Here is a 54946-nt window from a genome sequence, read left to right as displayed (position 1 = left end):
GACGGCCAACTCCTCGATCTCGTCCCGCCCGATGCCCATCGCCGCCGCGCGAGCGTCGAGCGCCTTGTCGATCTCGTTGCGGGTGCCCTTGTAGGTGACCCGGGTCGACAGCCGGGCAAGCTGTGCCAGGGCCGCCTCCCCGTCGAGGCGGCCGAGCACCCCGACCGCCGCGTTGGCCACCTTAGGGCAGGCCGGGCCGATGCCGGGCAGCCGACGCAGCATCGCCTCGACCAGGCCGCCGATCAGGCGCACCTGCTCGGGGGCCGGACCGGTGCGCTCGACCAGCCAGAGCAGGCCCCGCAGCAGGTCGGCGTTGATCGGAGCCGGCGGGCGTTGCGGCGTCCGCGCTGCGGCGGCCAGCCACCGGTCGAGGACCTGCCGGGCCTCGGCCGGGTCGGCCGGGGTGAGCAGTCGGGACGCCTCGGTCGACCAGCCGGCCGGGGGTCGGGGGGTGGTCGCGGTGCTGGCATGGGCGACCAGCCGCTGCCAGACCGGGCCGAGGGTGGGCAGCTCGGCCAGGATCTGCTCGGCCCACGGGTCGGCCGGGTCGAGCTGCGGCCCGACCAGGTCGGCGATCAACTGCCGCAGCCGTTGGCTCTCGTCGGACCGGTCGACCAGCACCGCCATCAACTCGCCGGAGAGCGGACCAGCGGCCAGCAGGCTCCGGGCCATCGTCTCCAGCGCGGTCGGCGACAACGAGTACGGCTCCTGCACGGCGTACGCGGCAAGATCCTGAAGCTGGTCGGGTGCCAGGTCGGTGGGGAGCCGGCGGGACAACTGCCCGATCAGCTCCCGCACCGGCCAGGTCCGGACCGGGTCCTGTCTCACCAGGGTGGCCATGGCCTGCACCAGCCGGGCCACGTCTGCGCGGGACAGTGGCCGCAGCGCGGCGCGTACCTCCGGGCTGTCCCGGCAGAGCCGGGCGTGGGTGCAGAGGTGGTCGGCGAGCGCGGTCAGGTCGTTCGCGGCGACCAGGTCACGGACCCGGGTGGCGGGCTCGACGGTGGTGGTCATCAGCCACCCACCAGCGCGACGAGCTTGAGGAAGGTGACCTCGGTGTCGCGGCGCAGGTCGACCTCCTCGTCCAACTCCTCCACCTGACGGTCGCCGACCAGCACCACGAAACCGTTGCGGTCGAACGCCTCCTCGGCCAGGGCGACCTGCCGCGCGGCGTCGACCCGACGGTGCGACCGCTCCCCCAGGTCGCCGTTGAGCGTCCGCTCGGTCGAGGTGGGCTGCACCAGCAACCGGCGGGGTGCCGAGGTGGCCGCGTTGTACTCGGCCACCTCCTGGTGGATCCGCCGCCGGATCAGCTCGCGCAGCGTCAGCCGCTCCTCGAAAATCTGCAAGGCCCACGCCGGGGTACGCGCACCAGCGGTGCTCTCATCCACAAAGGTCACCGTCGCCATGCCGGGGGAGTCTAGGTAGGGCCCCCGACACTTCCGTCAGTCCAGCGCGAAGGTGGCCGAGGCCCGTCCGGCCGCATCCGGTACGGCCTCCAGGTAGAGCAGCCCGTCGCGGTGCCGGACGTACTGGCCGGGGAAGTTCACCGATTCCAGGGACACCTTCCCCGCGTCGGCCAGCCCCGCCCGGCGGGTGAAGGTGGCGTCCTGCCGGAACAGGTTGGAGCCGTCATTGCGCTCCACCCAGAGCTGGTGGTTGCGGTGCCGCAGGTAGTAGCCGGGATAGTTGGTCGACTCCAGCGAGATCGCTGCGGAATTCGACAGGCCGGTGACGATCCGGAACTGCGAGTCGGCCAGGTTCGTCACGTTCGGCTCCAACCGGACCCGGAACTCCCAGTGCCGCAGGTAGCGGTCCGGCAGGTCGTGGGCGCGCAGCCGGACCGGGGTGGCGCCGTCCGGCACCGGCACCCCGAAGTTCGGCGTACCGTCGGCGTTCCAGTACACCCGCTGGATCCGGGTACGCCGGTTCGGGTCGTTCAGCGGGTCGTAACCGTTGCCGAGGTACCGCTCGTAGTTGCGGGAGTGGTAGACGATCACATCGCTGCCGTCCTCGGCGACGGTGAAGGAGTTGTGGCCGGGACCCCACTGGCCGGTCCGGGCGTCGCTGGCCAGCACCGGGGTGGCCCGTTTGCTCCAGGAGGCCGGGTTGAGCAGGTCGCTGTTGGCCGAGGCGGTGAGCAGACCGACGGCGTAGCTGGCGTCGGTGGCGCTGGCCGAGTAGGTCATGAAGACCCGGCCGTTGCGGATCAGCACCGCCGGGCCCTCGTTCACCCGGTAACCCCGGGTCTCCCAGGCGTACGTGGGGGTGGCGATCAGGGTCGGGGTGCCCGCGTACGTCCAGGGGTTGACCGCGCGGGCCAGGTAGATGTTCGAGTTGCTGCCGGCGTACTCGGCCCAGGCCAGGTACCGCTGCCCGTTGTGCACGAAGGTGGTCGCGTCGAGGGAGAAGCTGCTCCGTGCCGGCTGGAGTTGGCCGCGTTCGGTCCACGGCCCGTCCAGCGGGTTGGCCGCACTACTTTCCAGCACGTACGGCCGGATGGCCCAGATGTCGTCCGTCCGCCCGGCGGCGAAGTACACGTACCACCGGCCGTCGATGAAGTGGATCTCCGGGGCCCAGATGTGTGCGCCCATCTCACCACTGCTGTGCTTCCGCCAGATCACCCGCTCGGGTGCGGTGGCCAGCCCCTGCATGGTGGTGGCCCGGCGCAGCACGATCCGGTCGTACTCGGGCACGGTGGCGGTGAAGTAGTAGTAGCCGTCGGTGTGCCGGTAGATGTGCGGGTCGGCCCGCTGCTCGGCCAGCGGATTGCTGAAGACCACGGCGGCGGCCCGCGCCGGCGCCACCGGCACCACCAACACCCCGGCACCCACCACCACCAGAGCGGCGAGCACCCCCGTCACCCTCCTGCCGAACCCCTTCGCCCGCATCTCAACCCGCCCCTCACCCCCGCGACCCAACATCGCACTACCGAATTGATAGCGCTCACATTGAGCTTCGTCAACACGTCCCCCTCGACGATGCGTTGATCAAGAGCTTTTGGTCGCGGCAACGGGTTCTGTAGACCAGAACTTCTTGATCAACAGGGCGAGGAGGGGGTGGGTCAGGCGGTGGCGGCGCCGTCTATGGCGATCGAGGCGCCGCTGATGTGCCGGCCGCCGTCGCCGACCAGGTGGCTGACCGTGGCCGCGACGTCGGAGGGGGAGGCGTACCGACCCAGGGCGATCTGGCTGCGCTGGGCGTCGGCGTCGGCGCTGTTCGCCGGGTTCATGTCGGTGTCGGTGGAACCGGGCAGGATCAGGTTGACGGTGATCCCCCGTGGGCCCAGTTCCCGGGCCAGGGCCCGGGTCAGGCCGTTGACCGCACTCTTGGTCATCGCGTACGCGCTCACCCCGGGCACGGTGACCCGGCTGGAGAAGCTGCTGCCGATGTTGACGATCCGCCCGCCCGCGCCCATGTGGCGTACCGCCGCCTGGGTGGCCAGGTAGACCCCGCGCACGTTCACCGCTACCGCCCGGTCCAGGTCTTCGAAGCTGACCGACTCGATCGGCCCACCGGCGAAGACCCCGGCGTTGTTGACCAGGATGTCCAGCCGCCCGAACTCGTCAACCGTCCGCTCGACCGCACCCACGACCGCCGCCGGGTCGGCACTGTCCGCACTGATCGCCAGACCCCTGCGACCGTACGCCTCGATGCCGGCGACCACGGCCTTGGCGCTGGCCTCGGCGGCGCGGTAGGTGAAGGCGACATGGATGCCGTCCTCGGCCAGCCGGCGCGCGATGGCGGCGCCGATACCCCGGCTTCCGCCCGTGACCAGTGCAACCCGATGAGCATGTCGGACAGTCATGCCCCCAATCCTGACAGTCGACTCAGGACTTGAAGCAGCCGGGTCTCGGTGCCTCAGCGGGACCGGTGAGTGTTCAGGCGGGCGGCCTGGCGGGTCAGGTGATCCCGTTCGGCCAGGTTGAGGGCCTGGTGGGCGGCCTCGGCGTACAGGCGTGCCGCCGTCACCAGGTTGCCGTCGCGTTCGTGCAGGTAGGCCGCCACCGCCCGGTAACGGGGCAGGGACTCGTCCAAGGCCGCGAGCGCCGCCAGGCCGGCGCGCGGACCGTCGGCCTCCCCGACGGCGACCGCCCGGTTGAGTCGTACGACCGGGCTGTCGGTCAGGCGGACGAGTTCGTCGTACCACTCGACGATCTGCACCCAGTCGGTCTCCTCGGCGGTCAGGGCGTCGGCGTGCAGTGCCGCGATGGCCGCCTGGGCCTGGAACTCGCCCAACCGGTCCCGGGCCAGGGCACGCTGAAGGAGCTGAATGCCCTCGGCGATGGCGATGGTGTCCCAGCGGCCCCGGTCCTGCTCGGCCAGCGGCACCAGGCTGCCGTCCGGTGCGATCCGGCTGGCCCGCCGGGCGTGGTGCAGCAGCATGAGGGCCAGCAGCCCGGCCACCTCGGGATGATCGATCACCGTGGCGAGTTGCCGGGTCAGCCGGATCGCCTCGGCCGCCAGGTCGACATTGCCGGAGTATCCCTCGTTGAAGACCAGATACAGCACCCGCAGCACGGTGGCGACCTCGCCCGGCTGATCGAACCGTACCCCCGAGACGGTGCGTTTGGCCCGGCTGATGCGCTGGGCCATGGTCGCCTCCGGCACCAAATACGCCTGGGCGATCTGCCGGGTGGTCAGCCCGCCGACCGCGCGCAGGGTCAGGGCGACCGCGGACGAGGGGGTCAGCGAGGGATGGGCGCAGCGGAAGTACAGCTGGAGGGTGTCATCCACGGCGGGCACCGGCCCCGGCACCGGCTCCTCCTCGACGAGGGTCTCCCGTCGTCGGCGGGCGGCGTCCGCCCGGGTCAGGTCGAGGAACCGCCGCCAGGCCACGGTCACCAACCAGCCCTTCGGGTCCCGTGGAGGGTCGGCGGGCCACGTCCGGATCGCCTCGACCAGGGCCTCCTGTACGGCGTCCTCGGCCGTCGCGAAGTCCGCCCCGCGACGGCCGAGGACGCCGAGCACGCCCGGGATGAGACCCCGAAGCAGTGCCTCGTCCATCAGGTCACTGGGTGCCGTTCGGCGGGGCGGTCAGGAAGGGACGTACCTCCAGCCACTCGTGGATCGGCTTCCCGCCGGCCCCCGGCGCGGCCGACAGCTCCCCGGCCAACTCGATGGCCCGCTCGTAGCTGTCGACATCGATCACCATCCAGCCAGCGATGAGGTCCTTGGTCTCCGCGAAGGGACCATCGGTGACCGGAGGGCGACCCTCCCCGTCGTACCGGACGAAGGTTCCCTCCGGGGCCAGGGCCTGACCGTCGACGAACTCCCCGGTCGCCACCAGCCGGTCCGCGAAGTCACTCATGTACTGCATGTGGGCCGAGATCTCCTCCGGCGTCCACTGCGTCATCGGCACGTTGTTCACCGGGTCTGGAGCGCCTCGGTAGTGCTTGAGCAGCAGATACTTGGCCATTGGTGGTTCCCCTCGATGCTGGTGTGACCCATTCTGGTCAGCCTCACCCCGGGGACGGAGCCGACCGGCGGATCTCGACATCCCCGCTACCAGCGGTTGCGGGCCTCCTCGGCCCAGCCGACCAGCCCGTCCAGATCCACCCGCTCACCATCATCGGTCGTCGCCCAGCCGGTGAAGTGCCCGAAGCACTGGTGTGTCTCGTTGGCGAGCACACCCAGGTTGGTCCGGGCCACCTTCTCGTGGAAGGGGTGAAACCGCACCTGGACCCGTGCCCCGCTGATCCGCCACGGCCGCAACCAGTCGGCACGGTCGTACTCCCAGCGCAGCTCATCACCGATCTTGTGCAGCCGGCCGTCCAGGAAGAGGCCGTTCTCGGTCGAGCCGGTGCCGTCGGTCCACCGACCGCCCAGCTGGATGGCCCGGCCCGGACCACAGCCGGCGGCCCAGTTCCAACGAATCGAGTACGGCCACCGGCCCCTTCCGTGATCCAGTACGGCGAAGGAGTCAGCCTCGTCCACCACATGCGGCACCCCGCTCACCCGCAACGTGCCGCGTACCGGCCGACCGAGATCCTTGACGGTGTACTGGAACCGGCGGGTGCTCCAGGGCACCACCACGCTGAGTGATTCATGTCCCTCCGGCAGCGGCACCACCAGGTCGACCTCGATGTCCTTCGCGGTGGCCCGGATCGTGTTCCCCGCCGCCGTCTGGTCGATCTCGATCGAGATCCCGCCGCCGCGGGCCCGCACCTCACCCGCCCCGCTGACCGGCGGAAAGAGGGTGCCCCGGGCGAAGGGAACCACCGCGACCCGGTCGATCTCCACCCCCGTAGCCCGGTCGAGCACATAGAGGCTGTGCACCCCGGCGTAGTCCAGCGAGGAGGCCACCAGGCCGACGATGTGGCTGGGGGTGACGATCCCCCAGTACTCCCAGCGCTTGTTGCGGCCCCAGCCACGTAGGTTGGCCCGGTGTACCGGACGGCGGCTGAACCCCACCGCCTCCGGCCGCAACCGCCCATCGGCCAGGCACAGGTCGATCGGCTCGGTGATCTCCTTCTCGTGCGTCACGACGGCGAGCCTAGCCACTACCGTGGTTCCGCGATCTGGTCCGGGGGTTCGGTGGCGATCCGGTCCCAGACCAGGCGCATGACCCGCCGTTGAGCGGGGTTCATCTGCTCGACGGCGACGGCACGGAGCACCTCCACGTTCGCCCTGTCGTCCAGGTCCGGGAGGGTTGCCCGATGGTCGTCGAGGAAGCCCTTGAGGGCGGTGACCGCCCGGTCGGCCAGCGCGACGATCTCCTCCTCCGCCGCCTCGGCGGGCAGGTCCAGGATCGCCCGGTTGATGCCGGCAAGCTCCTCCGGTACGCCTTGCAGGAAGGTGACCAGCCCGGTCGTCTCCTCGCGGGAAATCAGGTGGGTCAGGACGATCGCGAGATTTCGTGACGCCGGATCGTCTCCCAGCGCCTCCATGGCGACCAGCGCCTCGGGGGACAGATCGGGTGCCACCCCGAGGCGGACCAGTTCCTCCACCTCGGCGCGGATGCGGTGCAGCTCGGCGATCCTGGTGTCGAGTTCCGCGCGTAGCCCGTGCAGGGACTGCTGGCCGTGCTCCTCGGAGTCGAGCATCCGCGCCACCCGCTCCAGGGGGAAGCCGAGCCGGGCCAAGCGGCTGATCCGCAGCGCGAGAATGAGATGACCGGCACCGTACTGCTTGTAGCCGTTCGTGCGGCGTTCCGGTTCGGGCAGCAGCCCGCTGTCATGCCAGTGACGGATCGACCGCAGGGTGACTCCGACCAGGTCCGCGAGTTGCCGGGTGCTCCACGCCACGATCAGCCCGCTGCTTCCGCTGCCGGCGCCAGCCCGTCCAGCGACCGGAAGGCCGGGGCACTCAGCGCGACGATGACGGTCAACACCATGACGACCGCGATCCCGATGCCGGCTGCCTCCAGCCCACGATCCGAGGCGATCGCGGCGATGGGGGCCGAGGTCAGGGCGGGGGCGGCGAGCATGAGGGCATTCTGGGCGCCAAGCACCCGTCCGCGCATCTGGTCCGGGGTCGCCTCGATGGTCGCCACCCCCAGCACGGCCGACATGGGGCCGCTGGTCAACCCGATGAACACGGCCGCAGCGAGCACCAGCCACGGGGCCGCCAGCAGACCGATCACGGTGAACCCGACGCCGATACCGACCATCCCGATCACGAACCAGGTACGTCGCGACACCTTGCCCACGGTCGCCGCGTACAGGCCGGCGCTGACCAGACTGCCGACCGCGATCCCCATGATGGCGAAACCGCTGAACTCGGGCAGCCTCTCGCTGGTGAAATAGGCAGGCATGATCGTGGCCTGGAGCACCGCGATCACCGCGATGAACACCGCCGTCAGCAGGCTAGCCCCCAGCACCAGCCGATGCCCCACCAGGAACCGCCACCCAACCAAAAGATCAACCCACACGGTACGCACACCCACCCGCGCCGAACTCCCCCCGGCCCGGTTGACGTCGCCCACCTCGGGCGACATCGCAAACGACAGCACCGCCGCGGCAGCGCTCATGGTGGCGGTGATGAACAGGGCGGTGGAACTCACCCCGACCAGCCACACCAGCAGTCCACCCAGGCCGGGGCCGATCAACACCAGCACACCCGACAACGATTCCCGTACGCCGACCAGCCGGTCCAGCGCCCCCGGCGTACCCCCGTCGAGTTCGACGAGCCGGGGCAGCAGGGTCTCCCGCGCCGTCATCCCCGGCATGTCACCGAACGCCCCGACCACACCCAGCACGATGAACCAGGTCAGGTTCAGGCCCCACAGCGCGTCCACGACCGGCACCGCCGCGACCGACCCCGCCGACAGCACATCGCTGATGATCGACACGGTACGCCGGTTGACCAGATCAACCAGCACTCCCGCCAGCACTCCGACGACCGCCGCGACAGCGGTCGTCACCGAGGCGAGAATCCCGACCGCGAGGATGTCGCCGGTCTTGGCGAGCACCAGCAGCGGAAACAGGACCGAGGCGACCCCGTTCCCGAGCAGAGACAGACTGTACGACCCCAGATACGCCCACGTGCTCCTACTCATGGGGGCGATCACAAACTATGCCGCCACGGCACAGTCAACCCTGAACGCCCACTCCTGCCCGGGCAGGTGGGGATTCTCGTCCGGACCGATTGTGAACGGGCCGACACCTGTCGGGGTGTAGGCAGGCGGGATGCCGGGTACCTCGCGCCCTACCCCTTACCCCTGCCCAGGAGGACCCCATGACCGTCGTACTCGCCGTTGTCTGCAGCGACGGGGTGGTGATCGGCGCGGACTCCCAGATCACCGAGAGCGACCGTGGTCTGAGCTTCCCCGCCCAGAAGCTGCACCCCCTGGGCGCCTGCGCCGCATGGGGCGGCAGCGGCGCGCGGGGGGTGCTCAACGACCTGCGGCCCCTGCTTGAGGAATCGGCCACCGTCATCCTCGAAGCACCCGACATCGGCGACGAGTTGCAGGAGCGCGTCCTGCCCGTCTTCAAGAAGCACTACAAGAACTACATCCCGGACGTGCCCGGCGAGGGCAGCGGCGGCGGGGTGTCGGCGTACCTGCTCGTGGCCGGCTACAGCCAGGGCGGGCCGTGGATCGTGGAGATCAACCCCAACGGGCTCATCGGCCGCTACGAGGACGTGGGCTTCCACGCCATCGGCTCCGGCGCGCCCATGGCCCAACAGGCCGGCGCGCTGCTCTCCCACTTCCGGATGACCACCCGCACCGTCGAGTACGGCGTAGTGGGCGTGGTACGGGTACTGGAGGCGCTGGAGCAGACCTCGCCGTCGGTCGGCAGGCCGTTCAGCGTCGCGTGCATCCGCGAGGAGGGTGCCCACCACCTCGACGAGAAGGAGATCACCAAGGCGCTGAAGGACGTCCAGCGCTGGTGCGACCTCGAACAGGAAGCCCTCGACCGGCTGTTCGACTGACACCGGCGCCGAGCACGTCACGACTGCGGTAATCGATCAGAAAAGGCCGTCTCCGACTGCCGGAGACGGCCTTTGAACTGGGTGGAGCTGAGGGGATTTGAACCCCTGACCCCCTCGATGCGAACGAGGTGCGCTACCGGTCTGCGCCACAGCCCCTCCGCCGGCTAACCGGCATTGGTCCCACCCGGCTTTCACCAGGCGGGCCGGCGACAAGGCTAACAGGTCTGCCGCCTTGCCCGCGAACCGGCCCGCCATCGCGGGTGGCCGGGCGCGGTTTCGGCGATGTGGCGGTGTCCGGGTCGGTCGGATACCGCAACATCGGCGAAACGGAGTCGATCATGGAAGAAGGGCGGATCAGGCGGAGTGGGAGCCTCGGCCGGCTTCGTAGGGGCGTCCGCGTAGGCCGCCTACCCGGCGGTAGGAGACCGAGCCGCCGCTGGCGGCCGGGGGCAGGTCGGCGGGGCGGTCCAGGCCCATGGCGGCGCGTCGGACGGCTTCCCGCTGGGCGGCCAGGCGACGTTGGGCCTCACGTCGGGCGGCGGCGCGGCGGGCCTGCTCGCGGCGGACCTCGGCCTGGCGGGCGGCGAGCCAGGCGGCCTCGCGGGCACGGGCCCGGCGGCGGCGCTGGTCGACCAGGGCCCGGGCGCGCAGGTGCACGACGTACACCAGGAGCAGGGTGGCGGTGACCGCGAAGCTGATCCAGAAACCGGGGCCGACCACCACGACCCCGACCAGTTCGACGGCGTTGAGCAGGAGCAGTGCGGCGAGTACCCGGCGGCGGCGGTAGACGGCCGGGGTGTGCGGGCGACGCCGGCCCCCCCGACGGCGGGCCCGACCTCCGCCGGACGGGACGGACCGCAGCCGACCAGACCGCCCGGACCGGCGGGACGGCGACCCCTCAGGTTCGGCGGAGCGGCGCCGAGTCGCAGGGGGGCCGGAGACCGGAGCGGCGAGTTCCCCGGAGGCGGAATTCTCACTCAGGGTAACGACTAGAGCGCGCGGCGCATTGACCGGGCGGCGACCCGGGACAGTACGGCGTCGGCGTCGGCGCTGAAGCACCCGCGCCGTCGACGACGCCCGCTCCGCCACCAGCCGCTCGGCGGCGTCGTACCGGCGAACCAGCGCCGGAGCGAGGGCGAGCAGCCCGGCGGCGGCGAGGACGGCGAGGAGCACCGAGGTCGGCACCCTCAACCCCTCCCGTCACCAGATTCGAAGCAGCCACCCACCGGCCGCAGAATCTTCCACCGAACGGCGTCGGCGACGTGAGACATGCGGAGCCGGCAGCGCCTGCCGCAGCTTGCAGTTACTTGAGGTTACGGGTCGACGTCGCTGGAACCACCGCGCCGCGCCGAACCTGCACGTGGGACGCCTCACGGCGCGATCATGGAGTACGGGCGCGGATCCGGTGCCAACGGGCCAGCAGCCCGCCCTCGGCGGCCACTTCCTCACTGGTCATCGCGTATCCGATGTGGTCACGCCAGGCGCCGTCGATGTGCATGTAGCGCGGGTGGTACGCCTCCTCGCGGAAGCCCAGCTTCTCCACCACCCGGCGGGACGGCCCGTTCTCCGGGCGGATGTTGACCTCCACCCGGTGCAGCTCACCTGCGCCGAAGGCGTGGTCGACGACCAGGGCCAGGGCAGTGGGGATGACTCCTCGGCCGGCCACCCGACGGTCCACCCAGTATCCGATGTAGCCGGAGCAGAAGGCTCGGCGCACGATGTTGCCCACGTTGATGTGCCCGACCAGATGCTCCTGGCCCTCGGTGTCAAGGCAGACCGCGAAGGGCATGCTCTCGCCGGCCCGGGCGGATCGCCGCTGGTCCCGGTAGACCCAACGGAAGGTGGCCGGGGAGTTCAGCTGATCCCAGTCGCCGCCGAGGGAGGACTCCCAGGGGGCCAGCCAGTCCCGGTTGGCGCAGCGCACCTCCGACCAGGCCATCGCGTCGGAGCGTCGGTACGGTCGCAGGGTCACCGGGCCGTCGGTGAGCACCGCCGGCCAGCCGGGTGCCTGTCGCAACCGCACCAGTCCTCCCACTTCCCAGCGTCAGCGTCGGCGGTCGAGCAGCAGCACGTCCACCGTGGAGCCGGCGGCGGCGGCGGTCACCCGCTCGCCGAGTACGAGAAGTCCATTCGCCTCCGCCAGGCCGGAGAGGGTGAACGGGCCGCCATTGAGCGGCTGGACAGTGTATCCCCCGCCCCGCCGCTCGGCGACGTGCGCAGGCCGGAACTCCCGCAGCCCGGCCGGTGAGGAGACCGTCTCCAGCAGGTGCGCCCGGACGCTGGGCCGGAACACCGGCTCGGCGCCGGCCAGCAGGTTGATCGCCGGGCGGGCCAGCACCTCGAAGCCGATCATCGCCGCCCCCGGGTCGCCGGGCAGGCAGACCACCGGCACCTCCTCGGCTCCGACCGTGCCGAACCCGAGCGCGGTGCCGGGGTAGAGCGCCACATCGGTGAAGGTGACCGGCCCGGCCCGGTGGCCCTCCCGACGGGAGAGGATCCGGCGGACCATGTCCCCCGGCCCGGTGCCGGTGCCGCCGGTGGTGATGATCAGGTCGGCCCGCAGGGTCTGATCCTCCAGCAGGCCGCGTAGTCCTTCCGGGTCGTCGTCGCAGATCCCCACCCGGTACGCCAGGGCTCCCGCTTCCGCCGCGGCGGCGGTCAGCGCGTGCGAGTTGGCGTCCACCACCTGGCCGGGCTGGCTGCCCCGGCCCACGTCGACGAGTTCGTCCCCGGTGGCCACGATCACCACCCGGGGACTGGGGCGGACCACGACATGCCCGATGCCGGTGGCGGCCAGCACCGCCACCAGGGCCGGTGAGACGTAGGTGCCGGAGCGGGCGAGGACGGCACCCGCGGCCACCTCCTCGCCGGTACGGCGTACCCCGTACCCCCGTTTGGGGACCCGGAAGATCTCCACCGCGGCCATGCCCTGGTCGGTCCATTCCACCGGCACCACCACGTCGGCGGCGATCGGCAGGGGCGCACCGGCGGCTACCGAGAAGCACGAGCCCGGGGTCAGCCGCACCGGACGCCAGCTGGCCGCACCGAGGTCACCGACCACATTGAGTCGTACGGTGCGGCCGGACTGGGCCGGGACGTAACCCACGCCCCGGGCCCCGCCGGCGATGTCCTCCCAGCGCGCGGCGTACCCGTCGACGGCCGCCTGATCGAAGGCCGGGAACGAGTGCGGTGCGATGACGTCCTCGGCGAGGACGTTACCGTGCGCCTGGGTGAGGTCGAGGTCGAGTGGAGGCAGCGCGCGTAACCTGCGCAGCACACTGCCCAGGTAGTCGGCGAGCGGCGTCAACCCGTTTTCGGCCGCCTCGGCGTCGGCCGTCGCGGTCATGTATCCCGACCGCCCGACGCGTCGTTGTTGACGAACTCGGTCAGCCACTTACGGAACTCGCTGCCCAGATCCTCGCGCTCGGCGGCGATCTGCACCACGGTCTGCAGGTACCCCAGCGGCATCCCGGTGTCGTAGCGGGTGCCCCGGTAGACGATCGCGTGCACCGGGGTGCCCTCGGCCCGCAGCAGTTCCATCGCGTCGGTCAGTTGGATCTCGCCACCGCTGCCCGGCTGGGTACGACGGATGGCATCGAAGATCTTGCCGGGCAGCACGTAGCGGCCCAGCACGGCCAGGTTGCTCGGGGCCTCCTCCGGGGCAGGCTTCTCGACCATTCCGGTGACCTTGACTACCTCGCCGATGTCGGTCAGTTCGGCCTCCGCCGGCTCGACCGAGGCGATGCCGTACCGCTTGGTCTCGGAGGGGTCGATCTCGAAGAAGGCCAGCACCACCCCGCCGGTACGGGCCTGAAGTTCCAGCATGGCCGGCAGCAGGGGTTCGGAGAGGTTGACGAACTCGTCACCGAGCATCACCGCGAAGGGTTCGTCGCCGACATGCGACTCGGCGTACCCGACGGCGTGGCCCAGCCCCAACTGCTCGGGCTGGCGGCAGGTGTAGATGGCGGCCAGTTCCTCGGTGCGCTTGACGGCGGCCAGCAGGTCAGGTTTCTCCGCGAGCCGTTCCTCCAGATCGGGTCGACGGTCGAAGTGGTCGACCATGGATGTCTTGCCCCGGCCGGTGATCAGCAGAATGTCGCCGATGCCGGCGTGCGCGGCCTCCTCGACGATGTACTGCAACACCGGGCGGTCCACGACCGGCAACAGTTCCTTGGGCACCGCCTTGGTGGCCGGCAGGAACCGGGTCGCCAGGCCCGCGGCCGGGATCACGGCCTTGACGGCACGGGAGCGGCCGGTGGCGGCGGCCGCAGAGGGGTTCGCTGAGTGCTCCGACATGTCGCGAGACTATCGGCCACAGCGGCAACTCGGCGGGTGAGGACCACAAAGACGCGCCGCCCGCCCGACCGGTTCTGCCGATGCCGGGCCCCGAGGGCTCAGCCGGGCTCGCCGGGTTCGGCCGAGGTGCCGGTGGCGCCGCCGGGACCAGCCCGGGGCAGCCCGTCGGCCGGGCTGCGGGCGGCGGCGGTCACCGGCATCTCCCGGGTGGGGGGCACCGCCGGGGCGCGGCGTACCCCGGCATCGCCCTCGCCCGGGTCGGCGATCCGACTCGGGTGCCGCGCCACCCGCCAGGTGTCCCGACCGGCCGCCTTGGCGGCGTACAGCGCCTCGTCCGCGGCCTCCAGCACCCGCAGGCCGCTCTCGGCGTGATCGGGGTAGACCGCGATGCCGATGGAGACCGTGAACCGGATGGAGTGCCCGACCCCCGCGTGCCCCGGCACGGTGACCGGGGTGTTGCGGATGGCCGCGCCCAGCCGGTCGGCGACGATGGTGGCCCCTCGGGCGTCGGTCTCCGGCAGCAGCACCACGAACTCCTCCCCACCCTGCCGGAAGGCCAGGTCCACCTCGCGGATCTCGCCGCGTACCCGGCGGGCGAATTCGGCCAGTACGGTGTCACCGGCCGCATGGCCGTAGCTGTCATTGATCTTCTTGAACCGGTCCAGGTCGAGTACGAGGACACTGACCATCCGGCCGAACCGACTGGCCCGCTCCACCTCCCGCCGCAGCGACTCGCGCAGGTAGCGGTAGTTCCACAGGCCGGTCAACGGGTCGGTGAGCGACAGCCGCTGGGCCTCCTCGTGGACCCGTACGTTGTCCAGGGCCACCGCCACATGCCCGGCGAAGGTACGCAGGGTGGCCAGGTCGTCGTCGTCGAACTCCTCCCCGCCCAGCCGGTCGTAGAGCGCCAGCACCCCCAGCGGCCGGGCGTGGGCGGCCGACGGGCTGTCCTCCCCGGGTCGGCTACTTCCCGACTCGCCGGCCTCCACGGCGAAGGGCACGGCGATGTAGGTGTGGCAGGGCGGCTCCTCGGCAGAGGTGGCCTCCGCCCGTCCCCGGCAGGGCTGGCCGGTGGCCGCTACCGTCCGGACCACGCTGTCGGCCAGCGGCACCCGGGGTGCCGTGGGGCCGCTCCGGCGCCCGTCGAGCCCCTCGGTGCACTGGGCGACGAGCCCACCCCCCGGCTCGGTGAGCAGGACCGCCCCGGCCCGGGCCCCGGTCGCCGCGAGTGCACTGTGCAGGATCACCCGCAGGATGCGTTGCAGGTCGTGGGTGCTGGCCAGGGTGTCGCCGAGCACGGCCAGGTGGCCGCGCAACTGGTCCCGGCTGCTGGCCAGCGCCGCCAGGTAGCCGCCGGTCTCCCGGGTCATCCGGTTGAACGCCTCGGCCAGCCGGCCGATCTCGTCGCCGCTGCGCACCGGCACCCGGGCGGTCAGATCACCGGCGGTGACCCGGTCCACCGCCCCGGCCAGTTCCACCAGCGGCCGGGTGGTGACCCGGGCCAACCGCCACGCCACCGCCACCCCGAGCAGAGCCGCCAGCAGTACGACGGCGACCAGCACCGGGTACAGCCCGGCGGGTTGATCACTGGGCACGGAGAGCACCAGGGGCAGGGGTTGTCCTCGGGTGGGGCCGGCCCGGCGCAGGTACCGCCCGTCCGGGGTGCTGGTGACCTGCTCCCCGTGCAGGGCGGAGGCGGCGGCCAGGACGGCTTCCCGGCCGCCCTCGGACTCGGTGGAGTGGGCCACCGTGGCCCTGGGCGCGGCCTCGTCGAGCAGGGTCACCGCGACACCGGTCACCGCCGCCAGCCGGGCGACGAGTAGGGGGTCTACCGGGTGCGCGGCGGTCACCGTACCCAGTGGGTTGCCGCCGTCGTCGCGCAGCTCGACCCGGACCGCCAGGGCGGCGACCATCCCGTTGGGCCGGTCGGGGGCGGCGCAGTCCCGCCAGGGGGTCGGCGGGGCGTCCGGGGTGGCGACGACGATCCGGCCGGTGACGTCGGTCACCTGCACGGCTGCGGCGAGTCCCCGACCGACCACCTGGGTGGCCGCGCCCGGTCGGTCGACGGTCAGGGCGACCGCGTCCGCGGCGGCCCGCAACTGCTGGCAGAGGGCGTCGATCGAGGTGCGTACGGCGGTGGCGGCCACGGCCAGCCGTTCGGTGGCGCGGCTACGGTCGACCGCGGTGACGGTCGAGGCGACGAAGACGGCACCGAACAGGATCGGGCCGAACGCCACGGCCAGGAAGGCTGCTGTCAACCGCCCGCGTAGCGTCAATACTTCCCCCCGGAAGTTGCGCGACCGTCGCCTGCGATGCTGACACAGAGCAACCACAAGAAGTGCTTTGCGTGAGGAGTGTTGCGTGCCGGAATTTGCGGAAGACGCGGAAGTGACGCATGACGCGAAGCGAAGAGTGCGCAGGGAGTTGCTGGCCCGCCGCCGGGCCCTCACCGAAGCCGAGCGCGACTCCGCTGCGGCCGGCATCCAGGACGAACTGACGGCCCTGGTACGCCGACTCAGGCCGGACCGGGTAGCGGCGTACGTGCCGGTCGCCAGCGAACCCGGCGGAGCGCAACTGCCGGAGGTGCTGGCCGACGCGCTGCCGACCGGGGCGCAGTTGCTGCTGCCGGTGCTGCGTAGGGACCTGGACCTGGACTGGGCCACCTGGGCCGGGCCGCAGGCGCTCGTCGCCCCCGGCCGGGGCATCCGGGAACCGAACACCCCACGGCTGGGGCTGACCGCGATCTCCACCGCCGACCTGGTCGTCGTACCCGCCCTGGCGGTGGACCGTCGGGGGATACGCCTGGGTCGAGGCGGCGGTTCCTACGACCGGGCCCTGGCCAGGGTGTCCGCGACCGCGCTGACGGTGGCCCCGCTGCACGACGGGGAACTGCTCGACACCCTCCCGGCCGAAGACCACGACCGGCCGGTACGGGCCGTCGTCACCCCCAGCGGGGGCCTGCTCCGGCTCGACACCCCCTCAGGTGTCGTGCCCCACACTTGCGCTGGACGAACCGGGGGCCGATGACGCACCATTGGCACTCGAATGCTTCGAGTGCCAACCGGCCGTGTCAGATCCGGAGGAGAACGTGCCCACCTACCAGTACGCCTGCACCGCGTGCGGTCACCAGCTCGAGGCGGTGCAGTCTTTCTCGGACGAGCCGTTGACCGAGTGCCCCGCGTGTGAGGGGCGGCTGCGGAAGATGTTCAACTCCGTCGGCATCGTCTTCAAGGGCTCCGGCTTCTATCGCACCGACTCCCGCTCCTCCGGCTCGGAGAGCACCTCCAGCAGCAGCACGAGCAAGTCCACCACCGGGTCCGACTCGTCCTCGTCCAGCACGAGCACCCCGGCGAGTTCCTCGTCGTCCGGTTCGACCAGCGGGTCGTCGAGCAGCTCCTCCGGTGGGGGCACGGGCAAGGCAGCAGCCGCCAGCACCACCTGAGCCGGTCCGGTCGGATCAGTCCCAGTGCGGCGGGCGTTCGGCCAGCAACCGGTCGTCGTTGTCACCGGTCCGCTCGCCCCAACCCTGGTCGGTGTCGTCGAGGGTCTGCTCGGGCAGCACCGTGAAGTCGTCGCCCAGGTCGACCACCCGATCGTCGTCGCCCCGGCTGCGGGGTTCCAGCGTGCTCACGAGGCGCAAGGTTAGCCGCTCGACAGGCACCACCGGCAACCCGATGCCGCCGGTGGGCCCGACCTCATAGCCGGGGACGGCGGATCAACCGGGCGCGGCGGAGTCGACCTCGTGACGTGGCCGACCTCATGGCCGAGGGCGGCGGACCGACCATCGGCCGGCCGGACCGCCGTACGGCCCGGTGGTTGGTAGCGTCGGACGGCGTGACGACCTCCCGACCCGGCCCGACCTCCGACGAGCCGTGGCGCCGGCCCGACACCGGCGACGAGGCCACCTCCGGCGCTCCGACCCAGCACCGCCCGGCTGTCGGGCCGGCGCGCTATGCCGGCCCTCCCCCTACGGTCGCTCCGCCGGCCGGCTGGCGACCCCCGGTACACCTTCAGGCCAACCCGCCCCGGCAACTGCCGCCGCAGGACATGATCAGCCTGGACGCGCAGGAACAGCAGGCGCAGCGGGTCACCTGGGGGGTGGGTACGGTCGCCGGGGTGATCCTCGTCGCGCTGGTCTGCCTGCTCTGCACCCGGGCGCTGTTCTGAGGCCGACTACTCGAAGGTGTTGCCCCAGACCATCTCGGCGCCGGAGTGACCGGTGAGCCAGACGTAGATCAGGGCGGCCACCCCTAGTCCCAGTACCAGCACCGACAACACCGGGGCGGTCCAGCCGGGCAGCTTCGGCAGCCGGGCGTACCGGCCGGTCGCCACCAGCAGCAGCACCGCCGTCACCGCCAGGGCCAGGGTGAGCCAGAACAGCACGTCGCCGTAGTCGGCATGTTCTCTGATCTTGTCCAGGATCTCGCCGGAGAAGCCGCGAGCGATCTGCCGCTGCTCCAACGCCTCCCCGGACTGCACGCTGACCCACGCGGTGATCGGGGCTACCACCGCCAGGGCCAGCACCGCCCAGTCCAGGCGGGCCCGGAACCGGGGCAGTGCGACGTACGCGAGGGCCAGCAACACCAGCAACGGTACGAAGACCACGACCGCGTGCACCACCAGCACGTGCAGGGGCAGACCCAGCGCCTTCTCGAACATCGGCACCTCCGGCTAAATGATCGTGGCGGTCAGCGTACGACGCGTCGGGCAACTCGCCCATCGTCCTGCTGGTTCACACGCCGCAGGAGTCTGCGGGGTTCAGGGTCCATCGACTGATCCACTCCTGGTGGCATCGAGCGCCTGGTTGTCGCACCGGGCGTAGCGTGTTGTCATTGACCCATGCCAACGGGTGAGGAGCTGCTCCGGTCGAAGGGCCTACGGGTCACCCGGCCCCGCCTCGCCGTGCTCGACGTGCTGGCCAGCGGCGGCCACCTGGAGGTCGAGGAGATCACCCGCCGGGTACGGGACCGCCTGGACTCGGTCTCCACCCAGGCGATCTACGACGTGCTGGGGGCCCTCTCCCGCGCCGGCCTGTCCCGCCGGATCGAACCGGCCGGCAGCCCGGCCCGGTACGAGGCCCGGGTGGGCGACAACCATCACCACATGGTGTGCCGGGGCTGCGGCGAGATCGTCGACATCGACTGTGCGGTCGGCGAGGCCCCCTGCCTAGACTCCGGCACCTCCCACGGCTTCCAGGTCGACGAGGCCGAGGTCACCTTCTGGGGGCTCTGCCCCGCCTGCCAGGGCCTCCGTCACACCGACCGCTGACCCGGCCGCCCCGGCCTGGGCATGGGGCCGTGGCAGGCTTGGGTGATGGAATCTGCCGACACCGGGCTGTTCGGCCCCGGATCCGTCTCGTGGAAGTTGCACGCCGAGCCGATTCTGTTCGTAGCCGGTCTGCGCTCGCTCTACCTCCAGGCCCTGCACCCCAGGGCGATGGCCGGGGTGGCGCAGAACAGCAACTACCGCCGGGACGCCTGGGGTCGCCTGATCCGCACCGCCAACTACGTCGGCACCACCCTCTACGGCACCACCGCGGAGGCGGAGGAGGCCGGCCTACGGCTGCGGCGGCGGCACGCCCGGATGACCGCGGTCGACCCGGACACCGGGGAGCGGTTCCGGATCGACGAGCCGGACCTGCTGCGCTGGGTGCATGTCACCGAGGTGGAATCGTTCCTGGACACCGGCCGCCGGGCCGGTGTGCCCCTGGACGACGCCGAGGTGGACGCCTACTACACCGAGCAGCGCCGGGTGGCCGCCCTGGTGGGGCTCGATCCGCAGACCGTACCCGGCACCGCCGCCGAGGTGGCCGAGTACTACCGGCAGGTCCGTCCGGAACTGCGGATGACCAAGGAGGCCGCGGAGACCGCGCTGTTCCTGACCGCCCCACCGTTGCCGTGGAAACTCAGCCTGCCGGCCCGGATCGGGCTGAACCTGGGCCCGCCAAGGTGGGCCTACCTGGGGGTCGCCGCCACCGCGTTCGCCCTGCTGCCCGCCTGGGCCCGACGGCTCTACGGCGGGCTGGGCCTGCCGACCACCGCCCTCTCGGCCGACGTTTCCGTACGCGCGCTGCGGCTGGCTCTCACCGCCCTCCCCCGGGACTGGCGGGAAGGCCCGATGCGACGCGCCGCCGAGGAGCGGGCCGCCCGCCTGGCCGGCGCCCCCACCGGCTGACCGTCAAGAGCGTGGGGGGTCAGTCCTGCTCGGCGAGCGGCAGGGCGGGACGGTCGACGGCGGCCCAGGGCTCCTTGCCGGGCAGGTCGGCCCCGGCCGGGCAGGTGCGGCGGAAGTCGCACCAGGCGCAGCGCGGGCCCGGGGTGGTGGGGAAGGCCTCGTCCGGGTCGCCGCCCTCGGTGACCGACCGCTCGGCGGCCATGATGTCCCGGGCGGTCTCCTCGGCCCGGGTCACCTGCCGGGCCAGTGACTCGACGGTGTGTTCGTGGGCCGCGACCGTGCCGCTGGGCAGATGGTGCAGCTCGACCCGCCGGCAGGGGCGGCGGAATACCCGCTCGGCGGCGTACGCGTAGAGGGCCAGCGCCTGCGAGCCCCGGGCGTCGTCGGCATCCAGCCCGGCCCGGCCGGTCTTGTAGTCGACGATCACCAGCTCCGGGCCCTCGGCTCCGGCCCGGCCGTCGATCCGGTCGGCGCGGCCGTTGAAGGCCAGCACCCCGGTCTTGACCGCCACCACCCGCTCCACCCCGACCGGCTCCTCAGCCGGATCCAGCCCGTCGACGTACGCCTCCAGCCAGCTAAGGGCCCGCCGGTAGACCTCGCGTTCCTGCTCCTCGTCGCGGTATCCGTCCCGCACCCAGGTGCCCTTGAGCAGGGTGGGCAGCACCTCGGGGCGACGCCGGTCGACCGGCAGGGCGTACCAGTTCTTCAGGGCGGTGTGCACGCTGGCACCGAGGGAATTGTGCGCCCACGGCGGGCCCTTGGGCGGGGCCGGCCGGTCGACGTAGGAGTAGCGGTAACGGCGGGGGCAGTCGGCGTACGCGCCGAGCCTGCTGGGGGTGCAGACGAACAGCCGCTCCGGCATGCCGTCGAAGCCGAGTTGCTCCGGCTGGGGGTCACGCGGCCGGGGCGGGCGCCCACCGGCGGCGGGTCGTCCGGTCGGGGAGGTTCGTCGCACGTCTTCGATCCTGCCATCCACCCCCGACACTGCGCGCGACCGGTCAGCGGGTGGCGGTGAAGTCGGTCACGAAGGCGAAGATCGCATCCGCGATGAGCTGGACGGCGATCGCGGCCAGCAGCAGGCCGGCGATGCGGGTGAGCACCTCGATGCCGCCGGGTCGCAGAATCTTGACGATGCCGCCGGAGAAGCGCAGCACGATCCAGACGGTCAGCATCACCGCGACGATCGCGGCCGCGATGGCCAGGTAGTCCGCCGTAGCGTCGGCCTGCTGGACGAAGAGCATCGTCGCCACGATCGCACCGGGGCCGGCCAACAGCGGCGTCCCCAACGGCACCAGAGCGATGTTCGAGGTGGCCTGCTTGGTCGGATCATCGGCCTTACCGGTCAACAGCTCCAGGGCGACCAGCATCAGCAGCAGTCCGCCGGCCGCCTGCAACGCCGGAAGATCGACATGCAGGTACGCGAGCAGGGTCTGCCCCGCGACCGCGAAGACCACGATCACCCCGAGGGCCAGGGCGACCGCCTGCCAGGCGGCCCGGTTACGTTCGCGGGCCGCCAGCGGGCCGGTCAGGGCGAGGAAGATCGGCATCATGCCCGGCGGGTCGACGATGACCAGCAGGGTCACGAAGACCTCGCCGAAGAGCTTGAGATCCACTTGATCACCGTAGCGGTGCCCACCTCCCGCAGGTCAGCCCGATACGACCTCGATCACACCTGAGGAGGCGGCCACGAGCTGTTCGTACACTTCCGGGGCGGTGGTGAAGGCCCCCAGCCGGACCGTCTTGTGGGTGCCGTGGAAGTCCGATGATCCGGTCACCAGCAGTCCCAGGTCGGCGGCGAGGCCCCGGACATGCTCCCGCTCGGCCGGCGAGTGGTCTTCGTGGTCGGCTTCCACGCCGACCAGGCCGGCCGCCGCCAGCTCGGCGATCAGCTCGTCCGGCACGATCCGGCCGCGCCGGGTGGCCCGGGGGTGGGCGAAGACCGGCACGCCTCCGGCCGCCCGGACCAGTTCCACCGCCCGGAAGACGTCGATGTCCTCCTTGGGCAGCCGGTAGCGCTGCCCCAGCCAGTCCGGGCCGAAGGCCTCGCTGGTGGTGGCGACCAGGCCGGCCCGGATCAGCGCCTGCGCGATGTGCGGTCGGCCGACCGTTCCGCCGCCCGCCCCGGCCAGGATCTCCGGCCAGCTGACGTCGATGCCGTCGGATCTGAGCAACGCCACGATGCGCTCGCCCCGCTCCAGCCGGGCGGCCCGCACCCGGGCCAGTTCGGCGACCAGCTCGGGGGCCTGCGGATCGAACAGGTACGCCAACAGGTGCAGCGGCAACGACGGGGTGACGCCGCTCCAGCGGCAGGACAGCTCCGCGCCTCGGACCAGGCGCAGCCCGGTCGGCAGGGCCCGCACCGCCGGTTCCCATCCGGCCGTGGTGTCGTGGTCGGTGAGGGCCACGACGTCGAGCCCGGCCTCGGCGGCGGTGCGGATCAGTTGGGGTGGGGTGAGGGTGCCGTCGCTGGCGGTGGAGTGGGTGTGCAGATCGATCCGGGGGATCATCGCCCGAGGCTACCGGTCTCCCCCGGTGCCGCTGACCACCACGGGTGGCTGATCTTCCGGGAAACCGGTCAGCTCTACCCGGGTCGAGAGAGCACCGTTTACCGCCCGGTCGACGTCCACCCGGGTCAGGCCGACGGCCTCAGCGTGGTAGTAGGCGGTTCCCGGCGAACTCCACGCCACCGCACCGCTGATCGCCGGACCGGCGACGATCGGCTTGGCGGCCTTGTCCAGCGCGGACAGGTCGATCAGCACAGCCTTGTCGCCCTCCTCGGAACGCCCGTTCGCCAACAGCCAACGCCCGTCCGGCGACACCGAGCCCGGACCGTCCCCGCCCAGGCGGGGGCCGCACCCCGGCCGGGCCGGTGCCAGGTCGCGGGCCGGATCCAGCAGGGTCAGGCAGGTCGCCTTCGAGGCCCCGGTGACGACCTCACCGACCACCCGACCGTCCGGCAACGCACCGAAGACGCGGTGTGTCGACTGGTCGGTGCCCGGATGGAAGGCCCCGGAATGCAGGCGCCACAGGGTGTGCCCGGGACGGTCCGGCGCCAGTCGGACCAGCACAGCGTCGCCGACGAAGCGGATCGGCCTCGCCTCGGCCGGCACCTTGGCGCGGGAGATGGAGGTCAGCGTGCCGTTGATTACCCGCGCGCTGGCCAGCACCTCGCCCTGCTTCCAGGCGATGTGGTGGCCCTGGGCATCCAGGACGATCTCGTCGGCGCCGGCGAGCAGCACCTGCACGGTGCCGGCGGGTGACACCTCCCAGAGGAACCGACCGGCCGTCACCGGCGCGCCGACGGCCAGCCAGCCACGGCCGTCGGAGAGGCGGTGGGCCCGCTCGATCCGGCCGGCGCCGACGACGGTCACCCGGTCACCCTGGGCGGTGGCGATGGTCTGGCCCAGTACGAGATCAACCCCGGCGAGCGGGGTGCCGGTGTCCGGAAGGGATGGCGCGACGGTCGACGTCCAGGTCACCGTGCTCGGGTGGTCCCCCTCACCGATCGCTATGGTGCTGCCGTTGCGGGGCGGCTCCTGGCCGAATTGAAACGCCCCGGCAGTGACCGCGATGATCGCCGTGGCGGCCAGGCTCATCCCGGTCACGGCGCGACGACGTCGAATCCGGTTCGCCCGCCGGATCACCACGTCCGCCGGATCCCGGATCAGCCTGTGCGGCGTCCCGGCCTGCCGGGACAACACCTCCCGGACGGCCCGTTCGAGTCCGTCCTGCTCCACCTTCACTTGACGACTCGGAGTCCCGCTCGGGTTGTCGTGACCTTTGGAAACGGCGTTCACCGTCGGTCTCCCACCAGGGTCCCGTCGGGCTGGGCCGGGGCGGTCGACGACTGCGCGGGGCTACTCTCCCTGGTCGGCTGCGCTGCGACGGACTCATCGGGCCGCTCCTGGCCCGCAGCGACCGCCGAGCCGGGCTGACCGGCCGGGGTCGGGACACCGGTCCGGCCCTCCCCGACCGGGGCGGCCTCAGCCGGGGTCGGCTGTCCGGTACGGGCGGCGGCGCGAGGCCGGCCACCCCGCCGGGTCGGCGGCGGGTCGGTGCCAGCCGCCTCGGGCAGCACGAAGCTCGCGTCCGCACCGATCCTGCGGCGCAGGGTGGCCAGGGCCCGCGAGGTCTGGCTCTTGACCGTGCCGGTCGAGATGTTGAGCAGGGCTGCCGCCTGAGCCTCGGACAGATCCTCGTAGAAGCGCAGCACCAGCACGGCACGCTGCCGGGCGGGCAGGGCCCGCAGATGCCGCCAGAGGGCGTCCCGGTTCAGTTGCTGCTCGATCTCGTCGGCTGCGGGCCGTTCGGGGAGCACCTCGGTGGGGCGCTCGCCGTGCCAGCGACGCCGCCACCAGCTCGTCGAGGTGTTGATCATCACCCGCCGGGTGTACGGCTCGATGGCCTCGATGCCACCGAGGCGTTTCCAGGCCAGGTAGGTCTTGGTCAGGGCGGTCTGTAGCAGGTCCTCGGCGGTGCCCCAGTCCCCGGTCAGCAGGTAGGCGGTCCGCAGCAGGGCGCTGGAGCGGGCCGTGACGAAGTCACGAAACTCTTCCTCCAACGGATCACTGCGGGCCACTCGCCACCTCCGTACCGGGCTCTGCGGGCAGCCTGCCACGGCTGGGCAAGCAGGTCGAGGTCGGCACCGGGGTGCGGCTTCGGCCTGCGATCAGCAGACCTCAGGCGCCGTCGTCGGCCTTGGCCTCGTCCTGTTCCTTGCCCAACCGCGCCTCGACCGCCTGCGGCTCGTACATCTCCTCGACCACACGCAGATAGAGCTCGTTGGGGTTGGGCAGGTTCTTGACCTCGCGCAGCGCCTGCTCCTGACCGGCCGACTCCAGGACGAAGGTGCCGTAGTTGAGGGCGCGACCCGCCGGCGACTGTTCGTACTTCATGTCGGTGACCCGGGTCAGCGGCATCATGGCCACCTTGCGGGTGATGATGCCGTTGACCACCATGACCCGTTTGTTGGTCAGGATGAACCTGTCGTACCACCAGTCGGCGACCTTCCAGGCCACCCACCCCATCACCGCGAACCAGAGCAGTACGGCGATCGTGGTGAGGGCCCCGACGTCCTGCCCGGCGAGGAAGCCGGAGAGGTAGCCGAGCACGAAGGTCGCGGCGACCCCGACGATGATCGGCGTGGCCAGGTGGACCCAGTGCCGCTTCCACTCACCCCGGTAGCGCTCGGTGGGGAACAGGTAGCGGGCGACCAGGGAACTGGGCTCGTCCTCCAGGGGCAGCACCCGGCGTGGGGTCATGCCACTGGCGTCGGCGCGCAGCCCGGCCAGCTCGTCTTCGGAGATCTGTGGGGGCTGGTAGCCCGCCTCGGGGTCGCGTACCCAGGCCCGTCCCGACCGATCGTCGTCGACGTAATCGGGCCCGGGACCGTAACCGGCATCATCGGAGAAGACCGGGCTGTCCGAGGGGTACGGGTCCGGGCGTGAGCCGGGGCCGCGCCCCGGACCGTCGTCGGGATCGATCCGGGGAATCGGCTCGGTGTCCTGCTCCCGACGGGCCCGATCGGGATCGTCAGGGTCGAAGGGCGGGCCGGAGGGGCTTCCCATCGGTGGCTAAGCGACCAGGCTGGTGAAGAAGTCGCCGAACCCCTGGGCGATGTCCATGATGCCGCCACCTAGCGACTTGAACACATCTGCCGCAGAATTTGGCCGGTAGGCGACAAAGAAGATCAAGAATGCGATTCCGGCCCAGGTGAGGACCTTCTTGACCATGGCGGGCCATCCTCTCGCGCGGCGCCGGGTCCCATTACCGCAGCGGCACCCAGAGTATCAGCGTGGTGTCTTACCGTGAATATCTGCGTCCGTTCTCCGACATTCCGGGGGGCTTGTCAAGCCTTCCCGTGCAGGTAGGGGGACGGTGCGCCGTACACGAGCTCGGATGGCGTCCATTCGACCAGGTCGTGTAGGACCACGTCCTCGGCGAGCAGATGCCCCGCGCTCGCCGGCCAGGCTATCGCATACAGCCACAATCCCCGAGCTTCGCCGGCGTACGCGCTTCGATCCGTTAGCGAATTGATGAGCCAAAGTGGAGTGGGATGGCCCGCCACCCTGATCCCGGCCCGTCCGACATGCCCGGGATGCCCAGGGCCTGGCTCGGTCAAGGCCTCGGCGAGTTCCGGGCCGGCGTCCGGACCGGGCACCCCGGCGTACCGGGCACCCAGCCCCACCCCCGGCTCCTCGGCCACGAAGACCAGGTCGGCCGGCCCGCCACCGAGGGGTTCCGGCCCGGCGCAGGCGACCGCGGTGGCCCGTACCCCCAGCCGGTCGTCACCGGCCCACGCCACCCCGGTGGTGGTCCACCCGGGCGGCAACGGCCAGGGGCACCACAGCGGCACCGCGGGTTGCGCGGTGGCCTGGATCCGGTCGACCACACTCGCCACGATCTCGGCACCGATGTGTTCGGGTACGTGCAGCGGAGCGACCGGGCCGCAGTCGGGGCAGCGGGACTCCGCGTGCATCAGGTCCGGCGGCCGTACCGGCCCGCCGCATCTCGGACAACTCACCGCAACAGCCACACCTCCACCGTCGCCCGCCCGACGCCGGGCGTCAAGCGGAGCGACGGCATTGCGGCGCGCCGCCGCGCCCAGATCAGTCCGGAGGTGGGCCGGCGTAGGCCCGGATCCAGGCGTGCATGGCTATCCCACTGGCCACCCCGGCGTTGATGGAGCGGGTCGAGCCGTACTGGGCGATGGAGAAGAGTTGGTCGCAGGCGGATCGGGCCGCCTCCGACAAGCCCGGACCCTCCTGACCGAACAGCAGCACACACCGCCGGGGCAGAGTGGTGCTCTCCAGCGGACGGGAGCCGGGCAGGTTGTCGATCCCGACCAGCGGCAGGTCGTGTCCCTGCGCCCAGGCGACGAACTCGTCGATCGTCTCGTGATGGCGTACGTGCTGGTAGCGATCGGTCACCATGGCCCCCCGACGGTTCCACCGGCGGCGACCCACGATGTGCACCTCGGCGGCCAGGAAGGCGTTGGCGTTGCGCACCACTGTGCCGATGTTCATGTCGTGCTGCCAGTTCTCGATGGCCACGTGGAAGTCGTGTCGTCGCCGGTCCAGATCGGCGACCACGGCCTCGCGCCGCCAGTAGCGGTAGCGGTCGACCACGTTGCGCCGGTCCCCCTCGGCGAGCAACTGCGGGTCGTACCGAGGGTCCTCCGGCGGATCCCCACGCCAGGGGCCCACTCCGACCTCGAACTGCTCATCGGTCACGGTCAGGCAGGGTACGCGCCGAACCGGTGGGCACCGACGGGTGCCGAGGTCAGCCCAGGGCTAGAGCGGCACCGAGGCGGTCGAGCAGGCGGCGGTCGGCCGGGGCCAGGCTGTCCTCCGGCCGCGTCTGGGACCCGGTGCGGCACACCCGGGCCGCCACCGACTGCACCCACTGCCGGTAGGCCGCGGAGTCGGCCGGGTCGGCCCGCCGGTCGAGCATTCGGACCACCGCCCGACAGGCTCCCAGGACCTCCACCAGGTCGACCGGAGGGCCGGCTGTCGGGGTGACCTCGTCGTGGCGGGAGTAGATCGTGGCCACCACCGCCCGAACCAGGTCGCTGTCGAAGGCAAGCCCGGCCGCGATCGCCTCCAGGCCGGCCAGGCCGGCGGCCATCCCCGGGTCGGGCCGATCGGGGCCGGGCCGGGTGGCGAGCACGATCACCCGGGCGGGCAGGTCGGTGATCAGGGCCCATTCCGTCGCGGAGTAGCCCGCGGCGCAGGCGGGCAGGTTGTGCGGGTCAGCCTCGGGCGATCCGCCGAAGGCGGGTCGCCTCAGCATCGCGGGGTGCCGTCGTGGGCCACCGGCGCGCCGAGTCGATCACGTGCTCGCTGACGCTCGCTCATGGCGGGGACCTCCGGCGTCAGCATATGCGCCGCGCCGCCGGTGAGGGCTGGTATGTGGTGAATCCCAGCAAGGGGCCCGGGCCGCCGAACGGGGCCGGACGCAATGAGCGGCGGGGCCCTCCCCGGCACCCGCCGCCCACGCTTTGATGGGTTCAGATTCTGCCGTACGGCCGTCCGACTGCACAGAGACAGAGGTCACATTTATATTTTTGTGACATTACTCTGCGTAGCAGAACCTCCCCCACGAGGCGATCTCCGCAGGTCGCATCGGTGCCCGTCAACACCCAAGTTACTTGCAGGTAGCACGATTTGAGCCCGTCCTAATTGGAAACGCTCCCATCACCCGCCGTCACGCAAATGCGACATGCATTTGCGATCAGCCAGTGCCCGTCTTTACTCAAGTCGATCGATGTTTCCATGTGACGCCGGGTGCCGTCCCGGCCGGTTTCGGCGATACTCCGAGGGGAATGCGACGGGGTGGCACAGAGTTCCACCCGACGTAGCTGTTCCGCGTGATCGGAGAGATTCAGATGGCAACCGTCGACCTGACCACCGCCAACTTCGACCAGGTGACCGAGAGCGACGGCATCGTTCTGGTCGACTTCTGGGCCGACTGGTGCGGCCCCTGCAAGCGGTTCGCGCCGGTCTACGAGCGATCGTCCGAAAAGCACTCCGACATCACCTTCGGCAAGGTCGACACCGAGGCCCAGCAGGAGATCGCGGCCAAGTTCGACATCCGCTCCATTCCGACGATCATGGCCATCCGCGATGGGGTGATCGTCTTCGCGCAGCCGGGCGCGCTGCCGGAGTCGGCGCTGGAGAACCTGATCGAGCAGGTCCGGGCGCTGGACATGGATGACGTGCGCAAGAAGCTCGCCGAGCAGAGCTCCTGACGACCCGACGACGTCGGGCGGGGTCGGACCGGCCCCGCCCGGCGTTGCCGCTTGCGACACCGTCGTACGTGTGTTCGAATGTCTTCCATGCGCTGGGAGAACCTCACCGCTCCCCCGGTCGAGGGAGACCCCGGACGGGCAGCGTCAGCGACTCCACCCCTGCCGCTGGCGCTGCCCGGCGCGGTCGTCCGCACCTTCGACACCCCCGGCTTCGCCGGCATGACCTTCTACGAGGTGCAGGCCAGGTCGATCCTGAACAAGGTCTCCGGGGCCTCCGGGGTCCCCTTCGAGTGGTCGCTCAACCCCTACCGAGGGTGCAGCCACGCCTGCCTGTACTGCTTCGCCCGGAAGACCCACACCTACCTCGACTTCGACGCCGGAGCGGACTTCGACCGGCAGGTGGTCGTCAAGGTCAACGCGGGTGAGCTGTTGCGCCGTGAGCTGGCCGCACCCCGATGGCGAGGCGCACATGTGGGCATGGGCAGCAATGTCGACTGCTACCAGCGGGCCGAGGGGCGATACCGCCTCATGCCGCCGATCATCGAAGCGCTGCGCGACTTCGCCAACCCCTTCTCGATCCTGACCAAGGGCACCCTGATCCTGCGCGACCTGCCCCTGCTGCGGCAGGCGGCCGAAGTCACCCGGGTAGGGGTCTCCTTCTCGGTGGGCTTCGTCGACGAGCAGCTGTGGCGCACGGTCGAGCCGGGCGCCCCCAGCCCACGGCGACGACTCGACGCCATCCGCCAGTTCACCGACGCCGGCTTCGAGGTCGGCGTCCTGATGGCGCCGATCCTGCCCGGCCTCAGCGACGACGACGAGTCCATCGAGACCACGGTCGCGGCGATCGCCGCCGCCGGGGCCACCAGAGTGCTCCCGTTGCCCCTGCACCTGCGCCCCGGCTCTCGCGAGTGGTACGCCCAATGGCTGGCCCGGGAGCATCCCCACCTGGTCCCCCGCTATCGGGAGCTGTACCGCTCCGGCTCCTACGCGCCGCAGTCCTACCAGCGGGAGCTGACCGCCCGGGTACGCATCGCCGCCCGGCGGCACGGCCTGCACCGACCCGACAACGGTGACCACCGCGGGGCATCCACCCCGCCGGCCCCCGCACCCGAGCAGCTGAGCCTGCTGTAGCGACCGCCGCCACACCGGCCCGCGCACCCCGGCCGGTGGGACTACAGTCGGCAGATGCGCTCACCCAGCCAGATTCTCGCCGAATCCGCCGTGATCGCCGTCGTCGGCGCCTCCCGTGACCCGGACAAGCCGGCCCACAGCGTGCCGGCGGCGATGCAGCAGCAGGGCTGGCGGATCATCCCGGTCAACCCCACTGCGGACGAGTTGTTCGGGGAGCCGGTGTACCGCTCCCTGGCCGACATTCCGCACCCGGTCGACCTGGTGAACGTGTTCCGGCCGGCGGAGGAGGCCGAGGAGGTGGTCCGGCAGGCAGTGGCGATCGGCGCCCCGGCGGTGTGGTTGCAGTTGGACATCGTCTCCCCGCAGGCCCGCCAGATCGCAGAGCAGGCCGGGATCGACTACGTCGAGAACCGCTGCATCGCCGTCGAGCGAGCGGTGGCGGGTCTGACCCGGCTGGGCTGACTGCTCGGGGCTGCCCTCCGGACAGCAGGAACACCGGCCGGCGCGGGCAGTCCACCGAACCGCTGTGAAACACCTCCGGTGCGGGTAGCGTCCCGAACTGGGGGCGTCATCCGACAGCCACCGGCACCGTCGGCGGACGGAGGAGATCAGCATGAGCCAACCGCCCGAGCCGGACCAACCGCCGTCACCGGACCAACCGCCACAGTCACCGTACGAGCCACCGCCGTCGCCGTACGAGCAGCCGTCGCAGTACGGGCCGCCGGGCGAGACCGGGCAGCCACCGTACGGGCAGCCGGGGCAGCCGGCCTACGGGCAGCCCACGTACGAGCAGTCGGGGCAGCCGCCGCACGGCCAGCAGTGGGGGCAGCAACCGCCGTACACCCCGCAGGTGCCCTACGGGCAGTACGGCCCGCCCTCCCCACCGGGCGGCGGTGGTGGCACCAACGTGCTCGCCGTCCTGGCGCTGGTCTTCGCGTTCGTCTTCGCTCCCGCCGGCATCGTGCTGGGGCATCTGGCCCGACGGCAGTTGCGCACCAGCGGGGAGCAGGGGGAACAACTGGCCAACTGGGGCCTGATCCTCAGCTACATCTTCACCGGCCTGTACCTGCTGGCCTGCTGCGGTTGGCTGGCCCTGGCCCTCTGGGCCGGTTCGGACAGTCAGTACACCTGAGGCGGGTCAGCGGAACTCGGCCTCCCGCACACTGTTGCCGCCGTCCACCACCAGCATCTGCCCGGTGATGTACGAGGCCGCCGGCGAGCAGAGGAAGGTGATCGCGGCGGCCACCTCGTCCGGCGTACCGGGGCGTCCCACCGGGGTACCCAGGCCCTGCTTGAGCTCGGCGATGGTGGAGGCTGCCGTGTGGATGGTGCCCGGTGCCACCGCGTTCACGGTCACCCCGTCGGCGATCATCTCCATCGCCAGGGCCCGGGTCAGCCCCACCACACCGGCCTTGGCCGCCGCGTACGCCGCCTCGGTGGGCAGGGCGTTCACCGGCCCGGCGGTCGCCGCCAGGTTCACGATCCGTCCCCACCCCCGCTCGGCCATCCCGCCGATGAAGGCCCGGCTGCACAGGAAGGCCGTGGTGAGGTTCCGGTCGATCTCGCCCCGCCATTCGTCGTAGCTGAGCTGGGCCACCGGGCGCAGCACCTCCGGGGAGGCCCGGCTGGCCAGCCCGGCGTTGTTGACCAGGACCTCCACGTCGCCGAGCTGCTCGGTGACGGCGTCGGCCAGTGCCCCTACCTCCGACTCGTCGGTGAGGTCGGCGACGAATCCGGTGACCCCCAGTTCGCCGGCCCGTTCGTGGATGCGTCGGGTGGTGGAGACGATCGCCACCCGAGCCCCCAGGTCGGTCAGCCGCCGGGCGGTGGCGTACCCGATCCCGTCCGCGCTGCCGGCCCCGGTCACCAGGGCAACCTTGCCGTCCAACCGCATCGTCACCGGCTCGGGTAACACGGCCGGCGAATCCTGCTCCTCCGCCCCGGCCGCCGCGGCGGCGCGGGTCCGTCGGACCACACCCGGCCGACTGTTGTCCCGCCTCGGCCTGCTACCGAACCGGTCCGCCGCTCGTGCGTCAATCCCCATGCCGCGATCCTGCCCTGCGGCACCGCCTCGGGCAACGCGGCACCCGGGACGGTGTGGGTGCACCCTGGTCGGCGGTGGCTACGCTGACGTCCCGATATCCCGATGGAAGTGAGCCGATGACACAGCCCACGTCCGGCGGCTGGCCTGATCCCTCGGCCGGCCAGCCCTCCAGTCCGCCGGTCGATCCCACCCTGCCCGCGAGTGCGCCACCGTCCGTGCCCGCCCAGCCCACCGGGTACGACCCCTACCAACCCGCCGACCCGTACGGCGGTATGAAGGCCGACCTGGGCACGCCGGCTCCCGCGCCGTACCCGCCGGCCGGTTACCCCGGGCAGCCGGAATACGGGTACCCGCAGCCGGGATACGGCTATCCGCCCCCGCGACCGACGAACTCGATGGCCATCGTCGCGCTGGTGCTAGCCCTGCTGGGGATCGGCTCATGCATCACCGCACCGATCGGCGCGATCATGGGACATGTCGCCATGCGGCAGATCCGTGAGACCGGTGAGGGCGGCGAGGGCATGGCGAAGGCCGCCATCATCGTCGGCTGGATCCTCACCGGTCTGATAGTGCTCGCGATCGGCGCCTACGCTGTCCTGATCGCCTTCGCGATCTCCAGCACCCCCACAAGCTACTGACCGGGGTGGGCCCGCCGCGCGGCACGGCCGAGGCGGGCTCACAACCGGGTTGTCACGGTAATCTCCTCCGGTGACCGGGGTGAATGAACCTGTGGAGCAGCCCACCGGCCGTCGACTGGTGGTGGTCACCGGAGCCAGTTCCGGCATCGGACTGGCCGCCGCAGTCGACCTGGCCCGCCGAGGTGACCAGGTGGTGCTGGTCGGTCGAGACCCCTTCCGGCTGCGCGCCGCCGCCGAGGAGGTACGCGAGTGCTCAGGTGAACGTCCCGCGGTGTTCCGCGCGGACTTCGCCGTGCTCGACGACGTCCGGCAGTTGGCCGAGCAACTGCGGGCCGCGTACGACCGGATCGATGTGCTGGCCAACAACGCCGGGGCGATCGTGCTGGCCCCGGCCACCACGGTCGACGGCTTCGAACTGTCCATCCAGGCCAATCACCTGGCCCCCTTCCTGCTCAGCAACCTGCTGGCCGACCGGGTCCGCCGGATGGTGGTGACCGCTTCCGGTGCCCATCGCAGCGGGGTACTGGATCCGGACGATCTCAACGCTCCCCTGCGCCGTTACCGCCCGATGACCGCGTACGGCACCAGCAAGCAGGCGAACATCCTGTTCACCGCGGAGGCGGCCCGGCGATGGCCGACGGTCGACTCGTACTGCTTCCATCCCGGGGTGGTGCGGACCCGGTTCGGCAACGAGAGCCGGCTGGTGGCCGTGGGGATGCGTCTGCTGCCGCTGCGCAGTCCGGTCAAGGGTGCCCGGACCCTGGTGTGGCTGGCCCACCAGGACCGGTCGCGGCTGCGCGAGGGCGGGTACTACTTCGACTGTCGGCCTCGGCGACCGTTGCGCAAGGCGGCCGACCCGCAGTTGGCCGCCCGGCTCTGGACGGCCAGCGCGGTCGCGGTCGGTCTGAGCACTGATCCGCCGTGATCACTGCCACCCCGGACCCGTCCTGCGCCCGAACCAGCGGCCTACGGGGTCGCGGTACTCGCCGAGCGTTGACATACTCCGCCGGTGACGACCACGGGGGACGCGCGCCTTGAGGTGCTCGACAAGGACGACGAACTGATCGAACGGCTGGACGCGGAACTGACCGCGTACAACCGGCAGGCGACCGGGGCCGACGACGAGGCGGAGCTGTCCGTCCGGGTCACCGGGGCCGACGGGGAGCTGGTGGCCGGGCTGACCGGGTGGACCTGGGGCGGCTGCGCCGGGATCAACATGGTGTGGGTCCGGGAGGACCGCCGGGGCCAGGGCTGGGGCGGCCGGTTGCTGGCGGCGGCCGAACAGGAGGCCCGACGGCGGGGCTGCACCCAGATCTCGGTCGCCTCCTTCTCCTTCCAGGCCCCGGACTTCTACCGACGCCACGGCTATCTCGACACAGGCCAGCGGGAGGGCATCCCGGGCGGCCATGTGGACCACCAGTTCTTCAAGTCCCTGGTCACCGATTCCGCCGCCGCGGTACGCCTGGTCGCCCTGGTGGAGCTGGCGGCCACCGGGGCAGCGGCCGGGCAGCGGTACGAGGATCAGGTGCTCGCCCTGCTGGCCCGGCACGGTGGCCGGGTGGAGCGGCGGTTGCGCACCGGCGACGGGCGTACCGAGGTGCACCTCATCCGGTTCGACACCCGGGCCGGCTACTCGGCCTTCCTGGCCGACCCACACCGGCTGGCGCTGCGGGCCGAGCTGGGTGACGCCGCGCCGGAGACCCGGGTCCTGGAGGTCCAGGAGGTCTGAGCGGGCCCTCAGTCCCGCATTGGTGCGGCGTCCGCCGGCACGGCGGTGCTCACCCGGGTCGCCCGCCGGGCGGTACGGGCGCTGCTCAGCACCACAATGGCCACCCCGACCAGCAGCAGTGACAGGCCGGGCAGGGTCACCGGATCGGGCAGCTGCCCCAGCCAGGCCCAGCCGATCAGGGCCGCGCCGGGCGCCTCCAGCAGGATCAGCACGCTGACCGTGGTGGCGGAGACCCTCCGCAGGGCGTAGCTGAACATCGAGTGCCCCAGCAGTTGGGCGCCGGCCACCAGGGCCAGCACGGCCACCCAGGTCCCGGTGTCGAAGCCGCCCAGCGGCACCCCGGCCACCAGGCAGACCACCAGCAGGATCAGGGCACACACCCCGTAGCAGATGGTGGTGTAGGTGGCCGTGCTGACGGTGACCCGGGCCCGCTCGCCCAGGGCCGTGTAGATCGCCGCGAACAGCCCCCCGGCCACCGCCAGCAGATCGCCGGTGAAGGCTTCGGCGGAGACCGTGAAATCGGCGCCGGTGGCCAGTACGGCACCGACGACGGCCACCCCGATACCGGCCCACACCCCGGCTGGGAGGCGACGGCCCTGGGCCCGGGCGATCAGCCCCTGCCAGACCGGCTGGGTGGCCACCAGGGCGGTCGCCGCCGCCACCGAGGTGAGCTTCGCGCTCGGCATCCAGGTGGCGAAGTGCGCCGCCAGCGCCACCCCGGACAGCACACAGAACATGCCCTCGCGCCGCCCGGCTCCGGCTACCAACGACCGGAACTCGGCCCGCCGCCGGATCACCGCGAAGGGACTGAGCACCCCTACCGCGATCATGTTGCGCCAGAACGCGACCGCCAGGGCGGGTGCGGCGGCGAAGGCGATCAGCGGGGCGGACGAGGACACCGCGACGACGGCCAGGGCCAGAGCGCCGGTGGTGAGCAGGTCACGGGGTGGACGATGCGGTTCGAGGGGCACGAGGGGTAATCCTCACACGCCGACTTTCGGGCACGATCTGTCAGCGTTCGGTTACGATCACGCGCGTCCCGTCGGGACCCCTCCCTCGCGCCGGAGGCGCCTTTTGATGCCCAGGTTTCAGGCGGTGCTGTTCGACTTCTTCGGCACCCTGACCCGTCCGGTTCAGCGGGGCAGCGGCCACCAGGCCACCGCCGATCTGCTCGGCTGCCCGCCGGAGGACTTCGTCGAGGTGCTCGACCGCAGCTTCTACGAGCGCGCCTGCGGTCGCTTCGGCACCGCCGAGGCCACCCTGCGGTGGGTCTGCGAACAGGCCGGGGTACGCCCTTCGGAGGAGGCCCTGCGGGCGGCGGTGGCCTGCCGGCAGCGGGCGATCCGGGCCGACACCCGGTTACGGGTGGACGCCGTGCCGACCCTGCGGGCCCTGCGGGACCGGGGGATGCGGACCGGGGTGATCAGCGACTGCACCCACGAACTGCCGCTGTTCCTGCCGGAACTGGCCGTAGCGCCCCTGCTGGACGTGCGGATCTTCTCCATCCAGGTGGGACGCTGCAAGCCGGACCCGGCGCTCTACCTGGCCGCCTGCGCCCGCCTGGGACTGCCGCCGAGGGACTGCCTCTATGTGGGTGACGGTGGCAGCCAGGAGTTGACCGGGGCCCAGCAGGCCGGGCTTACCGCCGTCCGGCTGGCTGCCCCCGATCTGGTCGACCATCTGGTGTTCGGGGTCGACAGCGGCTGGGTGGGCCCGGCCCTGCTCACCCTCGGTGAGGTGGTCGGACTGGTCGACAGCAGCCCGGTGACCGTGCCCCTCGCCGGTCAGTGACCGCGTACCCGGTGCAGCCGGAAGGGCTTGCGGACCTCCCGCACCGCCGGGGTGGGTCGGGGTGGCTCGGCCAGCGAGTCGGCCGGCAACCGCCCACCGTGCACCGCCTCTCCGGCCGGGGTCAGCCGCACCAGGGCGCAGTCCTCGGCCGCCCAGCGGGCCACCAGGTCGGCCGTGGGGCCGGGGGCGTTGAGCCGTTTGGCTCCCACCAGGGGAGCCAGGGTGTCCCACTCCTCGGTCCCGGGCAGCACCCGGGACACCTGGGCCGTCCAGGTGATGATCCGGCCGCCGTGGTCACCGCGGAGGGTCACCTGCGCCTGGTCGGCCTCGGCCAACCCCGGCGCGGACTGCTCTCCGGGACCACTGACCACGAACAGGGCACCCTGATGTGGCACGCACCACAAGGCCAGTGCGGGGCCCTCGGCCACCGCCACCCAGGCCACCGAGGCCTTCTTCGTGGCTTCCTCGACCAGCGGGGTGTTGTGCGTGTCGGTCACCACGGCATCCTCTCCCACCAGGCCCCTCCCGTGTCGGCCGGTCAGCCGACGAAGGGCGGGATCAGGATCTCTCCCCGGGCCACCGCCATCACCTGGCCGGCCACGGTGGCGCCCAGCACCGTACCCCCGGCTGCGGTGACCGTGCAGGCCAAGGAGGAGGGCCTGCCCATCTCCACCCCCTGCCGGACGGTGTACGACGAACGCCCCTCCCCCGGCAGCAGGCCGCTGGCCACCAACCACACCCCCAGCCCCAGGGCCGCCGAGCCGGTGGCCGGATCCTCCGGCACCCCCAGGCCGGGCACGAAGACCCGGGCGTACGCGGTTTGCGAGGCGGCCTCCCAGGAGAAGACGCTGACATGCTCGATTCCGTACCGTCGCGCCGCGGCCGAGTCGACCTGGGCCCGGGCCAGCGCGTCGGGGTGCACCGGCAGGAAGGGGAACTCCAGACCGCAGCCGGCCACCCGGGGCGCCGGGCCGACATGGTCGCCGGCGCTCAGACCGGCCGTCTCCAGCAGCGGCTCGGGATCCAGTTCCGGCCCGAGGGTGGGCATCCCGCCGGTGAGGGTCGCACCCCCCGGGGTCACCTCGATGGGCAGCACACCGGCCCCGCACTCCTGGGTGACCTGTCCGGGCGCGAACATCCCCCGGCGACTGGCGGTGACCGCCGCGCCCACGCTGGGATGGCCGGCGAACGGCAGTTCCTCCACCGGGGTGAAGATCCGGGCCCGGTAGGTGGCGCCGACCTGGGTGGCGGGCAGCACGAAGACGGTCTCCGACAGGTTGAACTCCCGGGCCAGCGCCTGCATCTGCTCGGTGGCCAGCCCTTCGGCGCCGAACACCACCGCGAGCGGGTTTCCCGCGTACGGCCGATCGGTGAACACGTCCACGATCTCGTAAGCCAAGGTCGACATGTTGATAAACCCTAGGCGCTTAGGCTGGTGCGCGTGAGCACGCCGACCCGGGTTTACCTCGCCCGCCTCTCCGGAGTCGCCGTCTTCGACCCCAACGGTGACCAGGTGGGTCGGGTCCGTGACGCGGTGGCGCGGTTGCGGTCCGGCCAGCGGTCACCTGAGGTGGTGGGACTGGTCGCCGAGATGCCGATGCGTCGGCGGATCTTCCTGTCCATCAACCGGATCACCTCGATCGACGCCGACGCGGTCGTGCTGGGCAGCGGGACGCTGAACCTGCGGCGCTTCGAGAAGCGCCCCAACGAGTTGCTGGTGCTGCAGGAACTGCTGGACCGCCGGGTGCAGGTCCAGCCCGACGGCCGGGCGGGGACGGTGGTCGACGTGGCGATGGAGTGCAGCCGCAGCGGCGAGTGGTCGCTGACCCGGGTGGCCGTACGGGAGCAGACCGGCCGGCTGACCCGCCGGGGCAACCTGCACCAGGTCGAGTGGGACAACGTACGCGGACTCAGTGGGGTCGCCGACGCCCGGGGCACGGCCAACCTGCTGGCCGTGCTGGAGGACATGCGCCCGGCCGACCTGGCCAACGCGTTGCAGGACCTGCCGGACAGTCGGCGCAACGAGGTCGCGGCGGCCCTGGACGACGAGCGGCTGGCCGATGTGCTCAGCGAACTGCCCGAGCACGACCAGGTAGAGATCCTGGCCGCCCTGGACCGTGAACGGGCGGCCGACATCCTGGAGGAGATGGACCCGGACGACGCCGCCGACCTGCTCGGTGAGCTGTCCCCACCGGAGCAGGACGTGCTGCTGGACCTGATGGAACCGGGCGAGGCCGACCCGGTCCGGCAGTTGCTGAAGTACACCCCGGGTACGGCCGGCAGCGTGATGACCTCCGAACCGGTCATCCTGCCGCCGGACGCCACGGTGGCGGAGGCCCTGGCCCGGATCCGGGAGCCGCAACTGTCCCCGGCGGTGGCCGCGCAGGTGTTCGTCACCCGGGCGCCGATGACCACCCCGACCGGCCGCTACCTGGGCATGGTGCATTTCCAGCGGCTGCTGCGTGAGCCCCCCGCCGACCTGCTCGGCGGGGTGGTGGTCAACGACATCGACCCGTTGCGCCCGACCACCCCGCTGCCGGAAATCACCCGCCGGATGGCCACCTACGATCTGGTGGCCATGCCGGTGATCGACCGGAACAACCGGCTGGTGGGGGCGGTCACCGTGGACGACGTGCTGGACCATTCCCTGCCCCGGGACTGGCGGGACCGGAGCGCGGCGATGAGCACCAACCACGACCCGGCGACGGAGGGCAGGGATGTCTGAACAGCGCCGAGCGGAGCGGCTGGACCTGCCCCGGGAGCCCCGCGGGCTGAAGCTGCCCCGAATCGACCAGGAGACCTTCGGCCGTTGGGCCGAGGGCATCGCCCGGGGCATGGGTACGGCGAACTTCATCGTCTACATGACCTTGGTCATCGGCGCCTGGTTCGCCTGGAACACCCTGGCCCCGGCGGACCTGCGCTTCGACCCGTACACCTTCACCTTCCTGACCCTGGTGCTGTCGATCCAGGCCTCCTACGCGGCCCCGCTGATCCTGCTGGCCCAGAACCGGCAGGCCGACCGCGACCGGGTGGCCTCGGACGAGGACCGCCGCCGGGCGACGATGCAGAAGGCCGACACGGAGTACCTGGCCCGGGAGATCGCGGCCCTGCGGATCGCGTTGGGTGAGGTGGCGACGCGGGACTTCCTCCGCTCGGAGCTGTCCCGGCTGGCCGAGGAGTTGGACGAGGCCGCCCAGCGCCGGCAGCGGCTGGAGCGCCGCCAGCGGGAGGGTGCCGCCGGCCGGGGCGGTGGTGAGGGTCTCGACGAGCCGCGCGACGAGCTGGACGGTGATCATCCGAGGGAGGGGCGGCGGAACTCCGACACCCCCCACCAGAGGGAAACCTGATCGAGTCGCTCACAACCGCCCCCGCTGACGCCGGTACGGGTCGGTCCCCGACGTAACATTGCCGCCATGTCAGCTCCCGTCAGCACCGTCAACGACGCTGTCCAGGCCGCCCTGGCCACCGTCAACGACCCGGAGATCCGCCGGCCGATCACCGAACTCGGCATGGTCCGCTCCGCCGAGGTCGGCGAGGACGGTGTGGTCCGGGTCGAGTTGCTGCTCACCGTGGCCGGCTGCCCGTTGAAGGACAAGCTGCGCTCGGACATCACCGCCGCGGTCAGCGCGGTGAACGGAATCACCGGGGTCGAGATCGAATTCGGGGTGATGAGCCCGGAGCAGCGCCAGGAACTCCAGGCCAAGCTGCGCGGTGGTGGCGCCACCGAGGAGCCCGTCATCCCCTTCGCCCAGCCGGGCTCCCGCACCCGGGTGTACGCGGTGGCCAGCGGCAAGGGCGGGGTGGGCAAGTCCAGCGTGACGGTGAACCTGGCCGCCGCGCTGGCCGCCCGGGGCCTGTCCGTCGGGGTGGTCGACGCGGACATCTACGGACACTCCGTGCCCCGGATGCTCGGCGCGGACGGCCGTCCCACCCGGGTCGAAGACATGATCATGCCGCCGCAGGCGCACGGGGTGAAGGTCATCTCGATCGGCATGTTCACCTCCGGCAACGCCGCCGTGGTCTGGCGCGGGCCGATGCTGCACCGGGCGTTGCAGCAGTTCCTCGCGGACGTCTACTGGGGCGACCTCGACGTGCTGCTGCTGGACCTGCCCCCGGGCACCGGCGACGTGGCCATCTCCCTGGCCCAGTTGCTGCCCAACGCGGAGATCCTGGTGGTCACCACCCCCCAGGCCGCCGCCGCCGAGGTGGCCGAGCGGGCCGGTGCCATCGCGCTCCAGACCCACCAGCGGGTGGTCGGGGTGATCGAGAACATGTCCTGGCTGGAACTGCCGGACGGCTCCCGGATGGAGGTCTTCGGGGCGGGCGGCGGCCAGACGGTGGCCGACTCGCTGACCCAGACCATCGGGGCCCAGGTGCCGCTGCTGGGCCAGGTGCCCCTGGACACCCGGGTACGGGAGGCCGGCGACGAGGGGAACCCGATCGTGCTGGCCGAGCCGGAGTCCCCGGCGGCCAAGGCCCTGAACCAGGTAGCCGACCGGCTGGCCCTGCGCCGCGAGTCCCTGCTCGGTAAGCCCCTGGGCCTCAAGCCCTCCGGTCGCTGACCCGCGATCCTGACCAACCACACACCGCCGGCCACCTCTGAGGTGACCGGCGGTGTGGCGTAGCGGGGGTGTTCGGGGGCCGAGCGCTCAGGTGACCTCGTCGTAGCCGGCGGAACGCGGTGCCGGGGCGGGAGCGGGAGCGACCGGGGCGGGGTCGGGGGTCCGGGGATCCGCTGCGGTGGCCACGTTCTTGATGTCCTTCTGCACCTTCGTGACATCCGTCCGCAGATCGTCGTACATGCCCTGGAGGGGCTTGCGGATCGCCTGCTCCTCCTCCTCGCTGAGCAGGTGCTTGCGGATGAACGCCTTCGGGTGCAGGTCCTCCAGTTGGATGTCGGTGCCGAGTTCCTTGCTCAGGTCGCTGGTCGCGTTGCGGGCCATGGTGCGCAGATTGCGCACCATCCGAAGCCCGTCGCCGATCACCGCCGGCAGCCGGTCACCGAAGATCAGCAGCGCCAGCAACAGCAGCGCGCCGACCTCCCACACGTTCAGGTTCTCGAACACCCCTGGGGCCTCCTCACCGGGCTACCCAGCAAGACTACGCACGTCAGCGGCCTGCCAGAAGGGGGGACGAGGTCACTTCGCATCGGCGGCCAAGGTCACCGAAGTGTTCTGTCGACTGGACCCCCGGCGATACTCGACAGTCACCACCGAACCGGGCGCGTACTTGCGGACCAGGGCGATCAAATCGGTCGGCTCGGTCATCGGCTTGCCGTTGAGTCGCAGGATCACGTCACCGGCCCGCAGCCCCGCACCGGCGGCCGGACCGGAGGGCTCCACCGCGGCCAGGCGTACCCCGGCCCCGCCGGTGTTCGACCCGGGTCCACCCACCTGGGCGCCGATCACCGTGCGGCGGGCCTTGCCGGTGCCGATGATCTCCTGGGTGATCCGCTTCGCCTGGTTGATGGGGATGGCGAAGGCCAACCCGATGTTGCCGGCCTCCTGCCCCTCGGACACCAGGGACTTGATGGTGGAGTTGACCCCGATCACCCGCCCGGCCGCGTCCACCAGCGGGCCGCCGGAGTTGCCGTGGTTGACGGCCGCGTCGGTCTGGATGGCGGCGTAGTACCGGGTCGGCCCCCCGGGCTCACCGGCCTGCATCGTCCGGTCCAGGGCGCTGACGATGCCCGCGGTCACCGTGTTGGCCAGGGACAGCGGCGAACCGATGGCCAGCACCGGGTCGCCGACCGCCAGCGCGTCGGAGTCACCGAACTCCACCGGACGCAGCCCGCTGCGAGTGACTTTGATCACCGCGATGTCGGATTCCTCGTCCTGCCCCACCACGGTCGCCGGGGCGGTACTGCCGTCGTTGAAGATCACCGAGGCCTTGCCGGTGCCACCGGCGACCACATGGTCGTTGGTGATCACATGCCCGTCGGCGCTGACAATGAACCCGGAACCCTCGCTGGTGCCACCGATCCCCGCCATCCGGACGGTCACCACGCTGGGCAGGACCCGCTCGGCCACCCCGGCCAGGGATTCCGGCGGACGCTGGGCCAGGGTCGGCACCGATCCCGCCGCCGCGCCGAGGACCGGCCCGGCCGCACCCCCGCGTACCGCGAAGGCGTAACCGAGGGCACCGCCCAGGGTGCCGGCCAGCAACGCCGTGATCAGGGAAATCAGCAGCATCTGGCGGAGTTTCGGAGACCCGGGGGCGTCCGGGTCGGTGACCGGTTCCGGCTCGGTTCCCGGGACCGGAGCGGCCGGAACCACCACTGCGGTCGGAGCGTACGGATCCCGCCACGGGTCAGCCAGCGCGTCGGACCACCACGGCGAGGCGACCGGCCCACCGCCGTACGGCGATGTCGTCGGTGAACCTCCCGGCGGGTGTCCAGGCCCCGGCTGTCCCGCCGGTACGCCGCTTGCCCCGGGCTGGCGCCAGTCCCAGCCGTCGGTCACTCGGTGCCTCCCAGTCCGTCCCCGGTATCCACGATCCGCGATGAACGCCGTCGGACGGGCGGTCGACGGGATACCGCTTCCAGGATTGCACGGATGTGCCGCGTGGGGTCAGCGGTTGTCGCCTCGGGTGGGTGCCCGGCTGCGCCCGTGGCGGGTCACCTCTAGAGTCACAGTGCCCGGCCACCCCTTCCCGCTCGCCGCCCGGAGGTGTCCCATCGCCACGGTCGCTGGTTCCGGCAGTTCGGTGAACCCGGCGTTGCACTTCGCCGAGTCGTACGTGCCGGAGGACCTAGTGCTGCGGACCGCGCGCAGCCTGGCCAACGAGGTAGGCCTCGACGCGGTCACCCCCGGGGCGGGTGCCGCCCTGCGCCTGCTGGCCGCCGCCGGCAACGCCCGCGCGGTGGTCGAGATCGGCACCGGCACCGGGGTCAGCGGGGTGTGGCTGTTGCGGGGCATGCAGGCCAACGGGGTGCTCACCACCATCGACCTGGAGGTGGAGCACCAGCGCATCGCCCGGCGCATCTTCACCGAGGCGGGCTTCGTCGCCGGCCGGACCCGGATCATCACCGGCCGGGCCCGGGAGGTCCTGCCCCGGCTCGCGGACGGCGCGTACGACCTGGTCTTCTTCGACGCGGACGCCACCGGCTTCTCGGCCTGTGTGGACGCCGCCCTGCGGCTGCTGCGGCCCGGCGGGGTGCTGGTGCTCAACGGTGCCCTGGCCGGCGGCCGGATCGGTGATCCGGCCGCCCGCGACGCGGAGACCGTGACGGTGCGGGAGACCATCAAGGCCCTCCGCGAGTCGGAGCACTGGATTCCGACCCTGTTGCCGGTCGGGCACGGCCTGCTGGCCGCGGTCCGCTGCTGAGCCCGGCCTCAGGGGCCGGGCACCGCCGCGTTCAGGACAGGGTGGCCAGCCACCGCAGCAGGCCGCGTACTCCCCAGCCGGTAGCACCCCGGGTCAGTTCCGCGTCGTCCCGCTCGCACCAGGAGGGGGCCGACATGTCGATGTGCAGCCACTTCTCCCGCAGGTCGCCGGTGAACTCGCGCAGGTAGAGGGCGGCCAGCACGGAACCGGCGCCCTGGGTGGGTGCGCTGTGCAGGTCGGCCAGTTCGCTGCCGAGGTGCTCGACGTAGTCGGCCGGCAGCGGCATCCGCCAGGCGGCCTCACCGGCTGCGGCCACGGCGGCCAGCATGTCCTCGGCCAGTTGGTCGTTGTCGCTGTACAGGGCACCGGTACGCATGCCCAGGGCTACGGCGTTCGCCCCGGTCAGGGTGGCCAGGTCGATCAGCAGGTCGGGCTTGAGCTCGGCGACGGCGTACGCCATCGCGTCGGCGAGCACCAGCCGCCCCTCGGCGTCGGAGTTCGTCGTCTCGCTGGTCAACCCGCCGTAGTGCCGGACGATGTCGCCGGGTCGGAAGGCGGCACCGCTGACCATGTTCTCGGCCAACGGGGCCAGGGTGGTTATCCGTACGGGCAGCCGCAGGGCCGCCGCACCCAGGGTCGCCGCCACCACGGCCGCCGCTCCGGCCATGTCCTTACGCATCAGCTTCATGGCCGGCACCGGCTTGATCGAGATGCCGCCGGTGTCGAAGGTGATGCCCTTGCCGACCAGGACCACATGGGTGTCGGCCTCGGCCGGCTGCCAGGACAGCTCGACCAGTCGGGGGCCGCTGGCCGAGCCCCCACCCACGGCGAGGATCCCGCCGAAGCCCTCGGCGGCCAGTTCCTCGGGCTCGCGTACCCGCAGCCGCAGTCCGGGTCGATCGGCGGCGGCCTCGGCCACCTGGCCGGCGAACCACTGCGGGTTCTTCATCGACGAGGGGGCGTTGGTGAGGTCCCTGGCCAGCCGGGTCATCTCGGCCGTGGTGCGGGCCACCTCCACCGCCTGCTGGTAGGCCTCCGGCTCGGCGACCGCCAGATCCACCCCGGTCAGCGCGGGTGGCTCGGGGTCGGCACCCAGCCGGTACCGGTAGGAGGCCAGGAGCAGCCCCTCGACCAGGCCACGGACCGCCTCCGGGGTAGCCTCGGTCGGCAGCATTACTGTGAGATAGGTCTCATTCTTGCCGGCGCGGGCCAGGGCCGCTCCCGCGGAGCGCCACCCCGCCTCATCGCCCTCCCCGATGCCGACCAGCAGCAGGCGGGCCGGAGTCGAGCCAGGTCGCAGCTGTCGGTGGGCCTCACCGGCCCGTCCGGTCAGCCCGATCATCGAAGCCAGCGCGGTGGCCTCGTCGGCCACCCCGTGGGGTAACGCCACCGCGGTCGGGACCGGTTGGGCCGAGGCGGTGTCGGTGGCACCGGAACGAAGGGGCAGCGCTACGGCGTCGAGCTGGTCCGGCTCGGCGATCAGACGAATGGCGAGCACGCGGAGCCGTACCTCCTGAAGACGATGTGGGTGGAATCGCCCACATAATGGGATGAAGGCCCTGAACCATCGGGCGAGCCGATGGCTCAGGGCCTGGGCACGACTACCGCAGCCGCGCCCAAGACGAACCGTCCGCAGCGGCGATCGTCGCCGATCACACCCGCCGGCTCAGCCGGCAGCCGCCTTCAGCGCGTCACCGAGCGCCGTCGCCTCGTCGGGAGTCATCTCGACGACGAGCCGGCCACCGCCCTCCAGCGGGACCCGCATGACGATGCCCCGGCCCTCCTTGGTGACTTCCAGCGGACCGTCGCCCGTCCGCGGCTTCATCGCCGCCATGTTGTCTCCCCTCAGACCTACATCAGGGTCGGTGGGTTGCCCCACAGCCACTTCGCCACGACCACCCGCAACTTGCACGGGGGGCCGACTAACGATTTTCCCTGATGAACACCGCCGGACCCAAACCGAAGCAGCATTGATGTAACAGCATCTAGCTTATCCCGAGATGGCCTGTCACAATGTGCGGTCATGCAGGCACGGTCGGCACTATTCGACCTGTACGGCGACCACCTCCGGCCCCGGGGTGGCCGGGCACCGGTTGCTGCCCTGGTCAAACTCCTGGCGCCGCTCGGGATCGCCCCACCGGCCGTACGGACCGCGGTGTCCCGCATGGTGCGACAAGGCTGGCTCGAACCGGTCAAAATGCTGTCCGGTCCCGGATATTCGATCACACCGAAGGCGGCACGCCGACTCGACGAGGCCGCCTCCCGGATCTACCGCACCGGCCGGGTCACCTGGGACGGCCGGTTCGATCTTCTGGTGCTCGACGCCCCCTCCGCCCGGCGGGACCGCCAGCGCCTGGCCGCCAACCTGCGCTACCTCGGCTACGGCACCCTGGACGAGCAGATCTGGGTGGCCACCCGGCCCGGCGAGGATGTCGACCTGCTGCTGGACGAGGCGGGGGTGAGCTTCGAGCGGTTCAGCGCCGCGCACGCCGCCGGCACCCCCGGGGCGATGGGCCTGGTGCGCCGGGCCTGGGACCTGGCCGAGATCGGCCGGGCCTACGAGCAGTTCGTCGCCGAGCAGCGCACCCTGCTGACCGGGATCACCGCCCGCAGCGGCGACGAGGAGGCGTACGCGGCCAGATTCCGGTTGGTGCACGCGTGGCGTACCTTCCTCTTCCGGGACCCGCAGCTGCCCCCGGCGCTGCTGCCCGAACGTTGGCCCGGCACCGCCGCGGCCAGCTTCTTCGACCGCCACGCGGCCCGGCTCCGGCCGGCTGCGGACCGGTACGTCGAGCAGTGCCTCGACAGTGGTAACCGGATGATCCGACAGAAGGAACGCCAGCCGTGACCGAAGCGCTGCTCGTCGACCGCACCGACGCCGTCGTCACCCTCACCCTGAACCGCCCGTCCGCGATGAACTCGCTGAACGTGGAGCTCAAGGAGGCGCTGCGGGACACCCTGGCCGAGCTGGAGGCCGACCGGAGCTGCCGGGCGGTGGTGCTGGCCGGGGCCGGCAAATCCTTCTGCGCGGGGCAGGATCTGCGCGAACACGTGGCCACCCTGGAATCGGGCAGCACCAACTCCCTGGACACCGTCCAGGTGCACTACAACCCGATCGCCGCCCGGCTGTCCAGCCTGCCCAAGCCGGTGGTGGCCGCCGTCCGGGGAATGGCCGCCGGAGCCGGGGCCTCCCTGGCCTTCCTGGCCGACATCCGGATCGGAGGGCCCTCGACCAGCTTCCTGATGGCCTTCGCCAAGGTGGGGCTGGCCGCCGACACCGGCGCCTCGTGGACCCTGCCCCGGCTGGTCGGCCACGCCAAGGCCGTGGAGCTGCTGATGCTCGCCGAGCCGGTACGCGCCGAGGAGGCCTGCCGACTCGGCCTGCTCAACCGAATCGTGGAGGACGACGAGGGGGTGCTGTCGGCCGCCCAGGAACTCGCCGCCCGACTCGCCGCCGGCCCCACCGTGGCCTACGGCGCGATCAAGCGTCAGCTCTCCGTCGCCGACGCCGGCACCCTGGCCGACGCTCTGGCGGCCGAGGCCCAGGCCCAGGCGATCTGCGGCGGCACCGCCGACCACCGGGCAGCCACCATGGCCTTCGTCAACAAGCAACCGGCCGTCTTCGAGGGCCGCTGAGGCTTAGTCGTCCTCTTCCGGGTCCTGGTTGGCCTCGGCGCCGAGCACGAAGGCCTGCATGGCCAGCTCGTCACCGTAGGGGGAGACGAAGGCAGGCAGCTCCTGGGGGCCGAGTTCCTGCACGTACGCCCAGAACAGCCGGACCGCCTCGGCCCGGGAGTCGGCCTCGATCGGCAGGTCCAGGCTGACCAGCCAGGACTGCCGCTGCGGTGGCGGGCCCAGCCTGTCGACCAGATCCTGGAAGGCTCCGGGGTCCAGGGCGGTCACCGGGCCGTCGAGGGCCAGGGTGTCGGCCGGCACCGGTTCGTCGAAGGCCCGTCGGGTGTACGTCACCACCAGGGTCTGTGGCCCCGGGTCGGACTGGGGGTCGTCCGGATCCTCCGTGGGCCGGAGGGTCGGGGTGGCCACCCGGCCCACCGCCACCAGTCGCAGCGGCTCGTCGGCCAGCACCGCGACCTGGTCACCGGGGCTCGGCAGGGCGGCGACCTCGGCCAGCCCGGTCAGCTCCAGCGTGTCATGGTGCACTAGCCGCTCGGCGTCGTACCGGCCGGCGGGCAGCAGCACGGCCCAGGTGCCCGTACCGTCCGTCGGGTTCGCCCCGGCCACCCGGGGTGCGGTGTCGGTCGTCATGCCGCTATCCCATCACGCTCGAACCGGCCGGCACGACGTGACAGCCCGCGAGGTGATCGTCGACCATCCCGGTGGCCTGCATCAGGGCGTACGCCGTGGTCGGGCCGACGAACCGGAAACCCCGCCGCTTGAGGGCCTTGGCCATCGCGGTGGAGGCCTCCGTCAGGGCCGGCACCTCGGCGAGGCTGGCGGGCCGGGGGCGGGGCGGGGGCGCGAAGGACCAGAGCAACTCGGACAGGCCCTCGGGCAACTCCAGGGCGGCCCGGGCGTTCGCGATCGCCGCCTCGATCTTGGCGCGGTTACGGACGATCCCGGCGTCGGCCAGCAGCCGGTCCACCTCGGCCTCGCCGTACTCCGCGACCGCGCCGATCCGGAAGTCGTCGAAGGCCCGCCGGAAGGCCGGCCGCTTGCGCAGGATGGTCAGCCAGGACAGCCCGGACTGGAAGGCCTCCAGGGTCATCCGCTCGTAGAGGGCGTCGTCGCCGCGTACCGAGCGACCCCACTCCTCGTCGTGGTAGACGGCGTAGTCGGCAGTGCCCGCGCCCCAGGCACAGCGGGATAATCCATCGGCCCCGATCATCAGGTCAGTCACCCCACCAGGCTAGGTCCGCCCACCGACAGACCGCCGCCCCGGTCGGCTCCGTGGTGGTCGGCTCCCGCCCTGCCGGGCGTGATCACGGCAGGCGACCCTGCTCGATCTGCCGGGCCAGCCGCCGCAGTGCCTTGCTCAGACCGAACTTGGAGCCCGGCCAGAGCACCGGCCAGGCCACCCGGCCGGCCGGACCGCCCGGCAGGTGGAACCACTCGTGCCAGACCACCTGGCTGCGTCCGCCGGCCAACTGGGTGCAGCGCAGCACCCCCGGGCCGCGCAGCAGGGTGCCGCAGTGCACCACCCCGATCTCGTACGGGGCGTCCACCCGGACCACCCGCATCCGGTCCCGCAGCACGGCCGGGCCCAGGGTGGTGACCGCCTCCACCAGGCTGCCCTCGCCACCGTCGCCCTCGACCACCCGCACGGTGGTGAAGGGAATCCACTCGGACTGCCGTTCCCAGGCCAGCAGGGCCGCGAAGACCCGCTCGGCCGGGGCGTTGACGATGACGCTGGCGGTCACCTCACCGGCGCCCCGCTGGGCCGCCTCCCGAAGCTCGTCCGGCGCACCGGGGTCGGTCATGGCGACTCCGCGCGCACCGCGGACGCCCGCGGTTCCTCCTGCGCCAACTCGTCGTCCGTCTTCCCGGCCGAGTCGGCCGCCTTTGCTGAATCGGTCGCCTGCGCCGGGTCGGTCGCCTTGGCCGGGTCGGTTGCTTTCGCAGCCGGGTCGGTAGACCCGGCGTCCAGCTCGCCCAGGTCGATCTCGCCCGCCTCGGCGGTGTCGCCTTCCTTGGCCGCCTCGGTGTCCGGGGCCGGGCCACGGGCCAGGCTGGCGGACTGCTCCCGGGCGGTACGCAGGGCGTCGGCCTCGGCCGTCCGTCCCTCCCGCAGCGCGGTCACCTCGGCCTCCAGCACCCCGATCAGCTCGGTCTTGTACCCGATGTCGTAGGCCGCCCGGCGCATCGCCTGGTCGACCTGGGCCATCCGGTACCCGCGCAGGGTGGTGTCGAAGCGCACCTCGCCGACGTCGGACTCGCGCAGTGGTCGGTCGCCCGGCAAGGGCACCCCCCGCCCGTCCGCCTCGGCGGGCACCAGGCCGGGATCCCGGCCGGTCGCCACGAGCGTCACGCCGAACACCACCGCCGCGACGGTGACCGCCACGACCAGCAGGAGCAGAAGCTGATCCATGCACTGATCGTGGCATGTTCCGCGGTGCGGAGCGACCCCCCTCGGCGCGCCGGACCGCAGCGGCCCCGCGACCTGCGACCGGATAGCGTCACGGTGTCCGGCAAACGGCCAGCCGGGCGGCGTACGGCATGAAGGAGGCGGCGTGTCCGGGGTGCTGCGACTCGGTGGACGCACGTTCGACCCCGACGAGCTGGTGGTGATGGCGATCGTCAACCGCACCCCGGACTCGTTCTTCGATCGGGGCGCGACCTTCGCCGCCGACAGCGCCCTGCGGGCGGTGGAGCGGGCCGTGACCGAGGGGGCGGAGATCGTCGACATCGGCGGGGTGAAGGCCGGCCCCGGTGCCGAGGTCGACGTCGCCGAGGAGATCCGTCGGACGGTCGACACCATCGCCGCCGTCCGGGCCGCCTTCCCCGACCTGGTGATCTCGATCGACACCTGGCGGGCCGAGGTGGCCGTGGAGGCGGTGGCGGCCGGGGCGGACCTGCTCAACGACACCTGGTCGGGGGCGGATCCCGCGCTGGCCCAGGTGGCCGCCCGCACCGGCGCCGGCCTGGTCTGCTCGCACGCCGGAGGGCTGAGCCCGCGTACCCGCCCGCACCGGGCCGCCTTCGCCGACGTGGTGGCCGACGTGGTGACGACCGTTACCGGGCTGGCCGAACGGGCGGTGTCCCTGGGGGTGCGCCCCGACGGGATCCTGATCGACCCGGCGCACGACTTCGGCAAGAACACCCGGCACTCGCTGGAGATCACCCGACGCCTCGGCGAACTGACCGCCACCGGCTGGCCCCTGCTGGTGGCCCTGTCGAACAAGGACTTCGTCGGCGAGACGTTGGACCTGCCGGTGGCCGAGCGGCTGGAGGGCACCCTGGCCGCCACCGCGGTCTCCGCCTGGCTGGGTGCCCGGGTCTTCCGCGCCCACCAGGTGCTCCAGACCCGCCGGGTGCTGGACATGGTCGCCGGCATCAAGGGCAGCCGCCCACCCGCGCTGAGCCGACGAGGGCTCGCCTGAACCGGCTCAGGTCCAGTGCAGGATCCGCCGCCGCCAGGCGTAGAGCAGGCCCAGGGCGAGCACGGCCACGAAGATCGCCATCTCCACGACGGTGACCAAGCCGAAGTCCGGACGATCGAAGATCAACGCCCAGGGGAAGAGGAAGACCGCCTCGACGGCGAAGAGCACGTACAGGTAGGCGTAGACGTAGTAGCGGATCTGCATCTGCGCCCAGTCCCCGCCGACCGGGTCGACTCCGCTTTCGTAACTAGTTCGCTTTCCGGGCGGATCGGCCGGTCTAGCGGGCCGCAGCACCCGGTTCGCCGAGAAGGCAACGACGAAGAACAGGACGCTGACGAGCAGCAGCAGCCCGAGCGTCGCGTACGAGCCCAGATAGCCGGTCACAGGAGGTCAGCCTACCGGCCGCCGGTCCGGGGCACGACCGACAGCGCGGCGGTGATCTGGATTACCCAGAGGGCGCGAAACGGCGCAACACACCGCATAAACCCACACAATCTAGTCCCAGTCGACGGACCTCCGGCAAAGGTGCGAGGCCGATTCGACGTAGGCTCTCGGGTGAGGACGACGCGCCGCACCGCGGCGCGCAGCGAAGCGAGGTGCGGGCGTGACCAAGCAGATCCGCCAACTGGACCGGGTGGTCATTCGATTCGCCGGTGACTCCGGCGACGGCATGCAGCTCACCGGTGACCGGTTCACCTCGGAGACAGCCCAGTTGGGCAACGACATCTCCACCCTGCCCAACTTCCCGGCCGAGATCCGGGCCCCCGCCGGCACCCTGCCGGGCGTGTCGAGCTTCCAGGTGCACTTCGCCGACTACGACATCCTGACCCCGGGCGACGCACCGAACGTCCTGGTGGCGATGAATCCGGCCGCCCTGAAGGCGAACCTCGCCGACCTGCCCCGGGGTGCGGACATCATCGTCAACACCGACGAGTTCACCAAGCGCAACCTGGCCAAGGTCGGGTACGCCAGCAGCCCGCTGGACGACGACACCCTCGCCGGGTACGCCGTGCACCCGGTGGCGCTGACCTCGATGACCATCGGTGCCCTGGCCGACCTCGACGTGTCGAAGAAGGACGCCGAGCGGGCCAAGAACATGTTCGCTCTGGGCCTGCTGAGCTGGATGTACTCCCGGCCGTACGCCTCGACCCTGCGGTTCCTGGAGCGCAAGTTCGCCAAGCGTCCGGAACTGGTCGCGGCGAACGTGGCCGCCTTCAAGGCCGGCTGGAACTTCGGCGAGACCACGGAGGACTTCGCCGTCCGGTACGAGGTCAAGCCGGCCAAGATGCCCCCGGGCACCTACCGCAACATCACCGGTAACGCGGCCCTGTCGCTGGGCATCGTGGCCGCCGGGGTCCGCTCCGGTCTGCCGGTCTTCCTCGGGGCGTACCCGATCACCCCGGCCTCGGACATCCTGCACGAGCTGAGCAAGCACAAGCGGCTCGGCGTCACCACCATGCAGGCCGAGGACGAGATCGCCGCGGTCGGCGCCGCCCTGGGTGCCTCGTACGGCGGCGCCCTGGGTGTGACCACGACCAGCGGCCCCGGGGTGGCCCTCAAGAGCGAGACCATCTCCCTGGCGGTGGCCCTGGAGCTGCCGCTGCTCATCGTCGATGTGCAGCGCGCCGGCCCGTCCACCGGTATGCCGACCAAGACCGAGCAGGCCGACCTGAACATGGCCCTGTTCGGCCGGCACGGTGAGGCCCCGGTGGCGGTGATCGCCCCGAAGTCCCCCTCCGACTGCTTCTACGCGGCACTGGAGGCGGCCCGGATCGCGTTGACCTACCGCACTCCGGTGATCCTGCTGTCGGACAACTACGTCGCCAACGGTTCCGAGCCCTGGCTGCTGCCGGAGGTGGAGTCCCTGCCCGACCTGCGGGTCGAGTTCGCCACCGCGCCCAACGGCGAGGACGGCACGACCTTCCTGCCGTACCTGCGGGATCCGCAGACCCTGGCCCGGCCCTGGGCCATCCCAGGCACCCCTGGCCTGGAGCACCGCATCGGCGGGCTGGAGAAGGCCGACAAGACCGGCGACATCTCCTACGACCCGGCCAACCACGACTTCATGGTGCGTACCCGGGCCGCCCGGATCGAGGCCATCCCGGTGCCGGACGTCGAGGTGGAGGACCCCGACGGCAACGCCCGGGTGCTGGTGCTCGGCTGGGGTTCCACGTACGGCCCGATCGGCGCCGCCTGCCGGGCCCTGCGCCAGCGCGGCCTGCCGGTAGCGCAGGCACACCTGCGACACCTCGCGCCGATGCCGGCGAACCTGGGCTCGGTGCTGCGCTCCTACGACCGGGTGGTCATCCCCGAGATGAACCTCGGCCAGCTCGCCCAGGTGATCCGGGCGCGCTACCTGGTCGACGCGATCGGCTACAACCAGGTCCGCGGCCTGCCGTTCACCGCCGCCGAGCTGGAGACGATGCTGGAAGAGGTCCTGAAGAATGTCTGAGCCCGTCGCCCTGAAGCTCACCGCCAAGGACTTCAAGTCCGACCAGGAGGTGCGCTGGTGCCCCGGCTGCGGTGACTACGCCATCCTGGCGGCCGTCCAGCAGTTCATGCCGGAGCTGAACATCCCCCGGGAGAACATCGTCTTCGTCTCGGGCATCGGCTGCTCGTCGCGGTTCCCGTACTACATGAACACCTACGGGATGCACTCGATCCACGGCCGGGCCCCGGCGATCGCCACCGGCCTGTCGGTGTCCCGTCCGGACCTGTCGGTCTGGGTGGTGACCGGTGACGGTGACGCCCTCTCCATCGGCGGCAACCACCTGATCCACGCCCTGCGCCGCAATGTCAACCTGAAGATCCTGCTGTTCAACAACCGGATCTACGGCCTGACCAAGGGGCAGTACAGCCCGACCTCCGAGGTCGGCAAGATCACCAAGTCGACCCCGGTCGGCTCGGCGGACGCGCCCTTCAACCCGATCTCGCTGGCGCTGGGGGCGGAGGCCACCTTCGTCGGCCGCACCATCGACTCCGACCGCAAGCATCTCCAGTCGGTGCTGCGGGCCGCCGCCGAACACGAGGGCTCGGCCTTCGTGGAGATCTACCAGAACTGCAACATCTTCAACGACGGGGCCTTCGACCAGCTCAAGGATCCGGGCATCCGGGACGACCACCTGATCCGCCTGGAGCACGGCCAGCCGATCACCTTCGGCAAGGACGGGCAGTTCTGCGTCGTGCACCCGCCGGGTGGGTTCGGGCTGGAGGTCCGGGAGACCGCCGGCACCCCCACCGAGGAGATCGTCGTGCACGACGCCGGGGTGGCCGATCCGGCGTACGCCTTCGCGCTGTCCCGGCTGCCCGGGTTCGACCTGCGCAACACCCCCATCGGGGTGTTCCGCTCGGTGTCCCGGCCCTCCTACGACAGTGTGGTGCAGGCGCAGGTGGCCGAGGCCAAGGCCACGGCCACCGAGACCCCGGAGCAGCAGCTGGCCGGCCTGCTGGGCAGCGGCGACACCTGGACCATCGTCGGCTGACGACCGCATGTCGAAGGGGGGCGGGCCGGAACCGGCCCGCCCCCCTTCGCTGCTGGAGCGGCCGGTTCAGGGCAGGGTGTGGGACGTGGGCCGGTCGTCGCGTACGTAGACCAACATGTCCCCGGTCTCCACGACCGCGCCCGCCTGGTCCGCCAGGGTGACCACCTTGCCCCGCCGGACCAGCGCGATCACCAGCGAGTCCAGCTCCCGGGGATTGCGGCCCACCTCCTGCCGTTCGGCCGAGCGCATGGCCAGCGCCATGCCCTGGCCGGGGGTCAGCAGGTCCTCCACCACGTCGATCAGGGGTGGGGCCGAGGTGGACAGGCCGAGCAGCCGACCGGCCGTGGCCGAGGAGACGATCACATGGTGGGCGCCGCTCTGCTTGAGCAGGGGGGCGTTCTCCGCCTCCCGGGCGGCGGCGATGATCCGCACCTGACCGGCGGTCAGTTGGCGGACGGTCAACGCCACCAGTACGGAGGCGTCGTCGCTGTCCGTTGCGATGATCACCGCTTTGGCGGTCCGCACATGGGCCTGGTTGAGCACCGAGGAACGGGTCGCCGAGCCCTCGATGGCGACCAACCCGTTGGAGGTGGCCTGCCGCAGCGCCGACCCGTTGCGTTCCACCACGACGATCCGGGACTTGTCCAGCCCGTTCTCCTGTAGTGCGGAGATCGCGCTGCGCCCCTTCGTGCCGTAGCCGCAGATGATGACGTGGTCCTTCAATTTTCTCTCCCACCGGTGCAGACGGCGCCCGGTCCGGTACTGCTCGGTCAGCACCTCCAGGGTGGTGCCGACCAGGATGATCAGGAACAGCACCCGGGCCGGGGTGATGAGCAGGACGTTGACCAGCCGAGCGGCCTGGGTGGCCGGCACGATGTCGCCGTAGCCGGTGGTCGACAACGAGACCACCGCGTAGTAGAAGCAGTCCAGCAGGGTCAGGCCGTCGCCGTTGATGTCGCGGTACTGGTCCCGTTCTAGATAGACCACCGCGACCACGAGGAGCACCAGCCCGACGGCGGCGGCCAACCGTAGGCTCAGCGCGCTCAGCGGGCCCCGCCGCTGCGCGGGAAAATGGATCACCGGGGGACCTGCCCCGCCTCCGTCGCCTGCACGCCCACAACATAGCCCTTGGCCGGCGATCCGCACGCCGAGG

At 71.6% G+C, this 54946-nt stretch carries 63 protein-coding genes, 1 tRNA gene and 1 pseudogene (1 of these 65 running past the window's edge); 23 read left to right on the top strand and 42 right to left on the bottom strand.

Annotated features, from left to right (window positions below; genetic code table 11):
* The 9 genes from ABZ795_RS18370 to ABZ795_RS18330 all read right to left on the bottom strand — a co-directional run.
* Positions 1–1014, bottom strand: partial view of a DUF4132 domain-containing protein gene (locus tag ABZ795_RS18370; RefSeq protein WP_357531215.1) — the beginning only. It extends 1413 nt beyond the left edge of the window; only the first 1014 of its 2427 coding nucleotides appear in the window; its start codon is at positions 1012–1014; its stop codon lies beyond the left edge, outside the window.
* Entirely contained in the window at positions 1014–1409 is a 396-nt protein-coding gene (locus ABZ795_RS18365; protein WP_357531214.1) for a hypothetical protein, read from the bottom strand. Before ABZ795_RS18365 ends, ABZ795_RS18370 begins: the two co-directional genes overlap by 1 nt.
* A gap of 36 nt (positions 1410–1445) precedes the next feature.
* On the bottom strand, positions 1446–2855 hold the full coding sequence (locus tag ABZ795_RS18360; RefSeq protein ID WP_357531213.1) for a family 43 glycosylhydrolase: 1410 nt from the start codon (positions 2853–2855) through the stop codon (positions 1446–1448).
* A gap of 209 nt (positions 2856–3064) precedes the next feature.
* Entirely contained in the window at positions 3065–3808 is a 744-nt protein-coding gene (locus ABZ795_RS18355) for an SDR family oxidoreductase (protein WP_357531212.1), read from the bottom strand.
* A 53-nt stretch (positions 3809–3861) separates the two neighbouring features.
* The gene (locus ABZ795_RS18350) at positions 3862–5007 is read right to left on the bottom strand and encodes a DUF6596 domain-containing protein (protein ID WP_357531211.1); all 1146 of its coding nucleotides are present in this window, start codon (positions 5005–5007) and stop codon (positions 3862–3864) included.
* A 4-nt stretch (positions 5008–5011) separates the two neighbouring features.
* Positions 5012–5419, bottom strand: coding sequence for a YciI family protein (locus ABZ795_RS18345; RefSeq protein WP_357531210.1), 408 nt, complete (start codon positions 5417–5419; stop codon positions 5012–5014).
* A gap of 86 nt (positions 5420–5505) precedes the next feature.
* On the bottom strand, positions 5506–6486 hold the full coding sequence (locus ABZ795_RS18340; RefSeq protein WP_357531209.1) for a DUF2804 domain-containing protein: 981 nt from the start codon (positions 6484–6486) through the stop codon (positions 5506–5508).
* A 17-nt stretch (positions 6487–6503) separates the two neighbouring features.
* The gene (locus ABZ795_RS18335) at positions 6504–7247 is read right to left on the bottom strand and encodes a MerR family transcriptional regulator (protein WP_357531208.1); all 744 of its coding nucleotides are present in this window, start codon (positions 7245–7247) and stop codon (positions 6504–6506) included.
* A 2-nt stretch (positions 7248–7249) separates the two neighbouring features.
* A complete protein-coding gene (locus ABZ795_RS18330) occupies positions 7250–8500 on the bottom strand; it encodes an MFS transporter (RefSeq protein WP_357531207.1) in 1251 nt (416 codons plus the stop codon).
* Positions 8501–8679: 179 nt separating this feature from the next.
* On the opposite strand from ABZ795_RS18330, the gene ABZ795_RS18325 reads away from it, so the two are divergent.
* Entirely contained in the window at positions 8680–9375 is a 696-nt protein-coding gene (locus ABZ795_RS18325; protein WP_357531206.1) for a proteasome protein, read from the top strand.
* A gap of 82 nt (positions 9376–9457) precedes the next feature.
* Here the strand turns inward: ABZ795_RS18325 and ABZ795_RS18320 are convergent.
* The 6 genes from ABZ795_RS18320 to ABZ795_RS18295 form a co-directional block, all read right to left on the bottom strand.
* A tRNA-Ala gene (locus ABZ795_RS18320) sits at positions 9458–9531 on the bottom strand.
* Positions 9532–9729: 198 nt separating this feature from the next.
* A complete protein-coding gene (locus tag ABZ795_RS18315) occupies positions 9730–10566 on the bottom strand; it encodes a hypothetical protein (RefSeq protein ID WP_357531205.1) in 837 nt (278 codons plus the stop codon).
* Positions 10567–10756: 190 nt separating this feature from the next.
* On the bottom strand, positions 10757–11398 hold the full coding sequence (locus tag ABZ795_RS18310; RefSeq protein WP_327022852.1) for a GNAT family protein: 642 nt from the start codon (positions 11396–11398) through the stop codon (positions 10757–10759).
* 21 nt (positions 11399–11419) lie between these two features.
* Positions 11420–12721: a gephyrin-like molybdotransferase Glp gene (gene glp, locus ABZ795_RS18305; protein WP_357531204.1), complete on the bottom strand. Its 1302-nt coding sequence runs from the start codon at positions 12719–12721 to the stop codon at positions 11420–11422.
* Positions 12718–13671, bottom strand: coding sequence for a UTP--glucose-1-phosphate uridylyltransferase (locus ABZ795_RS18300; protein ID WP_327022854.1), 954 nt, complete (start codon positions 13669–13671; stop codon positions 12718–12720). The genes glp and ABZ795_RS18300 overlap by 4 nt, the downstream gene beginning before the upstream one ends.
* Positions 13672–13769: 98 nt before the next feature.
* Positions 13770–15947: a diguanylate cyclase gene (locus tag ABZ795_RS18295; RefSeq protein WP_357531203.1), complete on the bottom strand. Its 2178-nt coding sequence runs from the start codon at positions 15945–15947 to the stop codon at positions 13770–13772.
* Between the two features lie 85 nt (positions 15948–16032).
* Between ABZ795_RS18295 and ABZ795_RS18290 the strand changes: the two genes are divergently transcribed.
* Positions 16033–16698 (top strand): 5-formyltetrahydrofolate cyclo-ligase, encoded by a 666-nt coding sequence (locus ABZ795_RS18290; protein ID WP_357531202.1) that lies wholly within the window; start codon positions 16033–16035, stop codon positions 16696–16698.
* Positions 16655–16900: pseudogene (locus tag ABZ795_RS18285) on the top strand (FmdB family zinc ribbon protein); the annotation flags it as partial. The gene ABZ795_RS18290 and the pseudogene ABZ795_RS18285, both read left to right, overlap by 44 nt.
* Before the next feature lie 14 nt (positions 16901–16914).
* Here the strand turns inward: ABZ795_RS18285 and ABZ795_RS18280 are convergent.
* Entirely contained in the window at positions 16915–17106 is a 192-nt protein-coding gene (locus ABZ795_RS18280; protein WP_357531256.1) for a hypothetical protein, read from the bottom strand.
* A gap of 22 nt (positions 17107–17128) precedes the next feature.
* A complete protein-coding gene (locus ABZ795_RS18275; RefSeq protein WP_327022857.1) occupies positions 17129–17302 on the bottom strand; it encodes a hypothetical protein in 174 nt (57 codons plus the stop codon).
* Positions 17303–17505: 203 nt separating this feature from the next.
* Between ABZ795_RS18275 and ABZ795_RS18270 the strand changes: the two genes are divergently transcribed.
* Entirely contained in the window at positions 17506–17838 is a 333-nt protein-coding gene (locus tag ABZ795_RS18270) for a hypothetical protein (protein ID WP_357531201.1), read from the top strand.
* Positions 17839–17844: 6 nt separating this feature from the next.
* Here the strand turns inward: ABZ795_RS18270 and ABZ795_RS18265 are convergent, their stop codons facing one another.
* Positions 17845–18330: a DUF2231 domain-containing protein gene (locus ABZ795_RS18265; protein WP_357531200.1), complete on the bottom strand. Its 486-nt coding sequence runs from the start codon at positions 18328–18330 to the stop codon at positions 17845–17847.
* A gap of 180 nt (positions 18331–18510) precedes the next feature.
* Between ABZ795_RS18265 and ABZ795_RS18260 the strand changes: the two genes are divergently transcribed.
* Both ABZ795_RS18260 and ABZ795_RS18255 read left to right on the top strand, forming a co-directional pair.
* The gene (locus tag ABZ795_RS18260; protein ID WP_327022859.1) at positions 18511–18939 is read left to right on the top strand and encodes a Fur family transcriptional regulator; all 429 of its coding nucleotides are present in this window, start codon (positions 18511–18513) and stop codon (positions 18937–18939) included.
* 45 nt (positions 18940–18984) lie between these two features.
* On the top strand, positions 18985–19845 hold the full coding sequence (locus ABZ795_RS18255) for an oxygenase MpaB family protein (RefSeq protein ID WP_327022860.1): 861 nt from the start codon (positions 18985–18987) through the stop codon (positions 19843–19845).
* Between the two features lie 19 nt (positions 19846–19864).
* On the opposite strand, the gene ABZ795_RS18250 is transcribed toward ABZ795_RS18255, so the two are convergent.
* The 10 genes from ABZ795_RS18250 to ABZ795_RS18205 all read right to left on the bottom strand — a co-directional run bounded on the left by ABZ795_RS18250 (position 19865) and on the right by ABZ795_RS18205 (position 27633).
* Entirely contained in the window at positions 19865–20707 is an 843-nt protein-coding gene (locus ABZ795_RS18250; protein ID WP_357531251.1) for a PD-(D/E)XK nuclease family protein, read from the bottom strand.
* Positions 20708–20843: 136 nt separating this feature from the next.
* Positions 20844–21458 carry a MarC family protein gene (locus tag ABZ795_RS18245; protein WP_327022861.1) on the bottom strand — a complete coding sequence of 205 codons (615 nt, stop codon included), beginning with the start codon at positions 21456–21458 and terminating at the stop codon, positions 20844–20846.
* Positions 21459–21491: 33 nt separating this feature from the next.
* Entirely contained in the window at positions 21492–22352 is an 861-nt protein-coding gene (locus ABZ795_RS18240) for a PHP domain-containing protein (RefSeq protein ID WP_357531199.1), read from the bottom strand.
* Positions 22353–22361: 9 nt separating this feature from the next.
* On the bottom strand, positions 22362–23588 hold the full coding sequence (locus ABZ795_RS18235; protein WP_357531198.1) for a hypothetical protein: 1227 nt from the start codon (positions 23586–23588) through the stop codon (positions 22362–22364).
* 50 nt (positions 23589–23638) lie between these two features.
* Positions 23639–24424, bottom strand: a complete 786-nt coding sequence (locus ABZ795_RS18230) for a SigE family RNA polymerase sigma factor (protein WP_357531197.1) — start codon at positions 24422–24424, stop codon at positions 23639–23641.
* Positions 24425–24524: 100 nt separating this feature from the next.
* Positions 24525–25412 (bottom strand): PH domain-containing protein, encoded by an 888-nt coding sequence (locus tag ABZ795_RS18225; RefSeq protein WP_327022865.1) that lies wholly within the window; start codon positions 25410–25412, stop codon positions 24525–24527.
* Positions 25413–25418: 6 nt separating this feature from the next.
* Positions 25419–25577 carry a hypothetical protein gene (locus ABZ795_RS18220; protein ID WP_007455302.1) on the bottom strand — a complete coding sequence of 53 codons (159 nt, stop codon included), beginning with the start codon at positions 25575–25577 and terminating at the stop codon, positions 25419–25421.
* Between the two features lie 116 nt (positions 25578–25693).
* On the bottom strand, positions 25694–26368 hold the full coding sequence (locus ABZ795_RS18215) for a TFIIB-type zinc ribbon-containing protein (protein ID WP_327022866.1): 675 nt from the start codon (positions 26366–26368) through the stop codon (positions 25694–25696).
* 85 nt (positions 26369–26453) lie between these two features.
* A complete protein-coding gene (locus ABZ795_RS18210) occupies positions 26454–27077 on the bottom strand; it encodes an RNA methyltransferase (protein ID WP_357531196.1) in 624 nt (207 codons plus the stop codon).
* A 49-nt stretch (positions 27078–27126) separates the two neighbouring features.
* Positions 27127–27633: a hypothetical protein gene (locus ABZ795_RS18205; protein ID WP_357531250.1), complete on the bottom strand. Its 507-nt coding sequence runs from the start codon at positions 27631–27633 to the stop codon at positions 27127–27129.
* Between the two features lie 598 nt (positions 27634–28231).
* Between ABZ795_RS18205 and trxA the strand changes: the two genes are divergently transcribed.
* From trxA to ABZ795_RS18185, 4 genes are all read left to right on the top strand, one after another.
* Positions 28232–28594, top strand: a complete 363-nt coding sequence (gene trxA / locus ABZ795_RS18200; RefSeq protein WP_327022868.1) for a thioredoxin — start codon at positions 28232–28234, stop codon at positions 28592–28594.
* Between the two features lie 87 nt (positions 28595–28681).
* On the top strand, positions 28682–29725 hold the full coding sequence (locus ABZ795_RS18195; RefSeq protein WP_327022869.1) for an Rv2578c family radical SAM protein: 1044 nt from the start codon (positions 28682–28684) through the stop codon (positions 29723–29725).
* Positions 29726–29779: 54 nt separating this feature from the next.
* The gene (locus ABZ795_RS18190; RefSeq protein WP_357531195.1) at positions 29780–30187 is read left to right on the top strand and encodes a CoA-binding protein; all 408 of its coding nucleotides are present in this window, start codon (positions 29780–29782) and stop codon (positions 30185–30187) included.
* Between the two features lie 151 nt (positions 30188–30338).
* Entirely contained in the window at positions 30339–30857 is a 519-nt protein-coding gene (locus ABZ795_RS18185; RefSeq protein ID WP_357531194.1) for a DUF4190 domain-containing protein, read from the top strand.
* Between the two features lie 6 nt (positions 30858–30863).
* Here ABZ795_RS18185 and ABZ795_RS18180 read toward each other — a convergent pair whose 3' ends face one another.
* Positions 30864–31769 carry an SDR family NAD(P)-dependent oxidoreductase gene (locus ABZ795_RS18180; RefSeq protein WP_327022872.1) on the bottom strand — a complete coding sequence of 302 codons (906 nt, stop codon included), beginning with the start codon at positions 31767–31769 and terminating at the stop codon, positions 30864–30866.
* A gap of 116 nt (positions 31770–31885) precedes the next feature.
* Here ABZ795_RS18180 and ABZ795_RS18175 point away from each other — a divergent pair, with 116 nt between their 5' ends.
* The 3 genes from ABZ795_RS18175 to ABZ795_RS18165 all read left to right on the top strand — a co-directional run bounded on the left by ABZ795_RS18175 (position 31886) and on the right by ABZ795_RS18165 (position 34136).
* A complete protein-coding gene (locus ABZ795_RS18175) occupies positions 31886–32407 on the top strand; it encodes a DUF4190 domain-containing protein (RefSeq protein ID WP_357531193.1) in 522 nt (173 codons plus the stop codon).
* 91 nt (positions 32408–32498) lie between these two features.
* Positions 32499–33332, top strand: coding sequence for an SDR family NAD(P)-dependent oxidoreductase (locus tag ABZ795_RS18170; RefSeq protein ID WP_357531249.1), 834 nt, complete (start codon positions 32499–32501; stop codon positions 33330–33332).
* Positions 33333–33416: 84 nt separating this feature from the next.
* A complete protein-coding gene (locus ABZ795_RS18165) occupies positions 33417–34136 on the top strand; it encodes a GNAT family N-acetyltransferase (RefSeq protein ID WP_357531192.1) in 720 nt (239 codons plus the stop codon).
* Positions 34137–34144: 8 nt separating this feature from the next.
* Here the strand turns inward: ABZ795_RS18165 and ABZ795_RS18160 are convergent, their stop codons facing one another.
* Positions 34145–35107 carry a DMT family transporter gene (locus ABZ795_RS18160; RefSeq protein WP_357531191.1) on the bottom strand — a complete coding sequence of 321 codons (963 nt, stop codon included), beginning with the start codon at positions 35105–35107 and terminating at the stop codon, positions 34145–34147.
* A gap of 106 nt (positions 35108–35213) precedes the next feature.
* Between ABZ795_RS18160 and ABZ795_RS18155 the strand changes: the two genes are divergently transcribed.
* A complete protein-coding gene (locus ABZ795_RS18155) occupies positions 35214–35927 on the top strand; it encodes an HAD-IA family hydrolase (RefSeq protein ID WP_357531190.1) in 714 nt (237 codons plus the stop codon).
* On the opposite strand, the gene ABZ795_RS18150 is transcribed toward ABZ795_RS18155, so the two are convergent.
* Positions 35921–36442: a hypothetical protein gene (locus ABZ795_RS18150; protein ID WP_357531189.1), complete on the bottom strand. Its 522-nt coding sequence runs from the start codon at positions 36440–36442 to the stop codon at positions 35921–35923. The two genes, ABZ795_RS18155 and ABZ795_RS18150, sit on opposite strands and share 7 nt — an antisense overlap.
* A gap of 23 nt (positions 36443–36465) precedes the next feature.
* Positions 36466–37335, bottom strand: a complete 870-nt coding sequence (locus ABZ795_RS18145; protein ID WP_357531188.1) for a PhzF family phenazine biosynthesis protein — start codon at positions 37333–37335, stop codon at positions 36466–36468.
* Between the two features lie 33 nt (positions 37336–37368).
* Here ABZ795_RS18145 and ABZ795_RS18140 point away from each other — a divergent pair, with 33 nt between their 5' ends.
* The 3 genes from ABZ795_RS18140 (at position 37369) to ABZ795_RS18130 (ending at position 40489) form a co-directional block, all read left to right on the top strand.
* Positions 37369–38652 carry a CBS domain-containing protein gene (locus ABZ795_RS18140; RefSeq protein WP_357531187.1) on the top strand — a complete coding sequence of 428 codons (1284 nt, stop codon included), beginning with the start codon at positions 37369–37371 and terminating at the stop codon, positions 38650–38652.
* Positions 38645–39274 (top strand): DUF1003 domain-containing protein, encoded by a 630-nt coding sequence (locus tag ABZ795_RS18135; protein WP_327022880.1) that lies wholly within the window; start codon positions 38645–38647, stop codon positions 39272–39274. Before ABZ795_RS18140 ends, ABZ795_RS18135 begins: the two co-directional genes overlap by 8 nt.
* Before the next feature lie 66 nt (positions 39275–39340).
* Complete coding sequence (locus ABZ795_RS18130; protein WP_357531186.1) at positions 39341–40489, top strand: P-loop NTPase; 1149 nt, start codon at positions 39341–39343, stop codon at positions 40487–40489.
* A gap of 87 nt (positions 40490–40576) precedes the next feature.
* On the opposite strand, the gene ABZ795_RS18125 is transcribed toward ABZ795_RS18130, so the two are convergent.
* Both ABZ795_RS18125 and ABZ795_RS18120 read right to left on the bottom strand, forming a co-directional pair.
* Positions 40577–40993, bottom strand: a complete 417-nt coding sequence (locus tag ABZ795_RS18125; protein WP_357531185.1) for a preprotein translocase subunit TatB — start codon at positions 40991–40993, stop codon at positions 40577–40579.
* Positions 40994–41065: 72 nt separating this feature from the next.
* Positions 41066–42388 carry a trypsin-like peptidase domain-containing protein gene (locus ABZ795_RS18120; protein ID WP_357531184.1) on the bottom strand — a complete coding sequence of 441 codons (1323 nt, stop codon included), beginning with the start codon at positions 42386–42388 and terminating at the stop codon, positions 41066–41068.
* A gap of 277 nt (positions 42389–42665) precedes the next feature.
* Between ABZ795_RS18120 and ABZ795_RS18115 the strand changes: the two genes are divergently transcribed.
* Positions 42666–43253, top strand: a complete 588-nt coding sequence (locus ABZ795_RS18115) for an O-methyltransferase (RefSeq protein ID WP_327027283.1) — start codon at positions 42666–42668, stop codon at positions 43251–43253.
* Positions 43254–43284: 31 nt separating this feature from the next.
* Here the strand turns inward: ABZ795_RS18115 and ABZ795_RS18110 are convergent, their stop codons facing one another.
* Both ABZ795_RS18110 and ABZ795_RS18105 read right to left on the bottom strand, forming a co-directional pair.
* A complete protein-coding gene (locus tag ABZ795_RS18110; RefSeq protein WP_357531183.1) occupies positions 43285–44751 on the bottom strand; it encodes a leucyl aminopeptidase family protein in 1467 nt (488 codons plus the stop codon).
* 168 nt (positions 44752–44919) lie between these two features.
* A complete protein-coding gene (locus ABZ795_RS18105; RefSeq protein WP_013283866.1) occupies positions 44920–45087 on the bottom strand; it encodes a DUF3117 domain-containing protein in 168 nt (55 codons plus the stop codon).
* Between the two features lie 189 nt (positions 45088–45276).
* Between ABZ795_RS18105 and ABZ795_RS18100 the strand changes: the two genes are divergently transcribed.
* Both ABZ795_RS18100 and ABZ795_RS18095 read left to right on the top strand, forming a co-directional pair.
* The gene (locus ABZ795_RS18100) at positions 45277–46101 is read left to right on the top strand and encodes a PaaX family transcriptional regulator C-terminal domain-containing protein (RefSeq protein WP_327022885.1); all 825 of its coding nucleotides are present in this window, start codon (positions 45277–45279) and stop codon (positions 46099–46101) included.
* Complete coding sequence (locus ABZ795_RS18095) at positions 46098–46889, top strand: enoyl-CoA hydratase-related protein (RefSeq protein WP_327022886.1); 792 nt, start codon at positions 46098–46100, stop codon at positions 46887–46889. The genes ABZ795_RS18100 and ABZ795_RS18095 overlap by 4 nt, the downstream gene beginning before the upstream one ends.
* Positions 46890–46892: 3 nt before the next feature.
* On the opposite strand, the gene ABZ795_RS18090 is transcribed toward ABZ795_RS18095, so the two are convergent.
* The 4 genes from ABZ795_RS18090 to ABZ795_RS18075 form a co-directional block, all read right to left on the bottom strand.
* Positions 46893–47519 carry a hypothetical protein gene (locus ABZ795_RS18090; RefSeq protein WP_327022887.1) on the bottom strand — a complete coding sequence of 209 codons (627 nt, stop codon included), beginning with the start codon at positions 47517–47519 and terminating at the stop codon, positions 46893–46895.
* Between the two features lie 4 nt (positions 47520–47523).
* Positions 47524–48111 (bottom strand): DNA-3-methyladenine glycosylase I, encoded by a 588-nt coding sequence (locus tag ABZ795_RS18085; protein WP_357531182.1) that lies wholly within the window; start codon positions 48109–48111, stop codon positions 47524–47526.
* Between the two features lie 82 nt (positions 48112–48193).
* Positions 48194–48691: an SRPBCC family protein gene (locus tag ABZ795_RS18080; RefSeq protein WP_357531181.1), complete on the bottom strand. Its 498-nt coding sequence runs from the start codon at positions 48689–48691 to the stop codon at positions 48194–48196.
* Positions 48688–49299, bottom strand: coding sequence for a DivIVA domain-containing protein (locus ABZ795_RS18075; protein ID WP_357531180.1), 612 nt, complete (start codon positions 49297–49299; stop codon positions 48688–48690). Before ABZ795_RS18075 ends, ABZ795_RS18080 begins: the two co-directional genes overlap by 4 nt.
* A 142-nt stretch (positions 49300–49441) precedes the next feature.
* Here ABZ795_RS18075 and folP point away from each other — a divergent pair, with 142 nt between their 5' ends.
* Positions 49442–50311, top strand: a complete 870-nt coding sequence (gene folP / locus ABZ795_RS18070) for a dihydropteroate synthase (RefSeq protein WP_357531179.1) — start codon at positions 49442–49444, stop codon at positions 50309–50311.
* A gap of 6 nt (positions 50312–50317) precedes the next feature.
* Here the strand turns inward: folP and ndhC are convergent, their stop codons facing one another.
* Positions 50318–50695: an NADH-quinone oxidoreductase subunit A gene (gene ndhC / locus ABZ795_RS18065; protein ID WP_327022892.1), complete on the bottom strand. Its 378-nt coding sequence runs from the start codon at positions 50693–50695 to the stop codon at positions 50318–50320.
* Between the two features lie 220 nt (positions 50696–50915).
* Between ndhC and ABZ795_RS18060 the strand changes: the two genes are divergently transcribed.
* Together ABZ795_RS18060 and ABZ795_RS18055 are read left to right on the top strand one after the other, a co-directional pair.
* Complete coding sequence (locus tag ABZ795_RS18060; protein WP_357531178.1) at positions 50916–52763, top strand: 2-oxoacid:acceptor oxidoreductase subunit alpha; 1848 nt, start codon at positions 50916–50918, stop codon at positions 52761–52763.
* Positions 52756–53793, top strand: coding sequence for a 2-oxoacid:ferredoxin oxidoreductase subunit beta (locus tag ABZ795_RS18055; protein WP_327022894.1), 1038 nt, complete (start codon positions 52756–52758; stop codon positions 53791–53793). The genes ABZ795_RS18060 and ABZ795_RS18055 overlap by 8 nt, the downstream gene beginning before the upstream one ends.
* A gap of 66 nt (positions 53794–53859) precedes the next feature.
* Here the strand turns inward: ABZ795_RS18055 and ABZ795_RS18050 are convergent, their stop codons facing one another.
* Positions 53860–54873, bottom strand: coding sequence for a potassium channel family protein (locus ABZ795_RS18050; RefSeq protein WP_327022895.1), 1014 nt, complete (start codon positions 54871–54873; stop codon positions 53860–53862).
* Between the last annotated feature and the right edge of the window lie 73 nt (positions 54874–54946).

The organism is Micromonospora sp. NPDC047134, assembly GCF_040643455.1.
Lineage (GTDB): Bacteria > Actinomycetota > Actinomycetes > Mycobacteriales > Micromonosporaceae > Micromonospora.
Note: the sequence above shows the minus strand (reverse complement) of the source record. Positions and strands in the feature narration are given on the sequence as shown.

Bases quoted from the DNA above. Each gene is read 5' to 3' on its own strand.
- ABZ795_RS18365 (WP_357531214.1), bottom strand. From the start codon at position 1,409: ATGGCGACGGTGACCTTTGTGGATGAGAGCACCGCTGGTGCGCGTACC.
- ABZ795_RS18355 (WP_357531212.1), bottom strand. From the start codon at position 3,808: ATGACTGTCCGACATGCTCATCGGGTTGCACTGGTCACGGGCGGAAGC.
- ABZ795_RS18350 (WP_357531211.1), bottom strand. From the start codon at position 5,007: ATGGACGAGGCACTGCTTCGGGGTCTCATCCCGGGCGTGCTCGGCGTC.
- ABZ795_RS18345 (WP_357531210.1), bottom strand. From the start codon at position 5,419: ATGGCCAAGTATCTGCTGCTCAAGCACTACCGAGGCGCTCCAGACCCG.
- ABZ795_RS18330 (WP_357531207.1), bottom strand. From the start codon at position 8,500: ATGAGTAGGAGCACGTGGGCGTATCTGGGGTCGTACAGTCTGTCTCTG.
- ABZ795_RS18325 (WP_357531206.1), top strand. From the start codon at position 8,680: ATGACCGTCGTACTCGCCGTTGTCTGCAGCGACGGGGTGGTGATCGGC.
- glp (WP_357531204.1), bottom strand. From the start codon at position 12,721: ATGACCGCGACGGCCGACGCCGAGGCGGCCGAAAACGGGTTGACGCCG.
- ABZ795_RS18300 (WP_327022854.1), bottom strand. From the start codon at position 13,671: ATGTCGGAGCACTCAGCGAACCCCTCTGCGGCCGCCGCCACCGGCCGC.
- ABZ795_RS18265 (WP_357531200.1), bottom strand. From the start codon at position 18,330: ATGTTCGAGAAGGCGCTGGGTCTGCCCCTGCACGTGCTGGTGGTGCAC.
- ABZ795_RS18260 (WP_327022859.1), top strand. From the start codon at position 18,511: ATGCCAACGGGTGAGGAGCTGCTCCGGTCGAAGGGCCTACGGGTCACC.
- ABZ795_RS18255 (WP_327022860.1), top strand. From the start codon at position 18,985: ATGGAATCTGCCGACACCGGGCTGTTCGGCCCCGGATCCGTCTCGTGG.
- ABZ795_RS18250 (WP_357531251.1), bottom strand. From the start codon at position 20,707: ATGCCGGAGCGGCTGTTCGTCTGCACCCCCAGCAGGCTCGGCGCGTAC.
- ABZ795_RS18240 (WP_357531199.1), bottom strand. From the start codon at position 22,352: ATGATCCCCCGGATCGATCTGCACACCCACTCCACCGCCAGCGACGGC.
- ABZ795_RS18225 (WP_327022865.1), bottom strand. From the start codon at position 25,412: ATGGGAAGCCCCTCCGGCCCGCCCTTCGACCCTGACGATCCCGATCGG.
- ABZ795_RS18220 (WP_007455302.1), bottom strand. From the start codon at position 25,577: ATGGTCAAGAAGGTCCTCACCTGGGCCGGAATCGCATTCTTGATCTTC.
- trxA (WP_327022868.1), top strand. From the start codon at position 28,232: ATGGCAACCGTCGACCTGACCACCGCCAACTTCGACCAGGTGACCGAG.
- ABZ795_RS18195 (WP_327022869.1), top strand. From the start codon at position 28,682: ATGCGCTGGGAGAACCTCACCGCTCCCCCGGTCGAGGGAGACCCCGGA.
- ABZ795_RS18190 (WP_357531195.1), top strand. From the start codon at position 29,780: ATGCGCTCACCCAGCCAGATTCTCGCCGAATCCGCCGTGATCGCCGTC.
- ABZ795_RS18185 (WP_357531194.1), top strand. From the start codon at position 30,339: ATGAGCCAACCGCCCGAGCCGGACCAACCGCCGTCACCGGACCAACCG.
- ABZ795_RS18180 (WP_327022872.1), bottom strand. From the start codon at position 31,769: ATGGGGATTGACGCACGAGCGGCGGACCGGTTCGGTAGCAGGCCGAGG.
- ABZ795_RS18175 (WP_357531193.1), top strand. From the start codon at position 31,886: ATGACACAGCCCACGTCCGGCGGCTGGCCTGATCCCTCGGCCGGCCAG.
- ABZ795_RS18155 (WP_357531190.1), top strand. From the start codon at position 35,214: ATGCCCAGGTTTCAGGCGGTGCTGTTCGACTTCTTCGGCACCCTGACC.
- ABZ795_RS18145 (WP_357531188.1), bottom strand. From the start codon at position 37,335: ATGTCGACCTTGGCTTACGAGATCGTGGACGTGTTCACCGATCGGCCG.
- ABZ795_RS18135 (WP_327022880.1), top strand. From the start codon at position 38,645: ATGTCTGAACAGCGCCGAGCGGAGCGGCTGGACCTGCCCCGGGAGCCC.
- ABZ795_RS18130 (WP_357531186.1), top strand. From the start codon at position 39,341: ATGTCAGCTCCCGTCAGCACCGTCAACGACGCTGTCCAGGCCGCCCTG.
- ABZ795_RS18105 (WP_013283866.1), bottom strand. From the start codon at position 45,087: ATGGCGGCGATGAAGCCGCGGACGGGCGACGGTCCGCTGGAAGTCACC.
- ABZ795_RS18100 (WP_327022885.1), top strand. From the start codon at position 45,277: ATGCAGGCACGGTCGGCACTATTCGACCTGTACGGCGACCACCTCCGG.
- ABZ795_RS18090 (WP_327022887.1), bottom strand. From the start codon at position 47,519: ATGACGACCGACACCGCACCCCGGGTGGCCGGGGCGAACCCGACGGAC.
- ABZ795_RS18080 (WP_357531181.1), bottom strand. From the start codon at position 48,691: ATGACCGACCCCGGTGCGCCGGACGAGCTTCGGGAGGCGGCCCAGCGG.
- ABZ795_RS18075 (WP_357531180.1), bottom strand. From the start codon at position 49,299: ATGGATCAGCTTCTGCTCCTGCTGGTCGTGGCGGTCACCGTCGCGGCG.
- ABZ795_RS18055 (WP_327022894.1), top strand. From the start codon at position 52,756: ATGTCTGAGCCCGTCGCCCTGAAGCTCACCGCCAAGGACTTCAAGTCC.